Here is a 57,671-nt window from a genome sequence, read left to right as displayed (position 1 = left end):
GCACGTCGGCGTGCCTCCGCCGGGACGATGGCGGCCCGCAGGCCCTCGGGTGATCAGTTCGCACCCCTCGGTGGCCGCTTCGCGACTCCGGATTCCCCCTCGGAACGCATCCGGCGTGCCGGGGCCGTGATGTGCGCGAATGCAGGTTGCACGTCCGACTGGGACGCCGCTTTCAACGATGCAGCGGCGTCGTGGCGAAACACGCTGGGAAGAACGATCACACGATCGTGTGGTTGACTACACGGGCAACGCGGCTGGTCTGGAGTGCCCGGACCGGTTGCGGCTTACGACAGATGGGAATTAGCAGCATGAGTTTCGTTGGGAAGATGCGCGACGCGGTGAGGGCGGTGCCGCGCCGGCTCACGATGGGTGCCATGGCCGTCGTCACGGCCGCCGCCGTGGTGCCCGGCCTGGTGGGCGTCGCAGGAGGCTCGGCTACTGCAGGGGCGTTCTCGCGTCCCGGCCTGCCGGTCGAGTACCTCATGGTCCCGTCTGCGGGCATGGGCCGCGACATCAAGGTCCAGTTCCAGAGCGGCGGCGCCAACTCACCGGGTGTCTACCTGCTCGACGGGCTGCGCGCGCAGGAAGACTTCAACGGCTGGGACATCAACACCCCCGCCTTCGAGTGGTACCTGGACTCTGGACTCTCGGTCATCATGCCGGTCGGCGGCCAGTCCAGCTTCTACACCGACTGGTACAGCCCGGCCTGCGGTAAGGCGGGTTGCCAAACCTACAAATGGGAGACCTTCCTGACCCAGGAGTTGCCCGCCTACCTCGCCGCGAACAAGGGTGTGGACCCGAACCGCAACGCCGCCGTCGGCCTGTCGATGGCCGGTTCGGCCTCGCTCACGCTGGCGATCTACTACCCGCAGCAGTTCCAGTACGCCGCGTCGCTGTCGGGCTTCCCCAACCTTTCCGAGGGTTGGTGGCCGATGCTCGTGGGCCTGTCCATGGGTGATGCCGGCGGCTACAAGTCCGAGGCCATGTGGGGTCCCAGCAGCGATCCGGCGTGGAAGCGCAACGACCCCATGGTCAACATCGACAAGCTGGTCGCCAACAACACCCGCATCTGGATGTTCTGCGGTAACGGCAAGCCGGCCGAGATCAACGGTCAGGTCGCCGGTGACAACTTCAACGCGAAGTTCCTCGAGGGCTTCACGCTGCGGACGAACGAGACGTTCCAGGAGGAGTACCTGGCCGCCGGTGGCCGCAACGGTGTGTTCAACTTCCCGCAGGGTGGCACCCACGACTGGCCCTACTGGGGGCAGCAGCTTCAGCAGATGAAGCCGGACATCCAACGCGTGCTGGGAGCGGTGCCGCAGCCGAGCCCCGCGCCGGCCGCAGCCGGATAACCGACCAGCTCACGCGCGATCCGATTCGGCAGACGGCGGTGACCCTCAGGGTCACCGCCGTCGGCCGTTCGCGGGGCTTTTCCTCCCGGCCCGCGACGGTGATGTGGTTCACTACCACCGCGGGGATTGGCGAACAGACGGCCGACGGACGTGAGGTGGGCGTGATGATGCGTGGGGTTTTGCGAGCGGTCGCGGCGGTGGCGCTGGCCGCGGGCCTGTGGTCGGTCGCGGAGACCGCGTCCGGGACAACCGCCAGAGCTGAGGCCGTCGAGTACCTGATGGTGCCGTCGGCCGCCATGGGCCGCGCCATCCCGGTCGCTTTCCAGGGTGGTGGACCGCACGCGGTGTTCCTGCTCGACGCCTTCAACGCAGCTCCGGAGGTGAGCAACTGGGTGACCGCGGGAAACGCGATGAACACGCTCGCCGGTAAGGGAATCTCGGTCGCCGCCCCCGCCGGTGGCGCGTGGAGCCTCTACACCAACTGGGAGCAGGACGGCAGCCGGCAATGGGAGACGTTCCTGTCCTCGGAGCTGCCCGACTGGCTGGCGGCCAACAAGGGGCTGGCCCCCGCCGGGCACGGCATCGTGGGCGCCGCGCAGGGCGGTACCGGGGCGATGATGATGGCGACCTTTCATCCCGACCGCTTCCGTTACGCCGGGTCGATGTCGGGGTTCATGACGCCCTCTGCCACCGCGCTCAACGGCGCCATCACCGCCGGCCTGGCCCGGTTCGGCGGCGTCGACACCCGCAACATGTGGGGGCTGCCACAGCTGGGCCGGTGGAAGTGGCACGACCCCGACGTCCACGTCCAGCTGCTGGCGAACAACAACACCCGGCTATGGGTGTACAGCCCGGCCACGCTCACCTGCGTCGACCCGGCCGCGATGATCGGCTACTGCGATCAGGCGCAGGGCAGTAACCGCACGTTTTACCAGCACTATCGCGCTGTCCGCGGCAGCAACGGGCACTTCGACTTCCCGGCCGGCGGCGAGCACGGCTGGGGTAGCTGGGCGCCGCAACTGGGGGCCATGTCGGGTGATCTGGTGGCCGCGATCCGCTGATCGGCGGCCGGGCCGATCGACGTGGGCCGCGCCGGGCAGCCGGTACCGTGTAACCGTGCAGCACACCCAACGGCGGATCCTCCCCACGCTGTTCGTGCTGTCCGCCGTCGTCCTGGTGGCGGCGTGCGCGTTGACCGACGACGTGCTGAGCCGCGACGTCACCTCCACCGCGCCACCACCGCCCGCCGCGCGTCCCGACGAATTCGGCGACGGTGGGTCGGATCTGCCCAGTCCGCCCGAGGGCGTCGCCGGACAGCCGGGGGCGGTGACCGTGACCAAGCCCCAGCGGCACTATCTCGACGCGCTGAAGGCCGCCGGGGTGCGCGCGACGACTGATCTGCGTGCTCTGTCCATCGGCTCTGCGGTCTGTCAGGCGCGCGCGGCCAAGCAGAACGATCAGGCGGTGTGGGAGTTCATCCTGCCGCTGGTGCGCAGCGACGTGCGCGCGGCCCGGCCCAGTTCCATGCGGACCCTGGCGAAGGAGATCGACTCCGCGACCGCCGACTACATTCGCATCGCCACCGAACGACTCTGCTAGCGCAGACCGCGTACGCAAGGAGCCGATTACCCCATGCCGAAGTCCAGTCGACGCAAACGCCACCGCATCCTCGCCCTGGCCGCCGCCGGTGCGATGGCCCTGGTTGTGGTGTTGGTGGTGGCCATCATCGTCGTGGTGATGCGCACCCCGGATTCGCCTGACACGGCGCTGCCGCCGACGGCGGTGCCGCCGACGGCGGTGCCGCCGACCGGTAAGCCGCGCCCGGAGTTCCAGGACGCCAGCTGCCCGGACGTGCAGCTGCTGTCGATACCCGGCACCTGGGAGTCCTCCCCGCAATTGGACCCGTTCAACCCAACGCAGTTCCCGATCGCGGTGCTGCTCAACGTGACGAACCCGCTGCGCGCCGAATTCGGCAACGACCGCCTCGAGATCTACACGGTTCCCTACACCGCGCAGTTCCACAATCCGTTCTCCGCCGACAAGCAGATGTCGTACAACGACAGCCGGGCCGAGGGCACCCAGGCCGCGGTCAAGGCGCTCGTCGACATGAACAACCGCTGTCCGTTGACCAGCTACATCATCGTCGGGTTCTCCCAGGGTGCGGTGATCGCCGGTGACATCGCCAGCGACGTCGGCAACGGCCGCGGCCCGATCGACCAGGATCTGGTGCTCGGGGTGACCGCGATCGCCGATGGCCGCCGCGAGGCCGGGGTCGGCCAGCAGGTCGGGCCGACCCCACCCGGGGTCGGCGCCGAGATCACGCTGCACGAGGTGCCGACGCTGAGCGCCCTGGGGCTGAGCATGACGGGCCCGCGGCCCGGCGGGTTCGGGCAGCTCAACGACCGGGTCTTCGAGATCTGCGCACCGGGTGACCTGATCTGCGCCGCCCCGGAGTCGGCATTCTCCATCGTGAACCTGCCTCGCACGCTGGAGACCCTGGCCGGTGGTGCCGGACAGCCCGTGCATGCGATGTACGCCACCCCGCAGTTTTGGCAGGTCGACGGACAGCCCGCGACGGAATGGACGCTGAACTGGGCGCGGAACCTCATCGAGAGCGCGCCGCAACCGAAACATGGTTGACACGTGACCGAAGTGATTTGGCGAGTGCCCTTAAGGCCCTTAACATGCTTGATATTAAGAGAAAACTAAGGCTGAGCGATCGCTGACGCGGTGCGTCGACGCCGGCACCCGCGCCAGCGCGAGTAGCATTTCGAGGTTCGGGTCCGCGCCTTCGCAGAGCGACTGCAGCGTCCGTATTAGGAGCCGTGCAGAAGGCCGCGGTTCGACAGGAGAGTGTGAAATGCCGTTCCACAACCCGTTCATCAAGGACGGCCTCATCAAGTTCCCTGACAACGGGAACCTGGTGCGTCACGTCGAGCGGTGGGCGAAGGTGCGTGGCGACAAATTGGCGTACCGCTTCATCGACTTCTCCACCGAACGCGACGGGATCGAGCGCGACCTCACCTGGGCCGACTTCGGCGCCCGCAACCGCGCGGTCGGCGCCCGACTGCAGCAGGTGACCCAGCCGGGCGACCGCGTCGCGATCCTGTGCCCGCAGAACCTCGACTACCTCGTCGCATTCTTCGGCACGCTGTACTCCGGCCGCATCGCCGTGCCGCTGTTCGACCCGAACGAGCCCGGCCACGTCGGCCGCCTGCACACCGTCCTCGACGACTGCACACCGTCGGCCATCCTGACCACCACCGAGGCCGCCGAGGGGGTGCGAAAGTTCTTCCGCACCCGACGCGCCGACCAGCGTCCCCGTGTTATCGCCGTCGACGCGGTGCCCAACGAAGTCGGCCAGACGTGGGAGTCGGTCGACGTCACCACCGACACGATCGCCTACCTGCAGTACACGTCGGGTTCCACCCGGGTCCCGACGGGGGTGCAGATCACCCACCTGAACCTGGCCACCAACGTGGTGCAGGTGATCGAGGCGCTCGAGGGCGAGGAAGGCGACCGGGGTGTGTCCTGGTTGCCGTTCTTCCACGACATGGGCCTGATCACCATCATGATCTCGCCGATGATCGGGCATTACATCTCGTTCATGACGCCCGCCGCGTTCGTCCGCAGGCCCGGCCGGTGGATCCGCGAGATGGCTCGCAAGGAGGGCGAGACCGGCGGCGTCATCTCTGTCGCGCCCAACTTCGCCTTCGACCACGCCGCCGCCCGCGGCGTGCCCCGCGAAGGTGAGCCGCCGCTGGACCTGTCCAACGTCAAGGCACTCCTCAACGGCAGCGAGCCGATCTCGGCGGCCACCGTGCGCAACTTCAACGAGGCGTTCGGTCCGTACGGCTTCCGGCCGCAGGCCATCAAACCGTCCTACGGTCTGGCCGAGGCCACGCTGTTCGTCTCGACCACGCCGGTCAACGAGTCGCCGAAGATCGTCACCGTCGACCGCGACGAACTGAACAACCACCGCTTCGTCGAGGTGCCGCCGGATTCGCCGAAGGCCGTCGCGCAGGCGTCGGCGGGCAAGGTCGGCGTCGCGGAGTGGGCGGTCATCGTCGACCACGACACCGCTACCGAACTGCCCGACGGCCAGATTGGCGAGATCTGGATCTCCGGCCAGAACATGGGCACCGGCTACTGGGGCAAGCCGGAGGCCACGTCCGAGACGTTCCAGAACATCCTCAAATCGCGGACGAACCCGAGTCACGCCGAAGGCGCGGCCGACGACGCGATGTGGGTGCGCACCGGTGACCTCGGCGCCTTCCACGACGGTGACCTTTACATCACCGGCCGTGTCAAGGACCTGGTGATCATCGACGGCCGCAACCATTATCCGCAGGACCTCGAGTACTCGGCACAGGAAGCCACCAAGGCGCTGCGCACCGGTTTCGTCGCCGCGTTCTCGGTGCCGGCCAACCAGCTCCCCGACGAGGTGTTCGAGAATGCGCACGCGGGTCTCAAGCGCGACGCAGCCGACACCTCCGAACAGCTCGTCATCGTCGGTGAGCGGGCACCGGGCACCCACAAACTCGACATGGGCCCGATCGCCGACGCCATCCGCGCCGCGATCGCCGTGCGGCACGGGGTCACCGTGCGCGACGTGCTTCTGACGCCCGCCGGGGCGATCCCGCGTACCTCGAGCGGCAAGATCGGCCGCCGCGCGTGTCGCTCGGGCTATCTCGACGGCACCCTCCGTAGCGGCAAGGTCGCCAACGCCTTCCCAGACGAGACCGACTGACGGACGGGCCTCGCCTTCCCCCACACATACCGCCGCGGGCGGCGAAAGAGATGAACATGTCTGAAACCCCGAACAATTCGCCCTCCGGCGACGGAAGCAGTCTGGTCGCCTCCGGCGACGGAAGCAGTCTGGTCGCCTCCGGCGACGGAAGCCGTCTGCGCCCGGCGCAGGTCGACATGACCGTCGCCGAGATGCGGGAATGGCTGCGCAACTGGATCGCCAACGCCACCGGCCAGAGCGCCGACGGGATCGACGAGTCGACGGCGATGGTCGAGCTGGGTCTGTCGTCGCGGGACGCGGTCGCGATGGCCGGCGATATCGAGGACCTCACCGGTGTCACGCTCACGGCGACCGTGGCGTTCCGCCATCCGACCATCGAGTCGCTGGCCACGGTGATCATCGAGGGTGAACCCGAGGTGGAGCACGACGACGACGACACCGACTGGTCGCGTGATGTCGACGAGGACGTCGCGAACATAGCCGTTGTGGGCCTCGCCACCCGTTTCCCGGGCGAGATGAACACCCCGGACGAGATGTGGGAGGCGCTGCTCGAGGGCCGCGACGCGATCACTGATCTGCCGGAGGGCCGCTGGGAGGAGTTCCTCGGCGAGCCGCGGATCGCGGAGCGCGTCGCCAAGGCGGCCACCCGCGGCGGCTACCTCTCCGACATCAAGGGCTTCGACGCGGAGTTCTTCGCGCTGTCGAAGATGGAGGCCGACAACCTCGATCCGCAGCAGCGCATGGCGCTCGAGCTCACGTGGGAGGCGCTGGAGCACGCCCGCATCCCGGCGTCCAGCCTGCGTGGTGAGCGTGTCGGCGTCTACATCGGAGCGTCAAACAACGACTACAGCTTCATGTCCGTGGCCGATCCCGGCGTCGCGCACCCGTACGCGATCACCGGCACCACCAGCTCGATCATCGCCAACCGGGTGTCGTACTTCTACGACTTCCGCGGACCGTCGATGGCCATCGATACCGCCTGTTCGAGCTCGCTGGTCGCCGCGCATCAGGGGGTGGCCGCGCTGCGCGCCGGCGAGGCCGACGTCGCCGTCGTCGGCGGGGTCAACGCGCTGATCACCCCGCTGGTGACGATCGGGTTCGACGAGGTGGGCGGGGTCCTGGCACCGGACGGCCGGATCAAGTCGTTCTCCCAGGACGCCAACGGCTATGCCCGATCCGAGGGCGCCGGCATGCTGGTGTTGAAGCGATTGAGCGACGCCCGACGTGACGGTGACGACATCTACGCGGTGATCGCGGGCAGCGCGGTCAACCACGACGGCCGGTCCAACGGCCTGCTGGCACCGAACCCTGACGCCCAGGCCGAGGTGCTGCGCAAGGCGTACAAGGACGCGGGCATCAACCCGCGCGACGTCGACTACGTCGAGGCCCACGGCACCGGCACCATCCTCGGTGACCCGATCGAAGCCGACGCGCTGGGACGGGTAATCGGCCGTAACCGGCCGGCCGACAAGCCTGCGCTGCTCGGTGCGGTGAAGTCCAACGTGGGCCACCTCGAGTCGGCGGCCGGGGCGGCCAGCCTGGCGAAGGTCGCGCTGTCACTGCGCAACGACAAGCTGCCGCCGTCGATCAACTACACCGGCCCGAACCCCTACATCGACTTCGACGCCGTGCGGCTCAAGGTCAACGACGCGGTCAGCGACTGGCCACGCTACAGCGGACACGCCATCGCCGGTGTCTCCGGCTTCGGCTTCGGCGGCGCCAACGCGCACATCGTGATGCGCGAGGTGCTGCCCGCCGACCTCGCTGCGCCGGAGTCGCAGGAGAAGGTCGTCGAGGTCACTGCCGCGCCGAACGAACCCGCCGTCTATGTCGGCGGCGTGCGGATGGACGAGTACGGCGAGTTCGTCGGCGAGGACGACGGCGAAGGACCGGTCGACGGTTCCGTTGGTTCTGCCGCCGAGGACGGTCACGAACTGCCCGGTCTGACCGACGAGGCCAAACGCCTCCTCGAGGTGGCGCGCGAAGAGCTGGAGGCGGCCGAGCAGCCGGTTCCGCTGGTCCCGCTGGCTGTTTCGGCGTTCCTGACGTCGCGCAAACGTGCCGCCGCCGCCGAGCTGGCCGACTGGATCGACAGCGAAGAGGGTCGGACGTCGTCGCTCGAGTCGATCGGCCGCGCGCTGTCGCGCCGCAACCACGGCCGGTCCCGTGCGGTGGTGATGGCCCGCGATCACGACGAGGCGGTCAAGGGATTGCGCGCGCTGGCCGAGGGCAAGCAGAATCCGAACGTCTACAGCGCCGACGGTCCCGTCACCAGCGGGCCGGTCTGGGTGCTCGCCGGTTTCGGTGCGCAGCACCGCAAGATGGGTAAGAACCTCTACCTGCGCAACGAGGTGTTCGCCGACTGGATCAACAAGGTCGACTCGTACGTGCAGGACGAGCGCGGCTACTCGATCGTCGAGCTGATCCTCGACGATTCGCAGGACTACGGCATCGAGACCACGCAGATCACGATCTTCGCGATCCAGGTGGCGCTCGGTGAGGTGCTCCGCCACCACGGCGCGAAACCGAGTGCGGTGATCGGCCAGTCGCTCGGTGAGGCGGCGGCGGCGTACTTCTCCGGCGGCCTGTCGCTGGAGGACGCCACCCGCACCATCTGCTCGCGCAGCCACCTCATGGGTGAGGGCGAGGCGATGCTGTTCGGCGAGTACATCCGGTTGATGGCGCTGGTGGAGTACTCCGCCGACGAGATCAAGACGGTGTTCTCCGACTACCCCGACCTCGAGGTGTGCGTCTACGCCGCCCCCACCCAGACCGTGATCGGCGGTCCGCCCGAGCAGGTGGACGCCATCATCGCCAGGGCCGAGCAGGAGGGCAAGTTCGCCCGCAAATTCCAGACCAAGGGTGCCAGCCACACCTCGCAAATGGATCCGCTGCTCGGCGAGCTGGCCGCCGAACTGGTCGGCATTACCCCGCACCCGTTGCAGGTCGGCTACTACTCGACGGTGCACGAAGGCAAGTTCCTGCGTGCGGGAAGCGAGCCGATCCACGACGTCGACTACTGGAAGAAGGGGCTGCGCCACAGCGTTTACTTCACCCACGGCATCCGCAACGCCGTCGACAACGGTCACACCACGTTCCTCGAGCTCGCCCCGAATCCGGTGGCGCTGATGCAGGTCGGGCTGACGACGGCCAGCGCTGGGCTCCATGACGGCCAGCTCATCGCGACGCTGGCCCGCAAGCAGGACGACGTCGACTCGATGACCGCCGCGATGGCGCAGCTGTTCGTGCACGGCCACGACCTGGACATGCGCACGCTGTTCCCGCGGCGCTCGCGTGGGCTGGCCGGTGCGCTGGACTACGCGAACATCCCGCCGACGCGATTCCGGCGGAAGCCGCACTGGCTCGACGTGCGTTTCAGCGGCGACAACGCCGGTGTCATGCCGGGCAGTCACGTCGCCACCCCGGACGGCAGGCACGTGTGGGAGTACTCTCCGCGCGGCGCCACCGACCTGGCCGCGTTGGTGAAATCGGCGGCCGCGCAGGTGTTCTCGGATGCCGCGGTGACGGCGGCCGAGCAGCGCGCGGTGCCCGGTGAGGGCGCCCGCTTGGTGACCACACTGACCCGCCACCCCGGTGGCGCGTCGGTGCAGGTGCACGCCCGCATGGACAACGGAGGCGAGTCTTCCTTTGCTCTCGTGTACGACGCCATCGTCACCCGCGGTGGCCAGCCTGTCGCTCTGCCTGCCACTGTGGCCACCGGAACGTTTGCAGGGCGGATCGATTCGGCCGCTCTCGCGGTCGATGCACCGGACGACGCCGCCGGGTCTGATGCCGCCGGGTCTGATGCCGCCGGGTCTGATGCCGCGGGGAAGGCTCCGGCGATCCTGTCCGACCACCTCACTCAGGGCGCGAATCTCGGCGCGGGTCTTGGTAAGTGGTCGCCCGCCTCCGGTGAGGCGGTGCGCGACCGGCTGGGGCTGATCGTCGGTAGCGCGATGGGCTACGAGCCCGAGGACCTGCCCTGGGAGGTGCCGCTGATCGAGCTCGGGCTGGATTCGCTGATGGCGGTGCGGATAAAAAACCGCGTCGAGTACGACTTCGACCTGCCGCCGATCCAGCTGACTGCGGTGCGCGACGCCAACCTGTACGCCGTCGAGCAGCTCATCGAGTACGCCATCGAGCATCGCGACGAGGTCGACCAGCTGGCCGAGTCCCAGAAGGGCAAGACGGCCGAGGAGATCGCTGCCGAACAGGCCGAGCTGATGGGCGGGGCGTCCACGGTCGCCGAGCTCGAGGAGAAGCTCGCTGCCGCGGGGCACCCGCTCGGAGAAGCGGCTGCCGAACAGGCCGCGGTGCTCTCCGGAGCGAACCTGACGACGGCCACCACCGCGCAGCCCGACCCGCAGGCGGAGCCGAGCACGCAGGACGATTCGGCGGACCCGATCCCGGCACCGCCGACGGATCCGTCGGGACCGGTGGCGACCATTCCGGCGCCGCCGACCAACCCGGCCGGACCGACGCCGGAGGCCGCCAAGTCCTCGGCAGCGAAGGCCGCCGCGCAGGTGCTGACCCAGGAGGCCGTCACCGAGGCGCTGGGCGCCGACGTGCCGCCGCGCGACGCCGCCGAACGGGTCACGTTCGCGACGTGGGCGATCGTCACCGGTAAGTCGCCGGGCGGTATCTTCAACGAGCTGCCGAAGGTCGACGACGCCACCGCGGTCAAGGTCGCCGAGCGGCTGACCGAGCGTGCCGAGGGCACCATCACCGCCGCCGACGTCACCTCCGCCAAGACCATCGAGGACCTGGCCACCACGGTGCGCGGGCATCTCGAGTCCGGCAAGGTGGACGGCTTCGTCCGTGTCCTGCGCGCACCGCAGGAGGGGTCGAACCGGATCCCGGTGTTCGTCTTCCACCCGGCCGGTGGTTCCACAGTGGTCTACGAACCGCTGCTCAACCGGCTGCCCGCCGACACCCCGATGTACGGCATCGAACGGGTCGAGGGCTCCGTGGAGGAGCGTGCCGCCGAATACGTGCCCAAGCTGCTCGAGTTGAACGGCTGGACGGAGGGCAGAACGGGCAAGCCGTTCATCCTGGCTGGCTGGTCGCTGGGCGGGGTACTGGCCTATGCCTGTGCGATCGGTCTGAGGAAGGCCGGTGCGGACGTGCGGTTCGTCGGTCTGATCGACGCGGTGCGCGCCGGCGAGGAGGTTCCGCAAACCAAGGAGGAGACCCGCGCCCGCTGGGAGCGGTACGCCCGGTTCGCCGAGCGGACGTTCAACGTGCAGATTCCGGAGATCCCGTTCGAGGAGCTGGAGAACCTCGACGACGAGGGTCAGGTGAAGTTCGTGATGGAGGCCGTCGCCGCCAGCGGTGTGCAGATCCCGGGCGGGATCATCGAGCACCAGCGCACGTCGTACCTCGACAACCGGATGATCGACACCGCGGAGATCAAGCCGTACGACGGGCACGTGACGCTGTACATGGCCGATAGGTACCACGACGACGCGATCTACTTCGAACCGCGATACGCCACCCGCCAACCCGACGGCGGCTGGGGTGAGTATGTTTCGGAGCTGGAAGTGGTCCCCATCGGCGGTGAGCACATCCAGGCGATCGACGAGCCGTACATCGCGAAGGTCGGTGCCCACATGAGCGAGGCGATCAACCGTATCGAGGCCCAGGGGAAGTAGACCAAGTGACTGGACGGACCACCGCAGCGCAGCTCGCCGAACTTCGCGAAAAGCTGGAGTTCGCCAAGGAGCCCGGCGGCGCGAAGGCCGCCGCCAAGCGTGACGCCAAGGGCATCGCGAGCCCGCGGGCGCGGATCAACGCCCTGCTCGATCCGGGCAGCTTCCTGGAGATCGGTGCGCTGGCCCGCACGCCCGGCGACCCGAACGCACTCTACGGCGACGGTGTGGTGACCGGGCACGGCACCATCGAGGGACGCCCGGTCGGCGTGTTCAGCCACGACCAGACGGTGTTCGGCGGTTCGGTCGGAGAGATGTTCGGCCGCAAGGTGTCCCGGCTGATGGAGTGGGTTGCCATGGTCGGCTGCCCGATCATCGGTATCAACGACTCCGGCGGCGCCCGTATCCAGGACCTGGCGACGTCGTTGGCCTGGTACGCCGAACTGGGGCGTCGCCACGAACTGCTGTCGGGCCTGGTCCCGCAGATCTCGATCATCCTCGGTAAATGCGCGGGCGGGGCGGTGTACTCGCCGATCCAGACCGACCTGATCGTGGCGGTGCGCGACCAGGGTTACATGTTCGTCACCGGCCCGGACGTGATCAAGGACGTCACCGGTGAGGAGGTCTCCCTCGACGAACTCGGCGGCGCCGACGCGCAGGCCAGGTACGGCAACATTCACACCGTCGTCGACTCGGAGACGGACGCGTTCGCCTACGTCCGCGACTACCTCGGCTTTCTGCCCGCCAACATGTTCGACGACCCGCCGATCGTCAACCCCGGACTGGAGCCCGAGGTCACCCCGCACGATCTGGAGTTGGACACGATCGTGCCGGACAGCGACAACACCGCCTACGACATGAACGAGATCCTGCTGCGGATCTTCGACGACGGGGATTTCCTCGAGGTGGCCGGGCAGGCCGGGCAGGCGATGATCACCGGCTACGCGCGGGTGGACGGCCGCCCGGTCGGCGTCATCGCCAACCAGCCGATGCACATGTCCGGGGCGATCGACAACGAGGCCTCCGACAAGGCGGCGCGCTTCGTGCGGTTCTGCGATTCGTTCAACGTGCCGCTGGTGTTCGTGGTGGACACCCCCGGCTTCCTGCCGGGCGTCGAGCAGGAGAAGAACGGCATCATCAAGCGCGGCGGCCGGTTCCTGTACTCCGTCGTCGAGGCCGACGTGCCTAAGGTGACCATCACGGTGCGCAAGTCCTACGGCGGCGCGTACGCGGTGATGGGGTCCAAGCAGCTGACGTCGGACTTCAACTTCCTCTGGCCGACCGCGCGCATTGCGGTGATCGGCGCGGAGGGTGCCGCGCAGCTCGTCGTCAAGCGCTTCCCGGATCCCAACGCCCCCGAGGTGCAGGAGATCCGGCGGCAGTTCATCGAGGGTTACAACCGGGATATGGCGACGCCGTACGTCGCGGCCGAGCGGGGCTACGTCGACGCGGTGATCGAACCGCACGAGACCCGGCTCAAACTCCGCAGCGCGATGCGCCTGTTGCGGGACAAGCAGATCCAGCGCGTGCAGCGCAAGCACGGCCTCATCCCGATCTAGACGGAGGCGGGTCGGTACCGTCGGGTCGTATGCGCAACGACGACATGACGGCAGACACCCCGGCCGAGGTGGTCCAATCCGAACGGCCACGTCGAAGTAGGAGATGGCGCCGCACGGCGATCGTGTCGGCGATCCTGCTGCTGCTGTTCGGCGTGCCGTGGTGGACGCTTCTGCTGGCGGGCCAGGCGTGGCCGACGCCCGTCGTCGTGGCGGGCACCGTGCTGTTCGCCGCGGCCCTCGGGGCGCTGCCGCTGATGATGATGCTGGGCCACGGCCGCAGGCGACTCGACTGGGCTGCCGCGACGGGTGATGCGCTGCTCGGGGCGGCGTGGGTGCTGTTCGTCTGGTCGATCCTCTCCCAGCTGCTGCGACTGGTCCTGTTCCTCATCGGGGTCGACGATCCGGCGCGGTCCAGGGCGGCGGCGGGCACCGCGGTGGTCGTGGCGATTGTGCTGCTGGTGTGGGGATACGCCGAGGCGATGCGGGTGCCGCGGATCAGGGCGGTCGACGTCGGAATCACCGGCCTCGGTTGCGGGCTCGACGGTCTGCGCGTCGTGCTGATCACCGATACGCACTACGGCCCCATCGACCGCGCCCGGTGGTCGGCGGCCGTGGTGGCGCGGGTGAATGACCTCGGCGCCGACATCGTCTGTCACGTCGGCGACATCGCCGACGGCACCGTCGCGGTGCGCGAGAACCAGGCGAGTCCGCTGGCCTCGGTGACGGCGAGATCGGCCCGCGTGTACGTCACCGGCAATCACGAGTACTTCAGCGAGGCGCAGGGCTGGCTGGACTACCTGCAGAGCATCCGCTGGGACGTCCTGCACAACCGGCACATCGTCGTCGAGCGCGGTGGCGATCGCCTCGTGGTCGCCGGCGTCGACGACGCGACGGCCAAGGCGTCCGGGATACGCGGGCACGGCGCCAACCTCGACGCCGCCCTCGCCGGCGCCGACCGAGCGCTGCCGGTCCTGCTGTTGGCGCACCAGCCAAAACAGGTCTCGCAGGCGGTGCGGGCCGGAGTCGATCTGCAGGTCTCCGGGCACACCCACGGCGGCCAGATCTGGCCGTTCAACTTCCTGGTTCGGCTCGAGCAGCCAGTGGTGCAGGGGCTCAGCAGGCACGGGGAGAAGACGCAGCTGTACACCAGCCGCGGCACCGGGTTCTGGGGCCCGCCGTTTCGGGTCTTCGCGCCGAGCGAGATCACGCTGCTGACGCTGCGCCACGCATAGCCACCCCTGGCGATGAGTACGCGCCGCAGACCCGGTCTATCCCCACACTCCCGCTCGTGAAGGCCAGGCCGCATAGGATTCGCCCATGCCGCTTGCCCAAGGCGAGGTGATCGCCGGATACACGATCCTGCGGTCCCTCGGACACGGCGGTATGGGCGAGGTGTACCTGGCGCAGCATCCGAGGCTGCCACGCCAGGACGCGCTGAAGGTGCTGACCGCCGCGGTATCCGCCGACGGCGAGTACCGCCAGCGGTTCCAGCGCGAGGCCGACATCGCCGCCACACTGTGGCATCCGCACATCGTGTCGGTGCACGACCGCGGCGACTTCGAAGGCCTGCTGTGGATCTCGATGGAATTCGTGCAGGGGACCGACGCGGCGCGGCTGCTCGCCGAGCGCTATTCGAACGGTATGCCGCCCGACGTGGTGGTCCGCATCATCACCGCGGTCGCCTCCGCACTGGACCACGCCCATGAGCGTGGCCTGTATCACCGCGACGTGAAACCCGCGAACATCCTCATCGCCAATCCTGGCTCACCGGACGAGCGCGCGATGCTGGCCGATTTCGGCATCGCCCACCAGGCCGGTGACGCCAGCGGGTTGACCGGCACGAACATGACCGTCGGCACCGTCGCCTACGCAGCGCCCGAGCAGTTGCGCGGTGACCACATCGACGGCCGGGCCGACCAGTACGCCCTGGCCGCCACCACGTACGAACTGCTCACGGGAACACCGCCTTTCACGCACAGCAATCCGGCCGTCGTGATCAGCGCGCACCTCACCGCCGATCCGCCGGCGATCGGCACGGTCCGCCCCGAACTGTCCAGCCTCGGGCCGGTGTTCGACCGCGCCCTGGCGAAGTCGCCGGACAAGCGGTTCGACCGGTGCGTCGACTTCGCGCGGGCACTCGGGCACCGCATCGGCAGTGCCGACGCCTCGATGGACACGGTGTCATCGAAGGCAGCGGTCCTGCCCCGGCACGCCAAACCGGTCACCCCCCGCCGGTGGCCGCGGGTGCTCCCGGCGGTGGCGGTGGCGGTGGCGGCGCTGGCGGCCGCCGGGGTGTTCTGGTTGGTGCAGCGTGACGACACCACGGGCAGCGCGGCGCCCGCGCTCCCCGTGGTCGTCGTCGGCGCCGACTGCGCGACGATGGGGGCGGCCGCGGTGACCACCACCGGTGCCCCCGCCTACTGCGCCAAGCTGACCGACACGAACGAGACGATCTGGTCGAAGTACCAGGGCGAATTCAACAGCCCGTCGGTGCCCGCGGGCACACACCCCGACGAGGCCAACGTGCGGGTCTGCATGGAGCAGACGAACCAGTCACGGCCCGACTGCGACACCGCGATCAATCGCCACAACGCCGGAAACAGCTGACCGTCAGCGCCGTAAGCGGGATCCCTGCTGAGTTCGGCCGGCCCGCTATGGAGAGTCTGGTCGGCGGCGTTGATCCCCGGACCGGTGCAGCGAGTGGTGGTCGTCGCCCGGTAGTGACTAGTTCGTCGTTTGTGGTGGGGGTTCGAAGGGTTCGTACCACCACCAGTCGGCGCGTTCGCCGCTGGGTCCGGGGTTGGGCGTGACCGTGGGTGGCGATTTCGTGGGCGGGCGGGCCAGCGATCCCGAATCAAGGTGTCGGCCGGTGCTGTCTGTGACCACGAGGTGGCTGGCTGGTCCGGTGACGGTGATGACGCCGCGGTGGTGCAGCCGGTGGTGATAGGGGCAGAGCAGCACGAGGGTTGGTGACAAGTTGGAAATCTACCCTCAGTCAACTGCTGGTGGCTGGTGAGCTGAGGGGTGCGCGGGTGCGGTGCGGGCGACACTATGAGATCCCCACACTGAGTCCCCCAACTTCAGATCGAGTTCAAGCGCATCCCGCCGCTCTGCGGTCAGCAACCGAGTCTGGTGGATCCCACCGACGACGGAGTCGCTCAATGGACGGGGATGCAGGGAGCGTCAGTCGAATAGGCCGCCCTGGGTGGCTTTGTTGGCGAGTTGTTTGGATGCCCACTGTCGGATCGAGGCGTCTGAATCATCTGCGGCCAGCGCCTGAACCAGTTCGTCGTCGCCGCAGGCAAGCAGCCGTTCCAGGGCTGCCTTGCGGGGTGCTTTATGTCCCCAGTCCAACGCCGCATTCAGCACGGTTCTCGCCTGATCGTCGTCAAGGGCGTCGGCTACGCGGACGGCTCCGGTCACGACGGCCGCCGCGTCGCGGGCCGGCAGCGACCGTGCGTGTTGGAGGACGTCGTCGGCTGAAGCTCGGCTTCGACACAGAACGTGGCCAGCAGCCCAGGTTCGCAGCGGCGGCCACACACTGCGGTCCGCAGTCGAGAGAGTGTCGGGGTCGACGCGGATCCTCCGGCCCGCTTTTGGAGCGCCGAGGTGGTATTCGACGAAGCTGGTGCCGATCCACCAAATCGGATGCCGGTAGCGCACCCGCTCCTGCCAGAGCAGCGGGTCGGCGAGCCGATCTTGGTCATCATCGTCGAGGATGCCCGACTCCACGATGCCGGCAAGCACCTGCGCGCTCACGCGGCGCCAGCGCCAGTCGGTACACAGCAGTAGGGCGGAGTCGAAGGCTCCCGACTCGCCCCCGCGGTGGACTCGTCGGAACGCATCGACCGCGACAGCCGGAGGCAGTGATCGGCCGACAGCACCCGACACCAGCCGCCGCCACAGGCCCAACGCATCAGTGACGTCGGAGATCTCCGTCGACTCCAGGTGGTCCACCCAGCCATCCTGACAGCACCACGCCCGGTGAGCTACCGTCGCCAGCGTGGGAAGCGACAACGACGAAACCCAGCGGATCATCGACGAGGCGCTGGCGGGACTCGGGTCTGCCGATATCCGGACGCTTGCGCAGCGATTGGCCTTGGCCGGCGCGACATCGGTCGATGATCTGCTTGCGGAGACCCGGCCGCCGGTGCGCCGCCGCCCCCGCCGTGCGGAGCCGGTGACGCTGCGGGTCCGGGCAGATCTGGTTGGCACCAAGCCACCGGTATGGCGGCGACTCGAACTCGGCTCTGATCTGTTCCTGGACGAGGTCCACGAGACAATGCAGGCCGCGTTCGGGTGGACCGATTCGCATCTGCACAGGTTTGGTTGTGGCCCCTCCAATTACAGTCGTGAGACCGAGTACTACCTGTGCCCGTTCTCGGCCGACGACGGTGATGAGGGTGTGCCAGAGGAGGAGGTCCGGCTCGATGAGGTGCTTGTCGATGTCGGCGACAAACTCTTCTACGCATACGATTTCGGTGACGACTGGCAGCACGTGATCCGGTTGGAGGCGGTGCTGGCACGCGAGGCGTCCGCGCCACGGGCGATCTGCACCGGCGGGCGCCAACCCGGCCCCGCCGAGGACTGCGGCGGTGTCGGCGGATACGCGCTGCTGGTCGCGGCCACCGATCCAAAGCACCCCGACCATGCCGCAGCCCGGGACCAATACGCCGAAATCTACGGTCCCGAAACTGATCCTGGCGACTGGGTGCCGACACAGTTCGACATCGACCGGATCAACCATGTGTTGGCCGATCGCGGCAGGATTGCGTCCCCACACGAAATCACCGGCCCACCAGGGGATCTCCTCGACGGCATGCAGACCACGTACGGGCAGCGCCGGTGGCGGCAACTGCTGGGCAGCGCGCGACTTGACGATCCGGTGTTGATCGACACCGACGCAGCCGCCGCGGCGGTGTGGCCGTACGCGTGGTTGTTGGAGCGGGTGGGCGACGGCGGCATCACACTGACCCAGGCCGGCTACCTGCCGCCGGTGCACGTCAAGGCCGCGTTCACCGAGCTCGAGTTCGACAAGATGTGGATCGGGGCCGGCAACCGCGAGGATCTCACCTATCCGGTGCTACACCTGCGTCAGTCAGCGCAACAGGTCGGGTTGCTGCGCAAGCACCGCGGCCGCCTGCTCGCGACCACACGGGGAAAGGCGCTGCGCAGTGACCCCGTCGGTTTGTGGTGGCACCTGGCCGAACGGACTCCGGTCGCATCCGCCGACCGGAGTGTCTACGACGCTGGGTTGTTGTATCTGGCCGCGTTGGCCGCCGAGACCACCGACAACGCCGAAACGATCGTGGCGGAATTGCTCGACGCGCTGGGGTGGATGGGCGGCGACGGCTCCCCGATCACTGCGCAGTCGGCGGCAGCCGCCACCTCCGACGTCAAGGACACACTGCGCCGGCTGGGCTTCTTGCAGCGTGCACGATCTGACCCAGACAGACGGGAGCCGCCGACCCGAAACGACGTCGACTTCGCCCGTGCCGCTCTCACGGCCTGGCCGTCATAGACTCGCAGTCGACCCCACTGCATCCAGAACCCACCGGGCAGGGTGTTTTCGGCAGAGAATTTGAGCTTGGCGACAAGTCGTCGGTGGTCTGCCTGCTGTTTCGCTCAGCGCTATCAGCGAGCGGGGACGGTGCTTGGGCGACGAGCGCAGGAATCGTTGGCGACGCGAGTGGTCAGGTCACCAGTTCGTATTCCACTTGCAGCAGCTCGTAGGTCCTGACTGCTCGCCGGTCGCGGGTCAAGAGTGTCGCTCCAGCAGCCTTCGCCGTCGATCCGACCAGCGCGTCGTAGGTTGCGCCGCCGGTGACGTTGTGTATAGCCAGGTGGTTGATCAATTCGCGATGCGGTTGCGCGTCCAGCGTGAGGTAGTCGGCGGATGTGACATCAGCCAAATACGCCTGAACGACCGCAGCCGCCATGCGATGCGGTGGTGGCAGGCGGGTAAGGACAGAATAGGTCTCCACCGCCGTGTGTGCGACCAGATGAACGCCCCGATTGAGGGCGCGCGCGGCGGATTGGTGCGCTTCGTGCCACGTTGCGAATCCGGCAACAAGAACACTGGTGTCGGGGGCGATCACCGCCGCACGCGGTCCATCGTCTCGCGAACGATTTCATCGGTCAACGGGGGCAGAGGGCCGTCCGTCCGTGCAACGAGGACTGAACCTTCCCGAACCAGTTCGACATCGGTCGGCGCCGGTTCAATCTCGATTCGGCCATCGCGCTCCGTAATCTCCACCTGCTCGTTCCCGCGCAAGCCGAGGCGATCACGAATTCTCTTGGGGATCACCAAACGCCCTGCTGAATCGATGGTTGTTCTCATGGCACAAAATCTACCATTCCACATTCGACCCACCCATGAGAGCTACCTCAGATGTCGCAAACAACACCCCAAGGCCGTGACCTCGCTTCTGCCAGCCAGTTTGCCCACCACGATCAGACGAAACGGCAGAGCAACCTGAGGTTGCTAACAAGCTTCTAATATAACCCCCGTTGAACCCGCCAAGTCCGCTCGCGATCTGCGAGTGACCGTTTCAGTTTGAGTGGAGTGGGTGCGACCACGCAGAGCTTGCCATGAATCGTCAATTCGCCGACTACCCAGCCGGCCGCACGGCGTTCCTGCCGCCCTTGGCATTCGCGACCACGGTCGCTGTTGCCCGCGGTGCGGTGCAACCCGCGCTTCCCCAGCGGGGGTACCAACGGACATCGGGACTCCGGCCGGTCTTGGAGGGTCCAGTTGGGCGGACAGGCGTCTTCCGGGCTGATGGGCTCATCACTTCTTCGGATGCAGTGCTCACGCTTGCGACCAGCCATACGTTTCATCGTCCCTTCTCGCCCGCCGTCGGGCTACAGGACTCTAGAACTGGCTGGATTCATTCAGCGCGAACACGCCACAACAGCCCGGTCGACTGCGGTGGTGACCGGGGTTTTGAGCATCACGGCGCAGAGTCCAGGCGCCGTGGATGTTACTGGTCATTGCGATACACGCCGCTTGGAGGCGGTGTCGATGGCACAGTGAATCGACTGATCGCTGGCGTCCACCAGCGAGATGGAAGCGTCATCGCCGACCACTGATAGTCTCGCCCGCACCCTGGGGTGTGATCGTTACGTATGGGTGCGCCAGGCCAAGTCTTGGCATCTCACGTCAGGGGAAAACTAAAGCTGTCGTTTGCCAGGAGCTTGGGACCAGTGTGACCTGATTTTGCCAGGGTGATGGGACCACCTGGATTGCCAGTTATGGGACCACCGGCGCGTCGCGTCGGTGGTCTCTTCGTTTGTTCGTTCGATCGCTGTGACAGCTCAAGTCACGGAGGGCGGCGGGCATGGTTTTTCGGGAGGTCAGTGTGAACGAGATCAGGGAAGTGCTGCGGGTGTGGCTGGGGTGGCGAAGCTACCGCCGGAGCCGGGTACCGCACGATCGCCGCGCATTGCGGCGTGGACCGCAAAACGGTGCGCCGCTACGTGGAGGCCGCGCAGGCAGCCGGCTGCGCCGCGACGGCGATGTCAGCGCCCTCGATGACGGGTTGATCGGGGTGGTCGCCGACGCGGTGCGTCCTGCCCGCCCAGATGGTCACGGCGCCGCCTGGGAGCAGCTGTTGGGGTTCGAGGAGCAGATCAAAGTTTGGGTGGCCGGCGATGGTGAGCAGCGGCCGTTGACGATCACCAAGATTGAGACGTTGCTGGCCCGGCAGGGGTGTGTGGTTCCGTATCGGACGTTGCACCGATTCGCCAGTGAGCGTTGCGGTTTCGGCCGCAAGGGCACCACGGTGCGGGTCGCTGATGGTGATCCGGGGGTGGAATGCCAGATCGATTTCGGCTATCTGGGGATGCTCACCGATGCTGCTGATGGGCGGCGCCGCAAGGTGCACGCGTTGATCTTCACCGCCGTCTATTCCCGGCACATGTTCGTGTGGTTGTCGTATTCGCAGACCCTGGCGGCGGTGATCGCCGGGTGCCAGGCGGCGTGGGGATTCTTCGGCGGCGTGTTCGCGGTGCTGATCCCCGACAATCTCAAGCCGGTGATCGCCGCCGCCGATGCGGTCAACCCGCAGTTCACCCGCGGGTGGCTCGACTACGCCGGTCATGCCGGATTCCTCACCGACCCGGCCCGGGTTCGCTCCCCCAAAGACAAGCCGCGGGTGGAGCGGACTGTGCAGTATGTGCGCCGGAACTTCTGGGACGGTGAAACATTCACCAGTCTCGAACAGGCGCAGCAGGCTGTGATGACTTGGTGCGCGCACTGCCGGTACCCGCATCCACGGCACCACCTGCGCACGTCCCTGGAGGTGTTCACCGCCGAAGAACAACCGACGCTACTCACGGTGCCGGGGACCTATGACGTGCCGATGTTCAAAGCGGTCAAGGTACACCGCGATTTCCACGCCGAAGTCGCCAAAGCCCTGTATTCGCTGCCCGAGTGCTGGATCGGGCACACGTTGGACGTACGCGCCGACAGTGAGCTGGTGAAGTTCTATCACCGCGCCACGCTGGTGAAAGTCCATCCTCGCCAGCCGGCCGGTGGCCGCAGCACCGACCGTGCTGACCTGCCCGAACACAAAGCGGGTTACGCGCTGCGGGACCTGGCGGCGTTGATCGCCGCGCGCGGCGCACGGCCCCAATATCGGGATCTACGCCGAACGCATCCTCGATGACCCGCTGCCCTGGACCCGGATGCGCACCGTCTACCGGCTCCAAGGCCTGGTGCGCCGCTACGGCGCGCAGCGCGTCGAACAAGCATGCTCCTTATCGCTGGACCTCGACGTCGTCTCGGTCAACAAGATCGCCTCCATGCTGCAACGCGCCACCGAGAACACCGCCCCGACACTACCGCAAGCAGTCGGCCAAACAGCCACCCGGTTCACCCGCAACCCATCCGAATTCAACGTCACCACAACATCATTGACCGTAGTGCCCGTTACCGATTCCGAGGAGACCTGCTGACATGACCACCCACCGTGCCCCCGCCGACCCGGTCGGCGCTGACCTGACCCGCCTGCTCAAAACCCTCAAACTCGGCGCGCTGGCCGACACCTTGCCCGAACGCGCCGCCCTGGCCCGCCAACACAAACTCAGCCACATCGGATTCCTCGAAACACTGCTCGCCGACGAAGTGTCCCGCCGCGAATCCCGTTCAGCCGCACTACGAGCCACCAAAGCCGGACTCGACCCGGGCATGCGTTTGGACACCTGGACCGCACAAGACGACCTGCGCTATGACCGCACCCTACTCGGCGACCTCACCTCACTGAGATTCCTCGACGCCGGCCAGTCAGCGATCATCCTCGGACCCGTCGGCGTCGGCAAGACACACCTAGCAACAGCCCTGGGACACATAGCAATCCGCCGCAAACACACCGTCCTGTTCGGCCGTGCCGACAAGCTGTTCACCAGGCTGCGCGCCGCCCGCCTCGACAACACCGTCGACACCGCAATCCGCCGACTGGCCGCCACCGACGTCCTCATCATCGACGACTTCGCGCTGCGGCCCCTCGACGCCACCGAGACCAGCGACTTCTACGAAATCGTCGTCGAACGCCACCGCACCAAAACCACCATCGTGACCTCCAACCGCGAACCCGCCGAATGGCTGACCATGACCGCCGACACCCTGCTGGCCCAATCGGCGATCGACCGGCTGACCGCCACCGCCCACACCCTCGTCATCGAAGGACCGTCCTACCGCCAACGGACCCGCGGCGGCCGGCTTGACCCAGACCACCCCGACGAGCATCCTCAATAACGCGCCACGGTGGTCCCATCCCACTGGCAACCAGGTGGTCCCATCACCCTGGCAAGCGACAAAAGCGCCACTACAGAATTCTCGATGACGAGATTCTCTTCGCAAGTAAGACTCAAAGCCAACGCGCACAGAAGCGCGCGTTAGGAACGCCCATTAGCGAAGCTTAAGCGGCGCAGCCGTGAATCTTGAGTCAAGTACGTGGTTGGAGTCGCGAAGAGTTCAGGCGGCGAGCTGAGCCTGCTGGGTGAGTTCGTCGAAAGCGGTTTGGTATGCACGAGTTGCGTTGCGCAACTTGGACGTTCGTGGTGGACTGGGGTCGGTGACCTGGGCGAGCCCGGTGCGTAGCAGGTGGTCGTGGGCGTGGGTGAATAGCAGCGCGTGCTGCAGGCCGGTGTCAGTCACGGTGTAGCGGCGGGTGCGGGGGACGCGTTCGATGAGTCCGTGGGCGCGTAGGCGCCGCAGGTCGTAGGTCATCTGGCCGGCGGTGATGTCCTCGGCGGTCTTGCCGAGCAGGGCGCGATCAAGGTGCGCAGGTCACGGTTGGTGAACCCGTGGACCAGGAGCCGGTGGACGAGCAAGGCCTGCAGCAGGGCGTGCACCTGGCGTCGCCGAAGCGCAGTCCGGGGATTCGGGTGTTCTGACAGGTGACGACGGGGGCGGTGAGATCGGTGAACGCCTGGGCGCCCCGGATCGGGTCGTGGCTGATGGTTTGGACGCCGAGCAGGCGCCGGTTGGCGGAAAAGCCGATCTGCCGCAGTTCGGGCAGGCTGGTCAGCCGTTTGGTGACCCGGAAATCGTGGGGGTCGTTGATCGTGGTCTCGGTGCGCAGCGCCCTCCCTTGTTTGTAGTACTGCTTGACCTTGGTGTTCTTGTAGTCCACGTGCAGCGACGGGGTTACCCCGTTGGTGATCACCCGGGTGCGGAACCGTCCCGGGGTCTTGGCGCGGCCCTTGGCGATGACGCGGCGGTCGAAGATCAGCCCGACGTGGTCGGGGCGGCCGATGTCGAGGTTGTCGTGCAGAACCTGCTCAAAGAAGATCCGCCCCGACACCGGGCGGTCGAGCATCTGGGTCAGCGAGAACTCGGCCTGCAGGATGGACAGCTCGTAGCGGTAGCCGGCCGCCTCGTCCTCGCTGGTGAACGGGTTGGGCAGGATCGTCAGCCATTTGCGCAGCAGCGCGTCGATCCGCTCGGGTCCGAGGCTGTCGCAGATCGCCTGCAGCCGGTCTACGTCATCGACGGCGGCGAACCCGTTATCCAGGGCCTCGAATCCGATCCCGGCCTTGGCGGCCTGGCGTTTGGCCCACTCGTTGCCGTTGATGCACAGCTTGGCGGTGTAGGGGAAGTACGTGCCGAACTTGATGAAGAACGGGCCGAAATCCTCATCGACGCAATAGAAATAGAAGTAGTTGATGAACGCTGTGGAGCGCACCAGCCAGGCATAGGGTTCCCCGGTGGCGGGGTTGTAGCGGCGCTGGGTGCGCCACACCAGCGCCTTCTCCTGCGCCCGGCCCACGAACAACACCCCCTCGGTGCCGGCGAACGCGGCCAGGAACTGCTGGGCGACGTCGTCTTTGCGTTCCTTGCCGAAGGACACCAACTCCAGCCGCGCGCGGCGATGAAGCCGTGGATGTCGGCGACGAACGCCTTGGTCATCGGATCCATCAATGCCGTCGACGCGTAGTGGTGGCCGCGGTGGCCGACGAAGAAGCCCTGCACCCCGGCGCCATAGGCCAACCGCGGCACCCGCACGTTGAGATACATGCGGTCGATCGACTCCACCTCGAAGATCGTGTGATCGGACAAGACATCGCCGGCACAGCGCGCTACGGTCATCATTGGGCTCCGGTTCGGACGGGCGGCCAGCAGGCCTACCAACCGCGCTATGCGGTTCATACACCCGATCGACACGTTTCGACCAGGGTCTTCATCCCGTCCGGACCGAAGCCCCCAGCGACACCAGCAGCAGCATGCCCGTCGGGATGGGGCGAAGCCCGGCTAGGTCTAACATCGAGGTACGCGGAGCATTTGGTGGTCTCCCAGCCGTTCGGCCGTCGCAACCGACCCGTCACGGCCTCCCAATCCGATGCCAGCCGATTCGAAGCTACTGGGCTCAGCAGGTACTACCCGACAGGCTTGTCGTGTGTACTGCGGCGGAATTACCGAGACGCGTTGTATGGAAACTCTCTTGTGGTCATGCCTCACAATCAATGACAATCCACACCTACTGGCGCAATGGCGTATTCGATACGGTCGCGTTTCGCGTCGGCTTCGAAAGATCCAGAGAGGCAAGGATATCGGTGTTGCGTTACCGTAAGGGCGACCTAGTCGCAGCTTCCCGAGAAATCGACGGCATGAACGTGCCGGTAGTTCCTCGCGGGACGCGAGGAAGGGTGCTGAAGACAACACTGTTTGGACGTCCGAAGAGAGTTTTCTTTGCAGTGTCAGACCTTGAGTTTCGCAGTTTGACGCCTGTGGCTCCTGTGATTTTTGGGGCGTTTGTGGCGATGCCCGGCGTGTCGCCGTGATCCGGCGGTAGGCGTGACGAAGCATCGGCGGTTGTGAAAGTTCAACCCCGAGATGGAGTTCCGCCGATGCTTCCGGGCCTGACCCTACCCGAGTCGTGGCGCGTGCTGTTGGAGACGTTTCGTCCGGCGTTTCGCCGGTCGCGGACCTTCGCGGTGTTCGCGCTGCTGGCCACCGGCCTGGCCGCGCGGACCTCGCGCCGCACGGTGGTGGGGATGCTCGCGGGCGCTGGGATGGCCGCGGCGGTGTCGTTCCACGCGGCGTGCCGGTTCTTCTCCCACCACGTCTGGGACGTCGACCGGATCGGGCTGGCACTGGCCCGACTGATCGTCGATCGGCTGCTCGACGCGAAGGCGCCGATCGTCGTGGTGGTCGACGACACGTTGTTCCGCCGCTGGGGACCCAAGGTGCACGCCGCGTTCTGGACCCACGACGGCTCCGTGCAGGATCCGAACGCGCTGGGCCGCGGCAACCGGTGGGTGATCGTCGGGATCGTCGTGGCGCTGCCGTTCTGTATCCGTCCGGTGTGCCTGCCGGTGCTGTTTCGGTTGTGGGGCGGCAAGGGAACCGACTCGCCGGTGCGGCTTGCGAGGCAGCTGATCACGTTGCTGGCCACCGAGTTTCCCGACCGCACCATCCACGCCGTCGGCGACGCCGCCTACCACGGCCGGCCGCTGCTGGTTCCCGGCACCACCTTCACCACCCGGCTGCCAGCCAACGCCGCGCTCTACGCCCCCGCGCCGCCGCGCACCGGCAAACGGGGCCGCCCCCGATTGAAAGGCGCGCGGCTGGGCCGGCCCGCCGAGCTGGCCGCGACCGCGCGGTGGCGGCGGGTGAGCGTCAACCGGTACGGGCGCGCCGACACCGTCGAGATCGCCCGGTTCGACACGATCTGGTACGGCACGTTCGGCAACGCGCCCGGCCGCACCGTCCTGGTCCGCGACCCCGGCGGCGACAACGTCCTGGCCATCTTCACCACCGACATCGACAGCGACGTCGAGACCATCGTCGCCCGCTACGCGCACCGCTGGCCGATCGAGACCGCCATCGCCGCCGGCAAGCAACTGCTCGGCATCGGCCAAGCCCGCAACCGGCTCGCCCGTGCGGTGGAACGCACCGTGCCGCTGAGCTTCTGCGTCTACAGCCTCGTCATCGTGTGGTACACGCTGCACGGCCACCACCCCGACGACCTCACCGGCCGCCACGCCGCCGAACCCTGGTACCAGCAGAAGAACGAACCGGCCTTCGAGGACATGCTCGAAAAATTCCGCAGAACCCTTGTCGCATCCCGAATTACCGACGTTGCCGCAGCTCAGCCCGACCCCCACAAATACCGCGACTACCAACTGGCCTGCGCCGCAGCCGCCGCATAAGTGCGAAACTCAAGTCAGACGGATGGGGCCTAAAACGTTTTCACGTCGACGTTTGTCGTGGCGATGTTGAGCGCATTGATCGCTAACCGTCGAGGTCGAGTCCGAGTGCTAACGGTTTGCAGCACATCCTTAGCCTGGATTCACCGATTGAGGTGGTGTCTGGGGCGGGTTGAATCAGTGAAATGCCCTGTCGTAGTGAGAGAATGAGATTTCTCTAGGATCAAATTCGGCCACTACGAAGGGCATCTCGTAGATGCAACTATCTCATACTCGGCCCGTCGCGTCGGCGATCTTCGATGACCCGAACCTGGTGTCGTGCGCCGGGCTGGTCGCGATCGCCGCGTTGGCCCAGCAGTGCGGTCTCAAGACTTTGACTGACGAGCACCTCAGCGTGCCGACCGACAAGGGCGCCAACGCCGGAGCGAAAGTCAGTGCGCTGGTCGCTGGCATGATCGCCGGCGCCGACAGCATCGACGACATGAGGCTGCTGCGCCACGGCGCGATGGGCACCCTGTTCGACCGCCCGTATGCGCCCTCGACGCTGGGATCGTTTCTGCGGGAATTCAGCTTCGGCCACGTCCGCCAACTCGACGCCGTGGCATCGCGGCTGCTGGCCGGCCTGCACGCCCGTACGCCGCTGCTGGCCGGCATCGACGGCGCGGTCATGGTCGATGTCGACGACACCATCATCGAAGTGCATGGTCACGCCAAACAAGGATCGGGATACGGCTACTCCGGGGTCCGCGGGCTCAATGCGCTGATCGCGACCATCACCACCGACGAGGGCGCACCGGTGATCACCGGCCAGCGCCTACGCAAAGGATCCTGCGGCTCCCCACGCGGGGCGGCCCGGATGATTGGCGACACCCTGGCCACCGTGAAACGGCTGCGTAGCACCGAGGCCACCGGCACGCCGCTGCTACGGGCGGACTCCGCGTTCTACGGCCATCGGACCGTCGCCGCAGCCCTGCGCGGCGGCGCCGAGGTGTCGATCACCGTGCGCCTGGACTCGACAGTCAGGGCCGCGATCGCCGCCATCGACGACGACGCGTGGACGCCCATCGAGTACACCGACGCGATCTACGACCAGACCACCGGCCAGTGGATTTCCCGGGCCGAGGTCGCCGAGATTGGATTCACCGCTTTCAGCTCCAAGAAAGCCAGCCAGCAGATCGACGGCCGGCTGGTGGTGCGCCGCATCCCCGACCTCAACCCCACCCCCGGCGACGGTCAAACCGCCCTGTTTGACACCTGGCGTTTCCACGCATTCTTCACCACCACAGACCTCGACACCGTCACCGCCGACAAGACCCACCGCGGCCACGCCATCATCGAGCAGGTCCACGCCGACCTCAAAGACTCCGCCCTGGCCCATCTACCCTCCAGACGATTCGCCGCCAATAGCGCCTGGCTGGTGCTGGCCGTCATCGCGTTCAACCTCACCCGCGCCGCGGCCACCCTCACCGGGCCGGCGCTGGCCAAGTCCCGCACCGCCACCATCCGCCGCACCCTGATCAGCGTGCCGGCACGCATCGCGTCCTCAGCCCGACGCCTCCGGCTGCACCTACCGCACGGCTGGCCATGGGAAACAGCATGGAACACGCTGTTTGACAGCCTGTTCGGCAGAAACCAGCCCATCATCGCCTAACCGAACACCCCGGCCGCCCACCCGACACGAAAAACCCACAGGAACAACCCGATACCGAGGTCGGGCCATCACCCACGCCCGCACCACCGCGCACCCACAATTCAACGCACATAACCGAACTCGACTCCACAACCACAGCCCATCGGTGGATCGAGGCTTAGTGGGCGCTATCGCGTTCGTTGAATCCTTCTAGGAATACCACGGGCGGCACCCAACCTTGGAACGGCTAGGCCGAAAGAAAGTCGCGGAGCAAGAACGCGATGCGCGGGTGCGGTACGGAAACAGAAGGCCACTACGGCGTGGGGGGCGTGAGGAGCAGGGCAGGGAACGCCAAGGCCGACGACCCGACGACAGGGGCCATAGAGCTCGAGACTGCACTTTTCGATACGCATTCCAAATCGGTATGCGGTGGATATTCGCTGCACTCGTGTCTGCTGGTTACTACGCCACATCCCGGGCTCGCTGAGGACATCCGCCTGGCGCTGTCTGGTGATCTTCTCATTGAATATCGCTGCGGCCGAATACACTTCGTTGGCATTGACCCGTGGCGAATGGACAGTAATCATGACCACATCAGCTCTTAACGGCACGTAGCGGAGCTGTCATCAGCTTGTGCAGCAGATCGTCAGTCTCTAGAAGGTGTGTGCAGAATGGATCGTGTTCTTGTCACGGGTGCGTCTGGGTTCATCGGTCGCCACCTGGTCACTTTTCTCAAAGGTCTCGGCTATTGGGTGCGAGGCGTCGACTACGTTCAGCCCCGGTACTCGGCGACCGACGCCAACGAGTTCCTGATTCGCGACCTCCGTTGTTGGGATGACTGTCTGGATGCTTTTCGCGATATCGACGACGTGTACGCGCTGGCCGCCGACATGGGTGGGATGGGGTTCATTTCGTCGCATCACGCCGAGATCATGCGCAATAACTCGCTGATCAACCTGAACTGCATTCACGCCGCAAGCGAAAATGGGGTGGCCCGTTACTTTCTCACGTCGTCGGCGTGTGTTTATCCCTTCTACGACCAAGCTTCGGTGGATAGCGAGCCGCTTCGAGAGGCCTCCGCCTACCCGGCTCATCCGGAGGACGCATACGGGTGGGAGAAGCTCATGGCGGAAAGGACGTGTGGGTACTACGCGAGCGAGTTCGGCTTACAGTCACGTGTCGTTCGCCTTCACAACATCTACGGCTCTTACGGCACCTATGACGGTGGTCGCGAAAAGGCGCCTGCTGCGCTCTGCAGAAAGGTGGCAGAAGTGAATTCTGGTGGCAAGATTGAGATTTGGGGTGATGGTGAGCAGCGACGCTCCTTTTGTCATGTCAGTGATTGCGTGCATGGCATTCATGCGATCATGCGCAGTGACTTTGCCGACCCCATCAACCTGGGCACCGAAAGATCGGTCACCATCAACGATCTCGCGCGAATTATTATCGAGATCTCCGGGAAACGGGACGTCGAGCTGACGCATGTGCCGGGGCCCCAAGGAGTTCGAGGCCGCAACTCGGATAATTCTCTGCTACGCGAGGTCCTCCACTGGGAACCACGTGTCAGCCTTGAGGATGGCCTCACAGAGACTTATCGCTGGATCGAGGCCCAGGTGCGTCAGCGCCAGCTTTCCGCATGACGTGAGCTGCGTGTCGGCCATGCGCTTACTGGATCGGGAGGTGCTCCATCGCTACGTATGTCGTCTTTACTGGCCAGGTCCGGGAGCCAGATCTCTTTGTGCGCTCTCTCACAGTGCTGGGCCAGATCAGACGTGAGGGCCTCTGCGACGGGGTGATTTATTCGGACTGGCGAGGCGAGCTGGATGCTTTCCCTGAGGTGCGCAGCGCGTTAAACAACTGCGGCGCAGTCGTTATTGAGCTACCACCTATGCGTCATCGAGGCGCCGGGAACGTCCTCACGCAGATCCGTTCGTTGTCGGCGGCGATGGAACGGCTGTCACCGATGGACAACGTGCTCAAGACACGGCCGGACCTTTGGATGTCCCCGCAACTGACAAAGCGAGTTCTGCGGCGCGGCGTGGAAGGCGTTGACTTCAACATACGATCAGACGTCCCGCAGGTCTTCCACAACAAGATTTGGGTTCCCTGGTTTCATACGGCGCGGTGTCTTCACCTTTCCGATGAGTGTTTCCATGGCAGAGTCGCCGACCTGTGGCGCCTGCAAGAGGTCGATCGGCGATTCGATGGGGAGTTCGGCCCACCCCTGAGTTTTGTGCATACCCGGCGGTTCGCTCCCCCGCTGATGCGGGTCTTCCCGATCCTGGACGACTACTTTCAGTACTACGTGAGCACTCGCATCATGTGGCCTCATAGCGGTCGTGACTTGACATCGCGCTTCTTGACGGCAATGGCCGAACAGATTCCCAACGGCCGGTATCGAATCATGGGATCAATTGTCAGCGAGTTACTCACCACTGCGACGTTCCGGCGGATCCTGGCTGTGTACTACTCGTTGTTACGTTGGTACTTCGTCATCGACGCTGGCGATGCGGTGACCGACTTCCGAATCAGGCGGCGGCCGCGGCCGAACGAGATGGTCTGGCCGCACGAGTTCGAACTGAATCTGGTTCGGGGCGGTGATGTCTGCGTTCGAAGCTACGATGCGTCCTGGCTTGAAAGGGTGCTGGACGGTGCCCCGCCCGGCGATGCGGGTGCGGATGTCGCGGAGTGGATGCAGAGGTTTGACGCTGAGCCCGCTTTGGCGACAGAAACGGCAGATCGTGTGGACACTGAGCACGATCGATCAGCTATTGATGCCACTGTTCGCAGGCATGTCGCAACCTTCTGGGCGCCCATCCTGCGCGAGCGGACATCTCTGATCGCCAGCACGCACAGCCTCCGAGGCACGGTTAGATAGTTGTTTCCTTCGACGAGCCGCGCACAGGGGGCGTTGGTTCGTGGTCGTGCAGGTCACTGCGGCGACGTTTATCGCGCTCATCGGCGTACGCAGCTGCGTGTTGCCGGAATTGGGCTGAGTAAGCTCCATTCGCGCTGAGCAGATCAACGTGGGTGCCGCACTCTGCGATGCGGCCGTCGTGAAGCACCACGACAAGGTCGGCCATGCGGGCCGAAGAGATGCGGTGCGTGATGAAGACGGTAATTCCTCGGCTGCCGGCGACCCGCCGCGCGGCCTGAAGATAGCGCACGAACAGGGCGTGTTCGACGACAGGATCGAGAGCGGCGGTCGGCTCGTCGAGGATGAGGAGTAATGGCTGGTCACGCATCATCGCGCGGGCGACGGCGAGGCGCTGCCACTGACCACCGGATAGTTCGATCCCGTCGTCATAGGTGATGCCCAAATGGGTATCGAGCCCGGCCGGCCAGTGGTGGGTAAGTGTCTCTGAGCTAGCGCGTTTGAGTGCCTCGCGCAACCTTTGATCGTCGTCCATCGCGCGCGCATCGCCGATCCCCATGCTGTATCGCGCCGGACCCTCCAGGCGGAGGTAGTCCTGGAATGTGGCAGAGAGCTTGCACCTCCAGTCGGTAAGGTCGACGTCTACCAGGTCGATGCCCTCGATGAGAACCCGGCCTTGGCCAGGGCGGTAAAGCCCGGTAAGAAGCTTGACCAGGGAACTCTTGCCTGCACCGTTGTTACCGACCACGGCGACGGTCGTGCCGGCCGGAAGATGCAGACAAACGTCGCGGAGCACCGCTTTGTTGGTTCCGGGGTAACTGAACGACACGTGCTCTAAGCGGATGCCGTCGGTCAGAAGGTCCGGTGCAAGTGACGTGCCGCAATATTGGGCGTGTTCGGCGGCGGCGACGTCTTCCAGCCAGAGGAATCGATCGACGGTTCTCATCGCCGTCGCAGTCGAGCTGGCGACCAAGCTGGCCTCGATTATATTGCCGCGCAACTGCAGCGCGAGCTGGGAGACGAGGACGATGTCACCGGCAGAGGCGAGACCTGCGCGTGCCTGGTTGGCGACCAACAGTAGTGCGGTCACATACCCGGAGGTGAGCAGGAGCCAACCGATCACGCTGGCCCCCGCTGCTCGGAAGGCGCCGCGTCGGATCGTTCGTGCCGAGCGCTGCCAGTGATCGTCGGCGCGACTGTCCAGCCACGTGGCACATCCGAAGACCCGCATCTCCATGGCCGCCGCGGGTTGGAGAAATAGTTGGTGAAGTGCTGAGGCGGCACGATTGTCTTCAGTAGCCTGGTTTATGGCCCGATCGGTATGGCGCTGTCCGCGTTGGATGAGCGCTAGTGCCGGGATCGCGACGACGGGCACGACCGTTAGGAAAGGGTCGATGGTAGCGAACAGCCACAGACTGACGACCAACCTGAGCAGCAACGACGCGGATCTAGCTAGCGAGAACAGTGACCTCACCAGCTCGGCGCCACCGGTGCGCACCAGTGCGACCTGATCGAGGTAGGTCGGCCGCTCCAGGCTATGAAGTCCCGGCATGGTTGCGGTACGCAGCAGCGTCTCGCGTTCGAGTTCAAGGCCAGCTTCGAGGCCGAGAATGCCGGGGATGTCGACCAAGCTCCATGCGGTGACTCTCAGGGCGGCAAGTGCCAAGCCACCCACCACCGCACCGACGACTGTCTTAGTCATCTGGCCATCGATGACTCCGTCCACGATCCAGCTCAGGGCCACGGCCTGCGCTGCACCAGATAGGCCGTTGACGACTAACATGGCAGCGGCGACAATCATCAACCTCCGCTCCGCCCGCGCTGCTGCCTGCCGCATAAACCGTATTCGACGGGCGATCGGCATGGTGGGGACGCCTTCATCGAGCCGGTCGGGTACGGGCGCCGTCATGACGAACCATCCTCACTCGGTCGTTCCTGGAAGTTGTTGGCCTGCAGGTCGTATAGCCGCGTGTAGGAGCCACCGAGTGCGTGGAGAGTGGCGTGGTCGCCGTCCTCGATCACGCGGCCTCTGTCCAGGACCACGATTCGGTGCGCGTGCCGAACGGTGGAGAACCGGTGTGAGGCAACCACGGTGAACCCGTCGGGTCCACAGGTCAGGTGCTCGATCAAGCCGACCTCTGCCGTGACATCCAGGCTCGATGTCGGCTCGTCCATGATCAGCACCCGCCGACCTCGTCGCCTCGCGTAGAAGGCGCGGGCGAGCGAAATGCGCTGCCATTGCCCACCAGAGAGCTCGATTCCGTGTCGGAATTGGCGGGATAGCATTGTGTTCCAGGTATCCGGGAGTGCCTCGATCAACTCACGAGCACCTGCCTGCTCTGCGGCGGCTCTGGCGTGGTCAGCGTTGAATGGTCGGCTGGCCTCGGACAGCGTTACGTTTTCCAGCGCCGTGAGCTCGAATTGGACGAAATCTTGGAGAACGATCGCGATCTGGTTTCGCCACGCCCCAGGGTCGACATCGCGTAGATCGTGACCATTGATGAGGATACGACCCGCGGAGGGCGTGTAGAACCCGGCCAGCAGTTTGAGCAAAGTGGACTTGCCGGAACCATTCTCGCCGACGACCGCGACCACCTGGCCGGGGTGCAGATCGAGGTCTAGGCCTGTTAACACGTCGCGACTCGTGCCCGGGTAACGAAACGACACCCGCTCGAAGCGAATGGCGGGATCGCGGACTGTGATCGACTGTGCTAACGACACGCACGATCGGCGTTGCTGTGTTCGCTCTTCCTCCAGGCGACGCAGCCGGCGCAGCGCGGCCAATTGCGGAACAGCTGCTTCGATCGCGTAGCACTCCCACCCCAGTCCTCCTAGGACGCCCGCGGTGGCTACCACACCGCCGAGGCCAGCGGTGAGATCAGCCACTGACAGCGCCCCGGAAATCCCCGCTCGTGCAAGCAGTAAGAACGGCACTCCGCAGGCCATGGTCAGCAGCAGAAAAGCCTTCCAATACAGTGGAAATGCTCCGAATATCACCCGCTGCTGGCCGCGGAATACCTCCCTGCCAAATCTCGCGAACTGCTTCACAGCCCATTCGTTGGCTCCAAAGACCCGTAATTCCTTGGCGCCCAGCGGTGAGCCTACGACCTCGGACCAGTAGCGCTTGGCGCGCACCGCACCCGTCGTGTTCGTTGCAGTGTCGGAAAATCCCGTGACGTAATGGCGCCGTACCAGAGACCGTTGCCACACAACACCGCTCAACGCGATAACGGCGGAAAGAAGCGAGTAATGGGCAACGACGGCAGCTGCGCCAAACGCGCCGACGAATCGGCTCATCAACCAGAGTTGGCCATCCGCCCCGGCGCCAACGTTGAATAGGGATTGCTCCTCCACTGGAAGTGCCGCAGCATCCCGTATGACCTGGTCCTGGAGGTGGTCGATGCCAACGGGAACGGACAGCGACCGCCGAACCATCTGGCGCACACCACCATTGACTCGAGTCGCGACCCACTCCCGCAGCGGCACGAGGAGCGACTGCGCTACGTGTTCGCAGGCGAGCAGACTCCCGACAACTACGATGGGCATGACCAACGCAGTTGTACGCCCGTGAGCCGTGGACGCTTCGATAACGTGCCTCACGACTTCCGATACCGCTATCGCCGTCAAAGCTGGTAGCAGCGACGTCACAACCATCAGCAGACCTATGCCTGCGGCGGCGGTCGTACCGGCGTGCGTCAGCAAACCAAGGAGTGCGATCCGGTCCTGCACGAGGTGTCGGACCGCATTCATGGTGGCTCCCATGTTGTGTAGGCAGCGTTCGGTGCGCATGTTTGCTGACCTGCGCCACCGTGTGTCGGGAGGTCCGCAACGTCGGCGAGTGCGGCGCCTCCTGGGCTCACATACCGAGGCTCGACGAGACGTCTGCCCAGGTCAGTTCGTGGAGGTCTGGCCATTCGACTACGGCCGGAGCCCCCGAGGCGGCGACGTCGTACATGCTCCGCATGATGCGCAGCGAGTGAATCGCTTCTTGCCCGGTGACGCTGCGCGGTGTGTGTGAACCGTTTGAATCGGTGATGTCCTTCAGATCCTCGGCCAAGAGTGCGAATGGGTACCAGTTGGGGGGCATTGGGCGCGGCCGCACTGGCAGTGTGCGTCGAACGACGTGGTTGGCTTCATCGGTGAACTGCAGCATCTGCTCTGGTGATGTCGTCCAATCCCACAGCAGCGATCCTTCTGTGCCTTCCACACGTATATAAGTCTCCGAGTCGCCGTGCAGGCCGGCGGTTCGGTGCCATTGCACAACGATGGGGCGTGAAGACTCATAGACGTAGGTCAGCGTTGCCCCAGCGGTTGACTCAACGTCATAAGTCACGGAGGCAGGGGGCGACCAGTCGGTGTTGATCTGCTCGCTGAAAGCTCCGGCAACGACAACTTCTTTCGGCGCGGGCAAGATCCTGTTGAGCATTGCGAGGTCGTACTCGCCGTGTCCCCAAAGGGAACCGCCGCCGCTCAGCTCGCGTGACAAACGCCAGTGTGGCGCGAGGTTGTCATCGATCGCTGGTCGTGCCCGAGCTTTTCTCGCGACGAAGTCAAGCCGGTACGGTCGCCCGATTACTCCGTCTGATAGAAGCTGTCTGAATTGGCCAGTGACGGGACCGAGATATCTGCTCGAACACTCGGCCAGCATGACGTGCGCCCGCTCTCCCTCATCCACCATTTCGCTGGCTTCCGCCACGGTGCGAGCCAAGGGCTTCTCGCACAGGGTGTGGAAACCCTGCCGAAGTGCCGCGACGACTGGAGCGAAGTGCTGATGCGGCGGCACTGCGACCACGACAATCGTGCGGTTGGGCTCCGCGTTGGACAGCGCGGTGGGCCAGTCCTCGTACGCGGCGACGTCGTTGCCGTCGGTGCCAGCCATCGCCACGGCCGTACAACGTGCTCGCGGCCTGGGATCACAAACGGCGGCAAGTCGGAATCCCGGTGTGTGAGAGATTACCTTGGCATGTTCGTGACCAATTACTCCGCATCCAATGAGAATGACAGGATATTCATCTGACACTGACCCTTATCCCCCTATTTCAAGTTGATCGATGCTTGATCACATTCCGCCCGATCATCAACCTCAACCATTAATAGCTGAAGTTCAAAAATATGTCGAACCCGCAATAGTAAGACATATTTCGAAATTGAAATTACTCGCGGCAAATTTACACCCCAAGGCCACGAGTTGCAATGTTCACGCAACCTGTGCGCTAACACTGGAACTACGCACTTCGCTCATGAATCACTAACTGAGACAACCTGCGGCACAATTACGTCGACGACTAACCCCAGGAGCCGACAGTGAGAACTGCTGCACCGCAGGCAGGATTGCGGGTCTTGCGGACAGAATTCATTGCAGTCCAGCGCCGCACACGAGCAGATCGTTTCAGCTCGACTGTATCCATTCTTCGTCACACCGATAGCGTTGTTCTATGGAGCGGGCGAGCGCGTTCCATTCCGCGGCGTAGTGGTGTGCCAGTTCCACCACTGTGTCGAAGCAATGCGGAGGGACACCACATGCAGATTCTTCAAAGACTGTTGATGGCAGAACCGGTAGGCCTGTCATACCTCTTCGTTGGTGATGTGACGGCCAGCCACGTCACCAACCTCGCGAGCCGCCTTCTAGCAGAACGTGGCCAGCTGACAGAGCAGCTAGTAACACGGCGCGAACGGACCGCGAACAACTATCGTTCGCTGATAAGCGGTGCACTCGGGTGACCCTCAATGCAGCGGCGTCGTCACAGTCGCCCACCTGACCGAGTCGACCCTTTACGCCCGCCCAGCTGCAGTTTGTGCGCTGGTACGTCGGTGCCGGGTATTGCAAATGTTCGGCGGCGCGGCGAGCGCATGCGCCTGCTCACGGAACGACGAACACTTCTTAACGAATAGCCAGGGCGCAACCTCCCAAACCGTGCGCCCGGATGGCACAGCATCCGTCTTGCTGATACGCCTGCAACCCGACGACCTCTGGTCGGGCTGAGAGCATCGTTTATGACGGCTGCTTGCCCGCCAGCCGATGCAACAGTTTCGATCCCAGTGCCGTGATGTCCCCTGCCCCCATCGTGATGACGATGTCGCCTGATCTTGCGAGGCCCGCGAGTACAGCCGGCACCTTGCTCCGCTCAGGCACGTAGTGCACGCATTCAGATGGCAGCTGTACCGCTTTGGCGATCAGGCCACCATCGACTCCAGGGATCGGGTCTTCCCGCGCACCGTACACGTCCAACACCACCACTTCATCGGCAATAGCCAACGCAGCGCCGAACTCGGCAGAGAACTCCAGCGTCCTTGAATAGAGATGTGGTTGGAAGGCGACGATGAGCCGTCCGCCTTCCGCAGTCAACTGGCGTGCTGCTCTAAGCTGTGCGGCAACCTTCACTGGGTGGTGTGCGTAATCGTCATAAACTGCAACACCGCCGCGCCGCCCCTTAAGCTCAAATCGCCGCCGAACTCCACCATATGCGGCCAGGCCGGCAACTAAGTCGTCCGGCGAAGCTCCTACCGCCACACCTGCCAGGAACGCTCCGAGCGCGTTTAGGGCCATGTGCTCGCCAGGCACCTGAAGATCGAATTCGAACGCACGACTCTGGTATCTCATCTGCACCCGGCCCTGGCCCAATTCCGGCTCGAACGCGCTTAGAGTCGCATCGCCCGACTTGGTGGCAGTGCGACCGTAGCGGTGCACCGCTGTCCCGGTGGAGGCTACTCGACGCCCCAACTCCGCCGCGCCGGGATCGTCCGCACAGACAATCAGCACTCCAGGTGTCTGGATGCGTGCAGCAAACTTGTCGAAGGCGGCCGCGTATACCTCCTTGGTCCCGTAGAAGTTGAGGTGGTCGGCTCCAACATTGGTCACCACAGCGACTTCGGGCGAGAACGCTACAAACGTCCCGTCACTTTCGTCGGCTTCAGCGACGAATATGTCCCCAGTACCGAGATGGGCGTTTATCCCTGAGGTAGTCAGTTCCCCGCCGATGGCATAGCTTGGATCGAAGCCGCTGTGTTGCAGGGCCACGGTCAGCATCGACGTGGTGGACGTCTTCCCCGCCGAACCCGCGATACACACGGCGCGGTGGTTGGACATTAGCGCGGCCACTGCCTCTGCCCGAACTATGACTGGTAGCTTGCGCTCCCGCGCTGCCATCAGTTCTGGGTTATCGTGCCTAATGGCAGTCGAAATGATGACGGTCACCTCACCCTCCGGCAGGTGGCTGGGCGCGTGCCCGAGGAACACAGGAACACCGAGTTCGCGCAGCAGACGCACGCTCTCAGACTCGACCGCGTCTGAGCCGGACACCGCGACGCCAAGGCCCAGCAGCATGCGGGCGACGCCGCTCATCCCCGCACCACCGATCCCGATCAAGTGCGCACGGCTGCCAGATAGCCAAGAAGTCATGTCCATGACAGCCTCCCACGTAGGACGTCGCACACCGAGACGGGTACCCCAGTTCGCACCATCGACCTCGCACTCGCCGCTCAGCTTGTCCGACGCAGCGGAAATGTCGGCGGTCCGTTCACCAAGTGGGTGGTCTCCGACTGACGGCAGCTGCAGGCGAGCGTCAACACCGAGTTGCGGAGAGCAGCGAAGGTGCCATCGCCAGCTCGCCCGCATGAAACGCGACCCTTTACAGGTAGAGGAAAGTCGGCCCGTGTTTTCTTCATCGGAAAGGGTCCGTTTGGGCGACAGGTCGCCGCGAGGGCGAATCACGCGTGACGAATCAATGAAGAGGATGTCGGCCGCTGAGATCCTCGAACATGCCGATATCGCAGTTCTCCACTTTATCTCGGATGACTGTAGAGCCTTGATACCAGTAAAGAAAGTTCTCACATCGCAGGTCGGAGCGGGTGTTTGCGTCAGCGCGCCTTCCGCCGACCTCAAAGTTTCACGGTCGCCCGAGTTCTCCCCTGGTGGCGGCTGAGATCACGGGTTGATCTTGATTTCCGGGTTGTCGGTAGGCGGCACCGCCGCGTGTCGTGCGCTGACGCCGGGTTCCTCGGTCCCGGGGTGGCTGCTCCTTTCTTGGGGTCGAACGGACACGGGGTCTGCGGGTCAGGGGATGGCGCGGACGCGGTTGACGGCGGCGGCGAATTCCTGCGCCCAGGGCCAGGTTTCGGGGATCCGAAGGATCAGGTTGCGGGATCGTTTGACCAGGCGGGCCGCAGCGTGCAGCAGCCGGTAGCGCAGGGTCGCCGGTTCGGCCTTGGCGAGCGGGCCGTCCAAGAGCAGCAGCCGGGTCCAGCACAGCAGGTCGATGGCCAGGGCGACCGCGGTGACCCAGGCGGTGTTGATCGCGAATGAGTGCGATGGCCAGCGGGCCAGGCCGGTGTCCTTGCCGCAGCGGATGAACCCCTCCACCCGGGCGTGCACCCGGTGGCGGGCCTCCAACCGCTGGAGTTGCCCGCCGCGGGTGTTGGTCGCGATGAGCTGGTAGCGGTAGCCGTTGATCTGCTCGAACAGCGACAACTGGCGGCCTTCTTCGATCTTCTCGCGCCGCACCAGGATGCGCATGTCGGGCGGCCAGCCGGCCAGCCGGTCGCCGTCGGCGCCCTCGCGCAGCAGCCCGGTCAGCTCGGCCACGGCCGCGTCGTCGCAGGCCCGCCCGGCCGCATCCAGCGCCGGCTCCCACCCGGCGGCGGGCATCTGCCCGATCGCGACCCGGGCCCGCTCGTCGAGGTCGAACCCCACCGAGTAGGCCACCGACCAGCCCGCCCGCGCGTTGCGTTTGCGCAGGTGCTTGACCACGGCGTGGCTGGAGCCCGCCCCGTCGATGGTGATCAACAGGTTGCGCCGCCCCTTGGCCGGGATCGCGGCGATCGCCGCGTCGATGATCGCGATGTGATCCGCGGCGGTGTTCGACCCGGCGTTGCCGGGCGGGCGATCGCCGCCAGCAGTTCGCCGGTGTTGTCGCACCACGCCAACAGTGGGTGAAACCCGTAGCCACCCTTGAAATTTCCCGCGGCGTGCTGCTTGTCGGAATGCGATTCAACCAGCGAGGCATCAATGCGGATCACGACCACGCCACCCAGGTCCCCATAACAGGTCCGCGACGGCGGGATCGCGCCATGGCGAGCCTCGATCAACTCCACACCGCTCCCGGACGGTGTTGCGCACCAGCGCAACCCGGCCATGCCCTGGCGGTCGATCTCGTTCAGCGACCGCCATCGTCGGGACCGACGCCACAGCCCCGAACAGCCGTTGCTGATTCCGCAGCACCGCGGTACCGGCCAGGTTCTGCGCGCCGCCCGCGATCGACACCGCCACGTCCCGCAACACCGCGCCCCGGTCGTGGGTCACCTCCGGCCGCGACAACGCCGCGGACAACCCGCTGGTCAGGCCCAGGTTGTCGGCCAGCATCCGGGGGATCACGTTGCCCGCGTGCCCGACCACGTCGTCGCCGCGGACCTCGACTCGAACAGTTTTCGACCAATCCGTAGTAGCCTGCATCTGATAGGTGCACTCCTCGAATCGATGATCAACGCCAGCAAACGTCGATTATCGTTGAGGCAGTGCACCTTTCACGTTCACGCCACACCTCAGCACCGAATTACGTGAACTATTGAGGTCGATGATGATGCGGTCGATCAAATCGATCCTGGCCGACGCGTCGAGGTCGATGAACTTCTGCCGCCATCTCTGGCTGGCTTTGTTCGTCGATTCGCGTGCCGCATTCAGCAGTTCTTGTAGGGCGGCGGAGGTATCGCGCTGCTCTCCAGCTCGCAGACATGCCACCCCTGATGCTTCGTTCAGCTTCTGTGTGGTGACCAGCCGAAGTATCAACGCGTCAGACTGGGGCAGATCCATCCACACGTTTAGGGTGCGCCAGAGGTCGACCGCTTGCGCCGTGATAGGACCGTCCCTTCGTGTGTGGTGCTTGGTCTGGAGGAGTTCATAGGGGGAACCCGCCTTGTCGAACTCGATGTCATCGAGCACTTCGAGACGAAGCTGCGTTGCCGGCTCCGAATTGGCGCGCTTCCCCAGTTCGACAAGCGCCCACATGCACTGATGGACATACCCAAGGGCTTGGCCGGCGGCGCTATGTGATGAATCCTGCGGTATTACGTTCACCTCCCCGGTAATCACAGTCCAACCGGCGGAGTGAGCCTAGCGTCATCGGACGTGCGGAGATGTCTGAATGAAGACGAGCGACAGGTCGCCGTTTGCGGAACGTCCACCCGTTGATTGGTAGCGGCTAGACGCGCCAGTGCGGCCGGACGCGGTTGATGTCAAGCTTGCGGGACCCAGGCGTACCCGGCGCAATCACGGCGTGATCGAGCACCGATCGCACGACCACCTGTTGGCGGCCGATGTCGAGACCATCCCATTGACCGCGCAGCACGTCGCCGGTGCCCACCAACTCCACCACTGCACTGGTGTCGGTGGCCTTGGCGATGTCGCGGCGCGCTTGGGCGATGCGCTCGTTGATGGGGTCGCGGGCTGCGATCCATTCCCGCGCCGACACCGCCCCCTCGGCATACAGTCCAGCCAGTTCATCCAACCGGGTCGTGTCAGCGTCGAGCTGGGCCGCCAATGCGGCGACATCAGCTTCTACACTGGCCTTGCCGTCCAACGCCTCAGCCAACGGGGGTGAATCCAGTCGGGTCAGCACCGCATCGGTGAGCAGTTCCTCGACCGGCAGCGCGACCACGGTCAGCCGTCCACAGCCGCCATGGTCGGGGCCTTTCAAGCAGACGTATCGGCGGACTCGGTTATTCGGATTGCTGTGGCGGGCTTGGGAAAACAACCGGTTCCCGCAGCGCCCGCACCGCAACATCCCGGACAGCAGGTAGGTGCGTGGGGCGCGAGTCTTCGTCACCGAGCGGGCAGTCATCCGGGCGAGGATGCGGTCGCGTTCGACGGTAGTGATGATCGCCGGCCACATTGCGGGGCCGATCACCTCCCCATGATGTTCGCGCAGTCCAGCGATACGCCCCGAGGTGAGGATTTGACGCACCGCGGTGGTCTGCCACGACTTCGCCACCGCCGGGGCAACACCAGTGTCGTTGAGCCAGATCGTTAGCGACCGAATCGACGCGCCAGCCAGATACCGGTCGACCATCTCCCGAATCACTTTCGCCTCGACGGTGCGGATCGTGATCTTGTCGTTCTCGTAGCCGAAGGGGCGTGCCGAGCCGTGTGGCAATCCTTGTTCGGCGTTCTGCAACATCTTGCGGCGGATACGGGCGGATTTGCGGCCGGATTCTTTCGCGGCGAACGCGGCGAAAATCCGGGCCATGAACAACCCATCATCGTTACCGAGGTCGATGTCGGCGGTCACGGTGGCGACATCGCGCACCCCGACCGACTCACACAGGGTGACGAAGTCTTCCAACTCGACCGGGCGCCGGTGCAGTCGGTCGAGGTTGTAGACGATCACCGCATCGCGGGCACCGGATTTCAGGTCATCGAGCATGCGGGCGTATTCCCGGCGGGGCTTACCCGAATACGCCGACACGTCGTTGTCGACGTACTCGTCACCGATCGGCCAGCCCCGATCAGCGGCCAGCTTACGGCAGTCCTCCAACTGACGCGCCACCCCCAGCCCGGTGCCCTCCACATCCGCCGAGATCCGGGCATAGATCGCCGCGGACCGCACCCCAACCCGCGGACCAGGAGTTTTTGGTTTCGTCATGAGGGTAGTTTCGCGATATTTCAGCTTGTCCAGGTCGGTGGCCCCGCCGTCTTCCCAGTGCCGGATGTGGTGGGCGTGCAGTCCCCGTGTGGCGCCACATGCGGGGACCACGCAGGTGGGGTCGCGGTGTTCGAGCGCGCGGCGGAGCCGGCGGTTGATCAGCCGGGTGGTTCGTCCCGAGCCGATGACCTGCCCGTCGCGGTGGAACCACACTTCACAGGTGGCGTCACAGCCCAGGTAGCGGCGATCGGCGTCGGAGAGCAGCGGTCCCAGATGCAGGGCGGCGATGCGGTCTTTGACGTCGACGTGCATGACCACGGTGGTGCGGTGTCCGTGGGGGCGGCGGGCGGCGTGGGCGTCCCATCCGGCCTCGACCAGTGCGGTGAACGCGTCGGCGATGGTGGGTAGCGGCGGCCGGTCGGCGGCCGGGGTGTCGCCGTGGTCGCGTTTCCACTGGGCGATCAGCGCGTCGTGATGGGACTGCAGGGCGGCGTCGAGTTTCGCCGACTCGACGTTGGGCAGGGTGATGCGCCAGTAGGTGTATTCGCCGTCGGTGGTCTTGCTGATCGACGCCTGCGGTTCCGGGCGTGGCTTCGGTTGTGGGTGTGGTTGTGGGTGTGGTTCGAGTTTGATCGCGGTGCGCAGCTGATTGACCGTGGCGTGGGCGGCCAGCTCGGCGTAGTGCTCATCAGAGCCCGCGCCCGCCCCCTCGGCGATCACCCCGACCTGATCGAGCGACAGCCGGCCTTCTCGCAAGCCGGCGACGCAGCGGGGGAATTCCGCCACCCGGTGGGCGACGGCGGCGATCGTATTGCCGTTCCTCGACGACGACCGGGTCTTCCAGGCCATCAACGCCGCCACCGACCGGGCACCGGTGATGCCACCCAACTCCTCACGATCGATCTCGGCGGCGATCTCCACGATCCGCCCATCGATGGCGTTGCGCTGACCCGCCAACTCCGCCAACTCCTCGCACAACACCTCGAGCGGCGCGGCGCGAGGTGCGCTGGGGACGAAAGACGAGGCGCCCGAGGACATAACCCAATTCTGGCAGCAGGTCTGACAACCCAGGCCGACCGCAGGCGGACGGCGAAGCCGCGATCAACGCCACACTTCCGCGAAGAGTTGACCCCTACGGCTGGATGCGGATCTCGCCTGGCTTCCACAGCCCGCTGCGGGTCGCGTCACCCAGTTCGATCTGAGCCGGTTCGGCGTCGACGATGGTGTCGAACCTGCGCAGCGACCCCCAGTCCTGACCCCAGTCCTGCGACAGGTAGGTCGACATCACCGAGGCCCGCAGCAGCAGGTCCGTAATGCCGAGTAGACCGCCGTTGAGACCGTCCTGCCAGGTGTCGGTGCTCTGCAGCTTGGCGTAGTAGTCCGGGGAGATCCTGAATTTGGGCACTTCGGTCACCCCGTTGGCGTGCAGCATCGGCTGCTGGCACGGGAACGCCAGCCCCACCGCCCAGTCCATCAGCACCGGTTCATCGGAGCCGACGTACTCCTGCACGGATCGGACCTCCGGCACGCGCGGCGGTGTCACCGCGATCCAGTCGCCCTCACCGAGGTTCAGGTCTTCGGCGATCACCCGGACCGCCACCGCGTCGGTGGGGATCTGGTCGCGCGGATAGCGCAGGTTGCGCCACGACGGTGTCGGCCCGATGTCGTAGGGCTCAACCCGGCCTGCGGGTGCGGGTGCGCCGTCGGGGCCCGGCCGCGCGTACTCGAGCGCGACGATCTGTCCGGCGGTGAACCCTTCTGCGACACTGCTTCCGGCGATCGTCCCGGCGGCCGTGATGACCACCAGCGGGTGGGCGTCGTCGGCGGCGGGCAGCTCGTACCACGCGGACACCAGCCGGCTTTCCTGTTGTACCTCGGTCGAATACGTCCCGGCGACCGGAACCCGGGCGGGGTCGAGGCCGTACGGCAGCGGCACCCTTGACCCATTCACGCCCGGACGGGACAGCTGCTCCGGTTGGTTCCAGTCATAGTCGGTGCCGGGCTGCGGATTGTTCAGCCGGATCGCCTCGGCGATGATCCGATCGGGAACCCCGTCGGGGGAGAAGCCGACCGTACCCGTTCCGCCGAGCGGTCCCAGCTGACCGTACTCGCCGGGCAGTGCCCGCAGGAACCCGTCGTTGGAGTCGGGTTCGACCAGCACGTCGTCGGCCAGTCCGCAGCCACCGACGAACGCCCTGATGTTCGCCCACCCGTTGGAGTAGGTCGGGTACTGGCGCGCCAAGCCGATGGCCATCGATGCCACCATGAACGCCACCATCAGCGCGGCAGCCATCGGAATCGGTGCGGCAGTGAGCTTGTCGACGATGCGAGATTCGCTGCGCGACGACAGGTGCAGCCAGAAAGCCCACGCCGCGGCGATGGCGAACAGCGCGAGGAACACCGCGCTGAGCGTCACACCGCCCAGCTGAGGGACCGAGTTGTTGAACGGCACACCGAAGTTGGAGACGTACCACCAGCCGTTGGTCGACGCGAAGCACATCGCCAGCACGAAGAACACCAGGGACAGGAACGTCATCCGGTTGCGGGCCGAGCGCAACACCACCGGCGACATCAGCACCGTGGTCAACGCGGCCATCGCACCGCCAACCGCGGCGAACAGTCCGAAGTGGTGAATCCATTTGGTGGGGGTGAACATCAAGAAGAAGATCGTCGCGAAGATGACACCCGTCAGCCGCCATGCCGGTCCGCGGGCCACGCCCGGTACGCGTTTGCGCCGCAACATCACGAACAGCGCTGGCAACAGGCACATGACGGTGAAGAGCAACGCCACCCGGCGCGAGATCGCACCATCGACGGTCGGCAGGATCAGGTAGTAGTACCGCAGGATCTCGGTGTACCACTCCTGACTCGGGCCGATCGCGGTGCGGATCCTGGTGGCCTCCAGCACGGTGGCGAAGGTCTGGTCAGCGAAGACCACGGTCAGCACGACCGTGCCGGCGGCCAGAAGCGGGGCGACCAGCGGCCAGGTGCCGATGAGCCGGCGTCGCCGCATCAGGATGCGCAGGATCGGTCGTCCGCCGGCGACCAGCGCGGCGACCGCGATCAGTCCGGTGGGCTGGATGCCGAGGGTGAACGCCGCGGTGGTGATGGCGAGCGCGGCGGGGGTCAAACGGCCGGAGATGATCGCCCGTTCGATCAGCACGTAGGTGATCAGCGCACCGGTGGCGATCTGGCCTTCGGGACGCAACCCATTGTTGAACGGCATCCACGCGGCCAGCAGCACGAACCCGGCGGCCCACAGTGCCGGGCGACTGGCGACCACGGCTGGCCCTAGCCTGGGCAGCACTTCGCGCGACAGCAGCAGCCAGCACACCAGCGAACAGATCAGATCGGGCAGCCGCATCCAGATGCTGGCGGTGCTCACCTGGGTCATCAGGGCCAGCAGGTTGTAGTACCAGCCGAAGGGATCCTCGGGGCTGCCGAACCAGCGGAAATAGTTCGACATGTAGCCGGCGTGGTCGGCCACCCGCGCCATCTGCAGAATGTAGCCGTCGTCCGACGAGTTGGCCCCGATGACGTACCAGAGCGCGAAGCCGCCGAGTACGACACCGTCGACGGCCGTCACGGTGCGCCAGCGGGTCGGGATCAGGCGGTGCATCCGACGCCCGTCGAGGCGGTCCAGCCGCCACAGCGCCAGCAGCGCGATGACGGTCGAGATGATCGCCAGCAGGATCGCGGTCAGCTTCAGCGCGGTGGGCTCCGTGGTGAAGCGGGTGTCGATCGTCGCCGACAGCGACAGACCCGGCGGTGCAGGCCCGGTGAGATCGGTGAACACGCCGACGATCGCAGGCCGCAGGTTTGGATCGGGATAGCCGGTGCGCTGCGGTTGACCGGCGTCTTCGCCGGAATCCTGAGTGAGCCCCACGAATTCGGCGAACGTGCCGTCCTCCGACGAGGTGATCTCGATGCGTTCGCAGGCGGGTCCGGCGACCCGCGCGCGGTTGACGCTGGCGACCACGACGTTGCGCACGATCACGTCGACGCGGGTGCGTGTGACGTTGACCAGCATCGCGTTCAGCGCTGCGTCACGGCCCTCGGCCGGTGCGGTGCCGAACAACAGCCCGCCCTCGGCCGGCATCGTGCGGACCACCTCGCACGGCACGGTGGCGGTGAGGCTCACCGGGGCTTGGGAGATCAGCGGGGCGGTGACGTTGGCGAGCTGCCCCTGCTGCGGCCAGTTCAGGGTCGCGGTGGTCTGGACGACCGGCAGCAGCGGAGTGGCAACGGCCATGACGAAGCCGAGCAGCCCGGCGATCGTGGCGACCCAGCGGGCCACCGTCACGTCGCGGGTCGCCGGGCGCCGCAGGGGAGCGGTCTGCGTCATGGTCGCATTCACGGCAGCGCCCTGATCGGTCCGCCCCGGCTCCACCCGAACACTCGCTTCGACCCTTCCTCGATGACGGCGTCGGGCGCCTCGTCGCGCGGAACGACCCGGATATAGCGTTCGATCGACCCCCAGTCGCGATACCAGTCGTCGCGCAGGTAGGTCGGGATCGTCGCGGTCCGCAGCAACGCCTGGATGAACAGGAACGGCCCGCCGTCCTCGGCGGACTGCCACTGGTTCGACGACGCGACCACCTGCTTGAAGTTCGGCAGGATCCGGTACTCCGGCAGCTCCGCCACACCGAGGTGCTCGGCGAACGGCCGCTGGCACGGGAAGTTCGCGGCGGTCGCGATGTCCATCAGCACGGGCGTCTGCGAGCCGAGGAACTCACTCGCTGTCTCGAGCACCGGAACGCGCGGCGGGGTGAACGCGAACCACTGATCCTCCGACAGGTTCGGGTCGTCGGCGACGATCCGGGCCACATCGGCCTCCGGCGGGGCCCAGGCGAGCGGGAAGCGCAGGTTGCGCCACGCCTTCTGCTGGACGATGTCGATCGGCTGCACCTCGTCTAGCTCCTGGTACGTACCGTCCGGCCGGTGCACGCCCCACTGCAGTTTGAGGGATTGCCCGTAGTTGAACGATCCGTCCTCCTCGTAGTACCAGATCGCGCCTGCGGCGGCGACTGTCACCAGCGGCCGGTCGGGCGTCCGGGGCGGCAGTTGGTACCACGCCGACGTCGCCTCGGCGGCCACTCCTGTCTGGGCCGAGCCGGGCTCGTTGAAGCTGCCCATCACCGGGGTGCGGTCCGGGTCCAGCCCGAACGGCAGGAACACCCGCGAGCCGTTGACGCCCTCGGGGCCGTAGCCACCGCCGGTGCCCGCCGCGTATCCCACGCCGATGTTCGGTTTGTCGACGGGCCCGTCGGAGTTCACCGTTCCGGGGTTGGCGGCAACGGGCTCCGCGGGTTCGAGAATGTCGCTGACGCCGTTGGGCGTGAACCCGACCGGATCCTCACCGCCGAGCGGGCCGTACTCTCCGAAGCGCTGGCCCGGGACCGGCTGCAGCATCCCGGCGTTGGTGTCGGCCTCGACGAGAACCTCGTCGGCCATCGCGCAGCTAGGTGCAGAAGACCCTGTCAGCCCGGACCGCAGGGCCGCCATGTTGGCCGAGCCGATGGTGTAGACGGGGTAGCGGCCGACAGTCGCCTTGACCATCGACCCCAGTTCGAGCACCACCATGATGACGGCTACCGCGAGCAGCGGGGTCGAGGCGAGCGCCCGGTTGCGCCCGGTGTCGGCGACCTCGGTGTGGCCGGCGTAGTCGATGCGGAAATGCAGCCAGCCGGCGAGGATGCCGCCGGCGATGGCGAGTACCAGGAAGATCGTCGTGACCGGGTAGCCCAAGATGACCGGCTGCTTGTCGAACCAGGGGACTCCGTAGTTGGCGACGTAGAACCATCCGTTGATCGCCGCAGTCGACCAGGCCAGCACGAACAGCAGTGCGGTGACGTACAGCGCCAGGTTCCGTCGGCTGTTGACGCCGACCCGAGCGAACGCGAATGCGGTGACCCCGCCGAGCGCGCCCGCGAGCCCGGCGAACCCGCCGAACTGCACCGCCCACTTCGTCGGCGTGAGTGTCAGCAGCAGCAGCCCGACCGCCGTCGTCCCCGCCAGCCGCCACACCGGGCCGCTGGAGGTGCCGGGCAGCCGCCCTCGGCGCAGCAGCAGCACGATGAGACCGAACAGGCACAGCAGTAGGATCAGCACCGAGAAGCGGCGGCTCAGCGACCCGTCCACGCTGTCCTCGACGGTGAGGAAGTAGAACCTCAGGAACTCCTGGTACCAGGGCAGTGTCGGACCGACGACGTACTTGATGCGCACCGATTCGGCGACGGTGGCCAGCGTCTGGTCGCGGAAGGCGACGACGAACAGTAGCGACACCGCGCCCAGCAGCGGGGCCAGCGAGGACATCAACCCGTCGACGGCGCGGCGGGCGGAGATGATGCGGGCGATCCCGCGCGCACCGACGAACAGCGGCGCTAGCGCGATGAGCCCCTGCGGCGCCAGGGTCACCGAGAACATCGCGATGACGACGGCCATCGCGGCGGGCCACAGCTGGCGGGTCCCGATCGTCCGCTCGACGAGCATCCACACCGCGATCACCGCGAACGCGATCAGCGGTTCGGGCCGCAGACCGTTGTTGAAGGGCAGCCAGGCCGCGAGGAACACCGCACCGGCGGTCAGCACCGCGACCCGGTTCGCGGCCAGGCGCCTGCCGAGACGGGGTATCACGCGGCGGCTGACGATCAGCCACGTGGCGATCGCGGCGGCCGTCGCGGGGATGCGCATCCACACGCTCGCCGTGCTGATCGACGCCAGCTGGGCGAGCACGCTCTGGTACCAGTCGAAGGGTGCCTCGGTGGCGCCGAAGTAGCGGAAGTAGTTGGCGGTGTAGCCGGCTTCGTCGGAGACGCGCGCGATCGTCAGGTTGTAGCCGTCGTCGGAGGACTGCGCGCCGACCACGTGCCACAGCAGAAGCGTGCCGATCACCCCGATGTCGGCCACCCACGTCGCCGGACTCGCCCGCCGCAGCCGCCGGAACCCCCGCGGGACACTGCGGCCGACGCGGCGGTCGAGCAGGGCCAGCGCGATGATCGATGCGACCACACACAGCACGCCCAGCGTCATCACCGCCAGCTTCAGCGGCGTGGGGCTGGTGATGAACCGGGTGTCCACGTCGATGCGCGCCGACAAGCGGGGTTCCGATGTCGCCGCCGAAGCGGCTCCGGCCTGCGGCGCGACCTCGACCTCGACCTCGAGGTCGGTGAACACCCCGGCCACCTGCGGGCGTTTCTCCGGTTCCAGGGTGCCCGCGGCACCGGGGATGCCCACGAAGTCGGCGCCCACCGCGCCGACGTTGGCCCAGATGTGCAGCTCACTGCAGGCGCCCTCGGCAATCGCGGCGCGCGGAGCGACCGCCGCCACGGTGTCGCGGGAGGCCACCACCACGTCGTCGGCGTTCGCCCGCACGAACAGCCCGTTGCGGCCGGCGGCGATGCCTCCGGGCGGGATCGTGGAGAACACCAGACCGCCGTCGGCCGGCATCGTGGCGATCACCTGGCACGGGATCACCACGTCGAGCGACTGCGGTGCGCCCGACACCAGCGGCGCGGTCAGGTCGCCGACGAACCCGTCCTCTGCGGGCGCCTGGGGCCACAGGATCGTCGCGGTGGTCTGCCGGACCGGCAGCAGCGGGACCAACGCGCACAGCACGATGCCCGCCAGACCGGCGAAGACGGCGATCAGGCGGACGAGACGGTGTGCGGGCACGAGCGTCGATGGTAGGCGACGAAGCTAGTGGCGCAGTGGCGCCGGGCTCCACAGGCCGCTTCGCGTTGTGGAACCGAGATCCAGCCGGGCCGGTACGGCGTCCCGGTTGTACGGCGTGAGCTGCTGCAGTGCGCCCCAGTCGCGGGACCAGTCGTCCTTCAGGTACGTCGGCAACGTCGTCGGGCGCAGCAACAGTTCGGTGATGCCGAGCGGGCCGCCGCCGAGGTAGTCCATCACCGGCGAGTTGGCCTCGGCGCCGAAGCGGTCCGGCATGATCCGCCACTGCGGCACCTCGATGACGCCATTGCGGTGGTCGAACGGACGCTGACAGGGGAATGCGAGCCCGACCAGCCAATCGAGCAGCACCGGATCCTGCGACCCCACCACCTGCTGCAGGGAACGCAACTCAGGGACGCGGGGCGGGGTCAGCGCAATCCAGTGGTCCGGGCTGAGGTCGTCGTCGGTCGCGACCAGCCGCAGGCGGGTGGCCTCGGCGGGGATCGCCGACAGGGGCACCCGCAGGTTGCGCCACGCCGGCGACGCCCCGACGTCGGCGAATCCGACGCTGCCGCCCGGCTCCGGATCGGCGCCGCCCTCGTCGGTGGACCACTGGACGACCACGTCACCGGGATCGAAGCGGCCCGCCGCCGACACCACGAGCAGCGGCCCACTCGACTCTCGGTCGGGCAGCCGGTACCACGCCGACCGCAGGTCGGCCGGCGCCTGCGTGCCGCTGCGCCAGCTGCCCAGCACGGGGGTGCGGGCCGGGTCGAGGTCGAACGGCAGCCGGGCCCGGGAGCCGTTGATGCCTGCACGCGCGGTGGTACCGCCCTCGGTGCCTGCCTCGCCGCCGGTTTCGGTGTCGCCGTCGGTGTCGGCGAAGTTCGTCGCCCCCGTCTGGTCCATCACCGCGTCGGCGGAGATGTCCGAAGGGATGCCGTTGGGACTGAAACCCTGGGCGGACCCGGCGCCCAACGCAGCGCCGACGGGAACACCGATCGGAGCCAGCAGCCCTTCGTTGGGGTCCTCCTCGACCATCACGTCGTTGGCCAGTCCGCAGGTCTTACCGGTCAATGCCTCGAGGTTGGACCGGCCAACAGTCCACGCCGGATACTGGCCGACCATCGCCAGCGTCAGCGACACCACCTCCAACATCACGACCAGCCATGCGGCGATCGCCAGCGGGGACTGCACGATGCGGCGCCAGCGCCAGCGGCCGTCGTCGTCGGGGGCGGTGTCGCGGCCGGAGAAGTGGAACCATGCGGCCGCGAGCAGTGCGAGCACCGACAGTCCGAGCAGGATCGTGGTGAAGCCCAACTTGAACTCGGGGAACGAGTTCGACCACGGCACCCCGAAGTTCGAGACGTACCACCACCCGTTGACCGTCGCGAACGACAGCGCTGCGACGAACAGCACGGTGGCCGTGAACATGGTCCGGTTGCGCCGTGAGCGCATCGCCGCCGAGCCGACGGCCACGGCGGCCAGGGCACCGAGGGATCCGGCGAGTCCGGCGAACACCCCGAAGTGGTGGGTCCACTTGGTGGGCGTGAACATCATCACCAGGAACGAGATGATCGTGATGCCGATGATCCGGCGGCTGGGACCCGCCGCGGTGCCGGGGATCCGGCCCTTGCGCAGCGTCATAGCCACCGACACGGCCAACGCGAGCAGCAGCGTCAGCACCGCAAACCGGCGTGCCACCGATCCGTCGGGGCTGGTGGTGAACAGCCGTGCATAACGGATGTGCTCGTCGAACCAGCTCAGACTGGGTCCGACGGCGCTCTTGAAGCTGCTGGCCTGCAGTTCGCCGACCAGGGTCTGGTCGCGGAAGATGAGGATCGCGGTGACGGTGCCCGCGGCGAGGATCGGCGCCAGCAGCGCAAGGTAGCCGAAGCGTGCGACATGGCGCGCCACGATCGTCTTCAGCGGTCCGACGGCGACCAGCAGCGCGCCGACGGCGGCGATGCCGGTCGGCCCGGAGAACAGGGTGAGCGCCCCGATGATGACGGCGATCGCGACCGGCAGCAGCCGGCTGGTGGCCACGCCGCGCTCCACCGAGCACCACGTCAGCAGGATGCCGAGCGCGATGATCGGCTCGGGACGCAGACCGTTGTTGAGCGGCAGCCAGAACGCCAGAAACATGCCCGCGGCCGTCCAGGCCGCCGCCCGGTTGGCCTTCACGGCGTGTCCGAGGCGCGGGATGATCTCGCGGCTGATCACCCACCAGCAGGCCACCGCCATCAGCAGCGTCGGCAGCCGCATCCACACGCTGGCCGTGCTGACCTGCGACCACAGCGCGAGCAGGTCGTAGTACCAGCCGAACGGGGCTTCCGGGGTGCCGAACCAGCGGTAGTAGTTCGCCATGTAGCCGGCGTGTTCGGACACCCGGGCCATGGTGAGGATGTAGCCGTCGTCGGCGGTGTTGGCGCCGACGAAGTGCCACCACACCAGCACGGCGGCGACCACCCCGTCGAGCGGCCTCATCGACCACCAGCGCGACGGCAGGAACCGGCGGTGTCGCATCCCGTCGTCGGTGTCGAGGATGTGCAGCGCAGCGAGCGCGATCACGGTCAGCGCGACACCGGCGAACATCACCAGCAGTTTGAGCAGGGTCGGGCTGCTGCTGTAGCGGGAGTCGACGGTGGCCGAGAACGCCAGGCCGGGCGGCGCCGGTCCGGACAGGTCGGTGAAGACGCCCACGATCTGCGGCCGGAAGTCATAGCCGCTGCGTTCACCCCGTAACGGGTCACCGGGAGCTTCACCCGCTTCCACGTCATCCGGGCCCTCGACCAGCCCGACGAATTCACCGGTGACCTTGTCGGCGTGCGCGGTGAACATCAACTGCTTACACTCCGCGCTGAGCACCTGGCTCAGCGGCGCCGAGACGACGGGCGTGTTGCGCACGATGACGAGCAGTTCGTTGTTCACCCGCTCGATCAGCAGGCCGCGGTCGACGGCCTTGGGCGCCTGCTTGGGGACGGTGGACAACAGCACCGTCCGGCCGGTATTGGCCGGACCGGCGAGACCGGCGGCCACCTGACACGGCACCGTGATGGTCAGATCGGTGGGGACGTAGCCGATCAGCGGGGCGTCGACGCTACGCAGTACGCCGTCCTGCGGCCAGTTCAGCTCGGCTGTCGTCTGCTTCACCGGCAGCAGCGGGGTGGCCAGCGCCATCGCCGCGCCGAGCAATCCCGCGACGATGGCGATGAGGCGCGCCGTCCGGTGGTTGCTTCCGACCGCAACCCCAGAGTTCACGGGCGTAGATGTTAACGGCCTGCGCTGGGCGTCAGCCATCGACTCGGATGGCCAGCACGAACGGACCGATGTCGGAGATCTCGAAGCGCGGGTCGTCGAACAGCGCCGCGTCGAGCTTCACCTGGTACCGCCGGACGTTGGGCTGGTTGGGGTAGACGTCGGAGGCCAACCTCAGGGTGTAGGAGTCTTCGGACCCGCGGCGCATCAGGAACACGGTGGGCGGATCCCACGGGAGCTCGTCGAGGGCGGCGACGAACTGGTCGGCGTCCCCGAGGGTCTGCCACCCCTCGATGGCCTCGGCGCGCTGGTCGAACTGGGCCAGCGGGTTGGCGTAGTGCGACGTCAGGCCCTGGAATCCGTAGTAGGGGTAGTACGACAGGAAGCTGTAGTCCGCGGTCAGCACGATTGTCTCGTTGCGGGGCCGGCCGGTGGCCTCCAGGATCGCCGCGTCCACCTCGCGGTAGTACCGTTCGGCGCCCGGCGGTCTGCGGTCGGCGCGCTGTCCGTAACCGTCGGTGTCGGTGTAGGCGACGGCGATGTCGGGCCGCAACACGTCGGGGATGTCCTGGCTGAACGTCAGCGCGCCGATCGCGCCGATCGCGCCGGCGACGGCCAGCAGCCGCCGGCTGGAGAAACTGTCGGCCAGCCCGCGGGCCGCCTCGACGAAGCCGAACACGCCGGCGGCGGACAGCAGGATCACCAGTGTCGGCTGCAGCCGGAACGACAGCAGTGTGGTGCCGACCAGTGTGGTGAGCATCGACAGCAGCGACCAGGCGTAGACCGCAAGCACGGCGATAGCCAGCGCGCCGGCCATCTGCTCTTCGCGCGAGCGCTCATCGCGGGCCATCTGCTCTTCGCGCGAGCGCTCATCGCCGGCGCGGGTGGAGGTGCGGGCCCGCACCACCAGCCAGATGGTGCCGACCAGGCAGAGCGCGCCGAGCAGCGTGAAGCTCAGCATCGGGAAGGACAGTTGCGCACCGTCGGAGGGCAGGTAGTGCTGGGCGGTGCCGGTGTCGGCGGGGGTGCCGCGCAGCGCCGCCAGCAGGTACGGCGCCCACCCGATCAGCGCGATGGCGCCGGAGATCAACGCGATGACGAGCAGGCGCAGCAGCGGTTCGACACGCCTGCGGGCGCCGGCGACGGTGACCGCCATGATCACCAGCGTGAACGCCGCATACGCCAGCAGCAGCGTGTAGAACAGTGCGGCCACGCCGAGAAACAGCCCCACTCCGACGATCGCGGCCCACCCCCGGCCAGTGGCCTGCAGCCCCGACCAGCCCAGCACGAACACCGGCGGCAGCAGCACCGCGATGGTCGCGGCGTACGGTTCGGCCGGTGAGTAGGCCAGCATCACCGCGGTGGTGGCGGTGGTGACGATCAGCGCGTACCGGAACCGGATCATCGCCGCCCACAACACGAATGCGAGGACGACTGCGACGGCGATCGAGATGATCGCCCAGGGTTTGAACATCTCCCAGGCCGGGGTGCCGGTCAGCGCGGCGAGCCGGCCGCCGAGCCAGAACCAACCAGGCGGGTAGAACGGCGGCAGCCCGTAGTAGGTCATGTCGTGCAGCGCCGCGGTGTCGGCGAAGCGGGTCAGGTACTCGGTGCGGAACTGCTGGTCCACCGAGATGCCGAACAGGTAGAGCTTGGTGGCGCCCAGCGGCATCGCCAGCGTGACGACGGCGAACGCGGACAGGAACACCGTCGACGCCGCATGCGCCACCAGCCGCCTGCCGCGCCGGTGGAGCCAGCCCGCCGCGAACAGGCCTGCCAGACAGCCGAACTGACCGACAGTGGTCAGCGCGTGCAGTTGATTCGACGAGTTGTACGCCGGCCACTCGACCCGCGCAATCGCCGCGATCGAGACGACCGCGACGGCGGCGGCGATCAGCGCCGCCACCACCATCCGGCCCGCGATCCTGATCGGGCCGGCCAGCGCGTTGGTGCCCACCGGTTAGATGGGCAGCTTGCGGAAGATGGGCCGCGGGATGTGGCGCAGCACCATCATCACGTAGCGGAAGGCGCCGGGCGCCCAGACCAGGTCCTTGCCCTTCGCCGACGCGGTGACCGCCAGTTCGGCGACGTACTCCTTGTCGACGGTCAGCGGCGCTTCCTTGACGTGGGCGCTCATCCGGGTGCGCACCTGGCCGGGGCGGATGACGAGGACGCGAACACCATACTCCCGCAGCGCTTCTCCGAGGCCGAGGTAGAACCCGTCGAGTCCGGCCTTGGTGGAGCCGTAGACGAAGTTCGACCGCCGTACACGTTCACCGGCCGCCGAACTCATCGCGATGATCTGGCCGAACCCCTGGTTGCGCATCTGCTCGCCGAGCAGCACTCCCACCGAAACCGCTGCGGTGTAGTTGACCTCGGCGATCTGCACGGCCTTGCGCTGGTCCTGCCACAGCTCCTCGGCGTCGCCGAGCAGACCGAACGCGACGATGGCCACGTCGATGTCGCGGGACCCGCCGGCCGACGCCTTGTCTATCACGTCGGGGTGGCTGGCGGTGTCCACCGCGTCGAAGTTGATCACCTCGACAGACTTCGCGCCGGCACTGCGCATTTGGGCGACGGCAGCGTCGCGGCCGGGGTCGTCGGGCAGCGCGGCGAGGACGATGCGGGCGGGTGCGTTGCGCAGGTAGCGCTCGCAGATCGCCAATCCGATCTCGGAGGTCCCGCCGAGCAGCAGGATGGTCTGGGGGTTACCCACGGCGTCAAGAACCATGTGTGCGCACCATCTAGAGCAGCTCCAAACGTCGAGCCATGTCCGAGGCGAATACCCCGTCGGGGTCGACGCGGCGGCGCACGGCGATCCACTCGTCGATGCGCGGGTACATGGCGTGGAAGGTTTCGGCGGTGGTGCGCGAATCCTTGGCGGTGTAGAGGCGGCCGCCGAACTGCAGCACCCGGTGGTCGAGTCCGCTGACGAACTCACCCAACCCGGGTTTGATCGGGAAGTCGACGCACACGTTCCAGCCGCGGATCGGAAAGCTCAGCGGCGCTTTGTTTCCCGGGCCGAACAGCTTGAACACGTTGAGGAACGAGTAGTGTCCCGAGCGTTGGATGTCGACGAGGATGGCTTTGAACTCGTCGACCGCCTCGGTCGGGACCACGAACTGGTACTGGAGGAATCCGTTGCTGCCGTAGGCGCGGTTCCACTCCCCGAACATGTCGAGCGGGTGGTAGAACTGCGTCAGGTTCTGGATCTTGCCGCGGTAGGTGCCCGACTTGCGGTACCACAGTTCGCCGATCGGCCCGAACGTCCATTTGTTGGCCAGCCCGTTGGGGAACACGTCGGGGAACGTGAGCAGTTGCGGGGCATCGAATTTCAGCGGATTGCGGCGCAACTTCTTGGGCAGCTGGTCCAAGGTGGCCAGCGATCCGCGGGAGATGGCGGCGCGGCCCAGCTTCGGCGGCGGACTGATCGCGTCGAACCACGCGCTGGAGTAGGTGTAGTGCGCCTCGCTGCCGTCGCTGTGGATCGCGATGGTCTCGTCGAGGTCGGCGGTGACGTCGCCGTCGGCGATGAAGTACGCGGTTTCCGTCGGTGTCATCGCGATCGTCGCGCGCAGGATGATCCCGGTCAGCCCGTTGCCGCCGATGGTCGCCCAGAACAGGTCGGCTTCCTTACCGCGC

36 protein-coding genes and 2 pseudogenes (1 of these 38 running past the window's edge) are annotated in these 57,671 nt (G+C 66.4%); 17 read left to right on the top strand and 21 right to left on the bottom strand.

Features of this window, described 5'->3' with window-relative positions; translation table 11 throughout:
- Positions 1 to 308: 308 nt before the first annotated feature.
- The 9 genes from G6N07_RS17575 to G6N07_RS17535 all read left to right on the top strand — a co-directional run bounded on the left by G6N07_RS17575 (position 309) and on the right by G6N07_RS17535 (position 15,916).
- On the top strand, positions 309 to 1,352 hold the full coding sequence (locus tag G6N07_RS17575; RefSeq protein ID WP_085188747.1) for an esterase family protein: 1,044 nt from the start codon (positions 309 to 311) through the stop codon (positions 1,350 to 1,352).
- Between the two features lie 167 nt (positions 1,353 to 1,519).
- Positions 1,520 to 2,413 (top strand): alpha/beta hydrolase-fold protein, encoded by an 894-nt coding sequence (locus G6N07_RS17570; protein ID WP_372507569.1) that lies wholly within the window; start codon positions 1,520 to 1,522, stop codon positions 2,411 to 2,413.
- Positions 2,414 to 2,468: 55 nt separating this feature from the next.
- Positions 2,469 to 2,951 carry a hypothetical protein gene (locus G6N07_RS17565; RefSeq protein WP_372507566.1) on the top strand — a complete coding sequence of 161 codons (483 nt, stop codon included), beginning with the start codon at positions 2,469 to 2,471 and terminating at the stop codon, positions 2,949 to 2,951.
- 33 nt (positions 2,952 to 2,984) lie between these two features.
- Positions 2,985 to 3,992 (top strand): carboxylesterase Culp6, encoded by a 1,008-nt coding sequence (culp6, locus tag G6N07_RS17560; protein ID WP_085188751.1) that lies wholly within the window; start codon positions 2,985 to 2,987, stop codon positions 3,990 to 3,992.
- A gap of 220 nt (positions 3,993 to 4,212) precedes the next feature.
- Positions 4,213 to 6,102 (top strand): long-chain-fatty-acid--AMP ligase FadD32, encoded by a 1,890-nt coding sequence (fadD32, locus tag G6N07_RS17555; RefSeq protein ID WP_085188753.1) that lies wholly within the window; start codon positions 4,213 to 4,215, stop codon positions 6,100 to 6,102.
- A 50-nt stretch (positions 6,103 to 6,152) separates the two neighbouring features.
- Entirely contained in the window at positions 6,153 to 11,753 is a 5,601-nt protein-coding gene (gene pks13, locus G6N07_RS17550; protein WP_085188755.1) for a polyketide synthase Pks13, read from the top strand.
- 5 nt (positions 11,754 to 11,758) lie between these two features.
- Positions 11,759 to 13,309 (top strand): acyl-CoA carboxylase subunit beta, encoded by a 1,551-nt coding sequence (locus G6N07_RS17545; RefSeq protein WP_085188757.1) that lies wholly within the window; start codon positions 11,759 to 11,761, stop codon positions 13,307 to 13,309.
- Positions 13,310 to 13,338: 29 nt separating this feature from the next.
- Positions 13,339 to 14,541: a metallophosphoesterase gene (locus tag G6N07_RS17540; protein WP_235849587.1), complete on the top strand. Its 1,203-nt coding sequence runs from the start codon at positions 13,339 to 13,341 to the stop codon at positions 14,539 to 14,541.
- 85 nt (positions 14,542 to 14,626) lie between these two features.
- Positions 14,627 to 15,916 (top strand): serine/threonine-protein kinase, encoded by a 1,290-nt coding sequence (locus G6N07_RS17535; protein ID WP_085188759.1) that lies wholly within the window; start codon positions 14,627 to 14,629, stop codon positions 15,914 to 15,916.
- A gap of 117 nt (positions 15,917 to 16,033) precedes the next feature.
- Here the strand turns inward: G6N07_RS17535 and G6N07_RS19990 are convergent.
- A pseudogene (locus G6N07_RS19990) lies at positions 16,034 to 16,273 on the bottom strand (HNH endonuclease); the annotation flags it as partial.
- 219 nt (positions 16,274 to 16,492) lie between these two features.
- Positions 16,493 to 17,266 (bottom strand): hypothetical protein, encoded by a 774-nt coding sequence (locus tag G6N07_RS17530; protein WP_085188761.1) that lies wholly within the window; start codon positions 17,264 to 17,266, stop codon positions 16,493 to 16,495.
- 46 nt (positions 17,267 to 17,312) lie between these two features.
- On the opposite strand from G6N07_RS17530, the gene G6N07_RS17525 reads away from it, so the two are divergent.
- On the top strand, positions 17,313 to 18,830 hold the full coding sequence (locus G6N07_RS17525) for a plasmid pRiA4b ORF-3 family protein (RefSeq protein ID WP_099050146.1): 1,518 nt from the start codon (positions 17,313 to 17,315) through the stop codon (positions 18,828 to 18,830).
- 172 nt (positions 18,831 to 19,002) lie between these two features.
- Here the strand turns inward: G6N07_RS17525 and G6N07_RS17520 are convergent, their stop codons facing one another.
- Together G6N07_RS17520 and G6N07_RS17515 are read right to left on the bottom strand one after the other, a co-directional pair.
- Complete coding sequence (locus tag G6N07_RS17520) at positions 19,003 to 19,407, bottom strand: type II toxin-antitoxin system VapC family toxin (RefSeq protein ID WP_085188763.1); 405 nt, start codon at positions 19,405 to 19,407, stop codon at positions 19,003 to 19,005.
- On the bottom strand, positions 19,404 to 19,649 hold the full coding sequence (locus tag G6N07_RS17515) for an AbrB/MazE/SpoVT family DNA-binding domain-containing protein (protein WP_085188765.1): 246 nt from the start codon (positions 19,647 to 19,649) through the stop codon (positions 19,404 to 19,406). Before G6N07_RS17515 ends, G6N07_RS17520 begins: the two co-directional genes overlap by 4 nt.
- 1,000 nt (positions 19,650 to 20,649) lie before the next feature.
- On the opposite strand from G6N07_RS17515, the gene G6N07_RS17510 reads away from it, so the two are divergent.
- The 3 genes from G6N07_RS17510 to istB are packed head-to-tail and all read left to right on the top strand — an operon-like array spanning position 20,650 to position 23,066.
- Positions 20,650 to 21,978: a Mu transposase domain-containing protein gene (locus tag G6N07_RS17510; protein ID WP_404822146.1), complete on the top strand. Its 1,329-nt coding sequence runs from the start codon at positions 20,650 to 20,652 to the stop codon at positions 21,976 to 21,978.
- Between the two features lie 19 nt (positions 21,979 to 21,997).
- Positions 21,998 to 22,267, top strand: coding sequence for a hypothetical protein (locus tag G6N07_RS21105; protein WP_404822145.1), 270 nt, complete (start codon positions 21,998 to 22,000; stop codon positions 22,265 to 22,267).
- 1 nt (position 22,268) lies between these two features.
- A complete protein-coding gene (istB, locus tag G6N07_RS17505) occupies positions 22,269 to 23,066 on the top strand; it encodes an IS21-like element helper ATPase IstB (protein ID WP_163784243.1) in 798 nt (265 codons plus the stop codon).
- A gap of 219 nt (positions 23,067 to 23,285) precedes the next feature.
- Here istB and G6N07_RS20580 read toward each other — a convergent pair whose 3' ends face one another.
- Positions 23,286 to 23,540 carry a hypothetical protein gene (locus G6N07_RS20580; protein ID WP_244949080.1) on the bottom strand — a complete coding sequence of 85 codons (255 nt, stop codon included), beginning with the start codon at positions 23,538 to 23,540 and terminating at the stop codon, positions 23,286 to 23,288.
- A gap of 46 nt (positions 23,541 to 23,586) precedes the next feature.
- Positions 23,587 to 24,663, bottom strand: a complete 1,077-nt coding sequence (locus tag G6N07_RS17500) for a hypothetical protein (protein WP_244949079.1) — start codon at positions 24,661 to 24,663, stop codon at positions 23,587 to 23,589.
- A gap of 997 nt (positions 24,664 to 25,660) precedes the next feature.
- Here G6N07_RS17500 and G6N07_RS17495 point away from each other — a divergent pair.
- The 4 genes from G6N07_RS17495 (at position 25,661) to G6N07_RS17480 (ending at position 31,470) form a co-directional block, all read left to right on the top strand.
- Positions 25,661 to 26,965 carry an IS701 family transposase gene (locus G6N07_RS17495; protein WP_085190483.1) on the top strand — a complete coding sequence of 435 codons (1,305 nt, stop codon included), beginning with the start codon at positions 25,661 to 25,663 and terminating at the stop codon, positions 26,963 to 26,965.
- 253 nt (positions 26,966 to 27,218) lie between these two features.
- Positions 27,219 to 28,613, top strand: coding sequence for an IS1380 family transposase (locus G6N07_RS17490; RefSeq protein ID WP_085190481.1), 1,395 nt, complete (start codon positions 27,219 to 27,221; stop codon positions 28,611 to 28,613).
- Positions 28,614 to 29,263: 650 nt separating this feature from the next.
- Positions 29,264 to 30,232 (top strand): NAD-dependent epimerase/dehydratase family protein, encoded by a 969-nt coding sequence (locus G6N07_RS17485; RefSeq protein WP_085190479.1) that lies wholly within the window; start codon positions 29,264 to 29,266, stop codon positions 30,230 to 30,232.
- 113 nt (positions 30,233 to 30,345) lie between these two features.
- Positions 30,346 to 31,470, top strand: a complete 1,125-nt coding sequence (locus G6N07_RS17480; RefSeq protein ID WP_133055536.1) for a hypothetical protein — start codon at positions 30,346 to 30,348, stop codon at positions 31,468 to 31,470.
- On the opposite strand, the gene G6N07_RS17475 is transcribed toward G6N07_RS17480, so the two are convergent.
- From G6N07_RS17475 to G6N07_RS17410, 15 genes and pseudogenes are all read right to left on the bottom strand, one after another.
- Complete coding sequence (locus G6N07_RS17475; RefSeq protein WP_085190475.1) at positions 31,463 to 33,376, bottom strand: ABC transporter ATP-binding protein; 1,914 nt, start codon at positions 33,374 to 33,376, stop codon at positions 31,463 to 31,465. The genes G6N07_RS17480 and G6N07_RS17475 overlap by 8 nt on opposite strands.
- Positions 33,373 to 35,256, bottom strand: coding sequence for an ATP-binding cassette domain-containing protein (locus G6N07_RS17470; protein ID WP_085190473.1), 1,884 nt, complete (start codon positions 35,254 to 35,256; stop codon positions 33,373 to 33,375). Before G6N07_RS17470 ends, G6N07_RS17475 begins: the two co-directional genes overlap by 4 nt.
- 67 nt (positions 35,257 to 35,323) lie before the next feature.
- Entirely contained in the window at positions 35,324 to 36,487 is a 1,164-nt protein-coding gene (locus G6N07_RS17465; RefSeq protein WP_085190471.1) for a Gfo/Idh/MocA family protein, read from the bottom strand.
- 972 nt (positions 36,488 to 37,459) lie between these two features.
- Positions 37,460 to 38,866, bottom strand: coding sequence for a UDP-N-acetylmuramate--L-alanine ligase (gene murC / locus G6N07_RS17460; protein WP_085190484.1), 1,407 nt, complete (start codon positions 38,864 to 38,866; stop codon positions 37,460 to 37,462).
- Positions 38,867 to 39,520: 654 nt separating this feature from the next.
- Positions 39,521 to 40,381, bottom strand: coding sequence for a transposase (locus G6N07_RS17455; protein ID WP_404822144.1), 861 nt, complete (start codon positions 40,379 to 40,381; stop codon positions 39,521 to 39,523).
- Positions 40,382 to 40,468: 87 nt separating this feature from the next.
- Positions 40,469 to 40,915 carry a transposase gene (locus G6N07_RS20575; RefSeq protein ID WP_244949078.1) on the bottom strand — a complete coding sequence of 149 codons (447 nt, stop codon included), beginning with the start codon at positions 40,913 to 40,915 and terminating at the stop codon, positions 40,469 to 40,471.
- A gap of 48 nt (positions 40,916 to 40,963) precedes the next feature.
- Positions 40,964 to 41,467, bottom strand: a complete 504-nt coding sequence (locus tag G6N07_RS17450) for a hypothetical protein (protein ID WP_085192042.1) — start codon at positions 41,465 to 41,467, stop codon at positions 40,964 to 40,966.
- Between the two features lie 193 nt (positions 41,468 to 41,660).
- Positions 41,661 to 43,100, bottom strand: coding sequence for a recombinase family protein (locus G6N07_RS17445; RefSeq protein ID WP_085192103.1), 1,440 nt, complete (start codon positions 43,098 to 43,100; stop codon positions 41,661 to 41,663).
- Positions 43,101 to 43,121: 21 nt separating this feature from the next.
- Positions 43,122 to 44,138, bottom strand: a pseudogene (locus tag G6N07_RS17440) (HNH endonuclease signature motif containing protein); the annotation flags it as partial.
- A gap of 94 nt (positions 44,139 to 44,232) precedes the next feature.
- Positions 44,233 to 47,445 carry an arabinosyltransferase domain-containing protein gene (locus G6N07_RS17435; RefSeq protein WP_085192104.1) on the bottom strand — a complete coding sequence of 1,071 codons (3,213 nt, stop codon included), beginning with the start codon at positions 47,443 to 47,445 and terminating at the stop codon, positions 44,233 to 44,235.
- An 8-nt stretch (positions 47,446 to 47,453) separates the two neighbouring features.
- Positions 47,454 to 50,774, bottom strand: coding sequence for an arabinosyltransferase domain-containing protein (locus G6N07_RS17430; RefSeq protein WP_085192043.1), 3,321 nt, complete (start codon positions 50,772 to 50,774; stop codon positions 47,454 to 47,456).
- Between the two features lie 24 nt (positions 50,775 to 50,798).
- On the bottom strand, positions 50,799 to 54,071 hold the full coding sequence (locus tag G6N07_RS17425) for an arabinosyltransferase domain-containing protein (RefSeq protein ID WP_085192044.1): 3,273 nt from the start codon (positions 54,069 to 54,071) through the stop codon (positions 50,799 to 50,801).
- The gene (locus tag G6N07_RS17420) at positions 54,064 to 55,941 is read right to left on the bottom strand and encodes a galactan 5-O-arabinofuranosyltransferase (RefSeq protein WP_085192105.1); all 1,878 of its coding nucleotides are present in this window, start codon (positions 55,939 to 55,941) and stop codon (positions 54,064 to 54,066) included. Before G6N07_RS17420 ends, G6N07_RS17425 begins: the two co-directional genes overlap by 8 nt.
- 48 nt (positions 55,942 to 55,989) lie before the next feature.
- On the bottom strand, positions 55,990 to 56,760 hold the full coding sequence (locus G6N07_RS17415) for a decaprenylphospho-beta-D-erythro-pentofuranosid-2-ulose 2-reductase (protein WP_085192045.1): 771 nt from the start codon (positions 56,758 to 56,760) through the stop codon (positions 55,990 to 55,992).
- Positions 56,761 to 56,773: 13 nt separating this feature from the next.
- A protein-coding gene (locus tag G6N07_RS17410; protein ID WP_085192046.1) for a decaprenylphosphoryl-beta-D-ribose oxidase crosses the window boundary here: on the bottom strand, positions 56,774 to 57,671 show its 3' portion. Its footprint extends 473 nt past the window's final position; only the last 898 of its 1,371 coding nucleotides appear in the window; the start codon falls outside the window, past its right edge; its stop codon occupies positions 56,774 to 56,776.

It is taken from the genome of Mycolicibacterium doricum, assembly GCF_010728155.1.
GTDB classification, from domain to species: Bacteria; Actinomycetota; Actinomycetes; order Mycobacteriales; family Mycobacteriaceae; genus Mycobacterium; species Mycobacterium doricum.
This window is presented reverse-complemented; position numbering and strand designations above follow the sequence as displayed.

Coding starts and splice junctions, on each gene's coding strand:
- G6N07_RS17425 (WP_085192044.1), bottom strand. CDS start 54,071: ATGGCTGACGCCCAGCGCAGGCCGTTAACATCTACGCCCGTGAACTCT.
- G6N07_RS17510 (WP_404822146.1), top strand. CDS start 20,650: ATGGTTTTTCGGGAGGTCAGTGTGAACGAGATCAGGGAAGTGCTGCGG.
- G6N07_RS20575 (WP_244949078.1), bottom strand. CDS start 40,915: ATGCAGGCTACTACGGATTGGTCGAAAACTGTTCGAGTCGAGGTCCGC.
- G6N07_RS17495 (WP_085190483.1), top strand. CDS start 25,661: ATGCTTCCGGGCCTGACCCTACCCGAGTCGTGGCGCGTGCTGTTGGAG.
- fadD32 (WP_085188753.1), top strand. CDS start 4,213: ATGCCGTTCCACAACCCGTTCATCAAGGACGGCCTCATCAAGTTCCCT.
- G6N07_RS17445 (WP_085192103.1), bottom strand. CDS start 43,100: ATGACGAAACCAAAAACTCCTGGTCCGCGGGTTGGGGTGCGGTCCGCG.
- G6N07_RS20580 (WP_244949080.1), bottom strand. CDS start 23,540: ATGACCTACGACCTGCGGCGCCTACGCGCCCACGGACTCATCGAACGC.
- G6N07_RS21105 (WP_404822145.1), top strand. CDS start 21,998: ATGCGCACCGTCTACCGGCTCCAAGGCCTGGTGCGCCGCTACGGCGCG.
- G6N07_RS17435 (WP_085192104.1), bottom strand. CDS start 47,445: ATGACGCAGACCGCTCCCCTGCGGCGCCCGGCGACCCGCGACGTGACG.
- G6N07_RS17415 (WP_085192045.1), bottom strand. CDS start 56,760: ATGGTTCTTGACGCCGTGGGTAACCCCCAGACCATCCTGCTGCTCGGC.
- murC (WP_085190484.1), bottom strand. CDS start 38,866: ATGACTTCTTGGCTATCTGGCAGCCGTGCGCACTTGATCGGGATCGGT.
- culp6 (WP_085188751.1), top strand. CDS start 2,985: ATGCCGAAGTCCAGTCGACGCAAACGCCACCGCATCCTCGCCCTGGCC.
- G6N07_RS17485 (WP_085190479.1), top strand. CDS start 29,264: ATGGATCGTGTTCTTGTCACGGGTGCGTCTGGGTTCATCGGTCGCCAC.
- G6N07_RS17570 (WP_372507569.1), top strand. CDS start 1,520: ATGCGTGGGGTTTTGCGAGCGGTCGCGGCGGTGGCGCTGGCCGCGGGC.
- G6N07_RS17515 (WP_085188765.1), bottom strand. CDS start 19,649: ATGAGAACAACCATCGATTCAGCAGGGCGTTTGGTGATCCCCAAGAGA.
- G6N07_RS17470 (WP_085190473.1), bottom strand. CDS start 35,256: ATGCGCACCGAACGCTGCCTACACAACATGGGAGCCACCATGAATGCG.
- G6N07_RS17575 (WP_085188747.1), top strand. CDS start 309: ATGAGTTTCGTTGGGAAGATGCGCGACGCGGTGAGGGCGGTGCCGCGC.
- G6N07_RS17420 (WP_085192105.1), bottom strand. CDS start 55,941: ATGGTGGTGGCGGCGCTGATCGCCGCCGCCGTCGCGGTCGTCTCGATC.
- G6N07_RS17540 (WP_235849587.1), top strand. CDS start 13,339: ATGCGCAACGACGACATGACGGCAGACACCCCGGCCGAGGTGGTCCAA.
- G6N07_RS17450 (WP_085192042.1), bottom strand. CDS start 41,467: ATGTGGGCGCTTGTCGAACTGGGGAAGCGCGCCAATTCGGAGCCGGCA.
- G6N07_RS17490 (WP_085190481.1), top strand. CDS start 27,219: ATGCAACTATCTCATACTCGGCCCGTCGCGTCGGCGATCTTCGATGAC.
- pks13 (WP_085188755.1), top strand. CDS start 6,153: ATGAACATGTCTGAAACCCCGAACAATTCGCCCTCCGGCGACGGAAGC.
- G6N07_RS17535 (WP_085188759.1), top strand. CDS start 14,627: ATGCCGCTTGCCCAAGGCGAGGTGATCGCCGGATACACGATCCTGCGG.
- istB (WP_163784243.1), top strand. CDS start 22,269: ATGACCACCCACCGTGCCCCCGCCGACCCGGTCGGCGCTGACCTGACC.
- G6N07_RS17475 (WP_085190475.1), bottom strand. CDS start 33,376: ATGACGGCGCCCGTACCCGACCGGCTCGATGAAGGCGTCCCCACCATG.